Below are 57671 nucleotides of genomic sequence, written 5' to 3' on the forward strand. Positions count from 1 at the left end.
ATGGGGCAAGAGTACAGTCTACTTCACGGCCACCAAGCTCCGCCGAGAGCAAGGTGCTGGTCCAACACTCATCGTGAGCCCGCTGTTGTCGCTGATGTACAACCAAGTCCAAGACGCGGAGAATCAGCTGGGACTCTCTGCGTGGACAATCAACTCCAACAACACTGACGACTGGGACGAGGCAAAGACCGCTGTCGTCGAGGGGGAGTGTGATGTCCTCCTCATCTCACCAGAGCGACTCGCAAATTCGCAGTTCCAAGAGGAGATCCTCTTAGAGATGGACGAGGAGTTCGGGCTGCTTGTCGTCGACGAGGCCCACTGTATCTCTGATTGGGGCCATGATTTTCGGCCTGACTACCGTCGCATCCAGCGTATTCTCAACGAATTGCCGGCACATCTTCCGGTGGCGGCAACGACGGCTACTGCCAATGACCGTGTCGTCGATGATATCACGACGCAGGTGCCGGATCTTGATGCGATTCGTGGGGAACTGGTTCGCGACTCACTTCGGATCCAGACCATTGAGATGGATTCGAAGGCTGAGCGGCTCGCGTGGCTCGCTGAAAATCTTGGCTCCTTCGATGGCTCGGGCATCATCTACTGCCTGACGACTGATGAAGTCGAACTCGTGGCTGAGTGGCTCCAGAAATTCGGTCACAATGTGGAGCCATACTATGGGCGTCTCGACGGCGACCGCCGACGAGAGCTTGAATCCCAGTTGATGACAAATGACGTCGACGCCCTCGTCGCAACGAACGCACTCGGGATGGGATTCAACAAGCCCGATTTGGGGTGGGTGATCCACTTCCAACGGCCACCGAACCTCATCCGATACTATCAGGAGATTGGCCGGGCTGGGCGTGCGCTCGATGAAGCGGAGGCAATCATGCTGAGCGGCGAGAGTGACGATGAGGTGGCTGAGTACTTCATCGAGCAGGCCTTCCCCGAACCGGAGGCCTTCCAGGCGGTGCTCGACACGATCGAGGCCAGCGACGCTCAACTCCATAAATACGAACTCCTCAAACACGTCAACGTCGGCTGGGGTGCTGCAGATACCTGTCTCAACATCCTGCGGGTCGAGAATGCTATCTACAAAGGCGAGAACGGGTACGAGCGGACAACTAAAGACTGGTCGTACGACCACGAGCGCATTGAATCAGTTACGCAGCATCGATGGGATGAGCTGGAGCGAATCCAAACGTTTGCGGCGACCGATGCGTGCCTGACGCGGTTCATCGACGATGAGTTGGACGGATCTCTTGAGGCAGACTGCGGGCACTGCGCCAACTGTGTTGGTGACTTTGTTCCATCGACTGTCGAGAAGCAGGAGCTGATCGATGTGGCAGTTGACCACTACAAAGGTATCTCGACCGGTGAGATCTCCTCGCGATACTACTTGCCGAAGCAGGATGGCGGTCGTTCTGTGATCGATGATGACCGCAACATGGAGGACGGCCGTGTGTTGGCGGCTCTGGATGACCCTGGTTGGGGAGCACGTGTCCGTGAGCAACGGGGTTCTGGCCAGTACAGTGCGGAGCTTGTCTCGGCTGCCGTTGAACTATTCGACGAGTGGGGGCCGTCGCCTGCGCCGGCGTGGGTGACGTCGATTCCGCTATGGGACGATACTGGGCAAGTCGCTGCGCTTGCCGAGGAGATCGCAGCGACGCTCGAGCTCCCGTATGTTGAGGCGCTAGAACAAACTGATACGGTACAACCCCGCGAAGAGTTGGCCAACTCGTATCAGAAGCGGTGGAACGTCGAAGATACGATGGCAGTGACTGCTGGTGTTCAGACCGGCCCAGTGTTGCTTATCAACGACCTTGTTGACTCACGCTGGGCATTTACTGAAGCGTCGTTTGTGCTTCGTGACGCCGGGAGTGGGCCAGTGTATCCGTTTGCGTTGGCAGAGGTGTGAACTGCCCCCGTCGTATTCTACGGATTCACCCGACGACGGTAACTCTGAGGCTGGCGCTTGACGCATGGAGGTTGGCGACTGTATGAGCGTAAACACTTAGGTTGGTGTAGGAGTGCTCAGAGAATATGGATGGGTTTCGTGGATGGGATTTCCTGATTCAGGCGACTATTAATTCAGGCGGGATGATTCGACTTCCCGAACAAGTCCAAGAGACAGTCGCGACGAACCATCTCACGAAAGGCCCTGCGATTCATTGGAGTGTAGAGAACGACAATCGGTATATCGTCCTTTCAGAGAAGCCGTTAGAAAAGGACGCCTACACAAACGTTGGCATCTACAAGATATACGATATCGAAGACGTCGACGAGAGTGGTGGGCGGATTCGGCCCCCCGGCGAGATCTCGTCAGTCTGGGCTGCGGACCCAAATCCGGGTGAGCGAGTGTTCTATCTCACACATCGGCGCATGCGTAGCGGCACGAAATCAAGCGTATACCTGCTCTCAGAAGCGCAGGTTCTCAATCTGCTGCCTGATCGGACGACCAACCCGCAGGCGAGCAAAATTACCGAATCGCTGTTCGAAGTACCTGGATTTGATAGCCAAGAGTGAGATTCCGTCCCGGCAGATGTTGAGACGGCCGTCTAAGACAGCGGCTTAGGAATCAATCGCAGTGTCATCGAACGATTTCTGTAGATTTCGTTGCCGTTTCTTCAGCGGTGGGTGGGTCGCTCGCAATCGCGACAGCAGGCCCGTTGTTTCGCCGTGGATACAGAGAGCTTGAGGGACATCGGCGGTGGGTGATTCCTGGTCACTCCCGTCAATCGATTTGAGCGCTTCCACCATCGCAGTAGGTGAAGCTGCTTCGGCTCCTTCGGCATCCGCAATGTATTCGCGATGCCGTGAGAGCGACTTTGTAAACAGTCCGAGTGGGCTACAGACGTACCGCGCTCGTTTCTCCGCCTTCTGAAGGAGGGCGTCTTCCTCACGCGGACCGAGCACGACGCCTCGACGTTGGTACATCCACGACCGGAGTGCGTACCCGGCCCAAGTCCAGAACCGAATGAGGGTTTCCTGGATTCCGGCCGTGAGCTGCATCATGATTGAATCCCGGTTTGCGATGTGTGCGATCTCGTGGCCAATAACTGCGTTTAGCTCAGCCGTGTCTTCGAGTGTCGTAAAGAGGCCGTCATGGAGGACGACATACCCGTTTTTTCGGCGCCCAAGCGCTATCGCGTTGGCGTCGGGCTGGTCGGTAACATAGAGTTCCGGGGGGTTCATCCCCCGCTTTTCCGACTCACGATCGATGAACGCTAACGCGTCATCAAGTTCTGGATGGGATTCCGCAGTCACTCGCTCAGCGTTACCCAGTATCCGACTGAGTTGGTTCGTGTAGCCACGATACGCTATCCAGCCGATTATCCCTGAAACGAGAAGGATCGTCAGTAGCCAGCCAACCGGTCCGTACGCGCTCACGAGAAAGAAAGCGGGGATCAAAAAGAGCGCTGATCCAAAGAAATAGAGCGCTGTGAGGAACCCGAAGCCCGACAGAAGTAGTCGAGCCCGACGATACGGATACTTGAGTTCAGTGGCTCCAAGTGATATGTTGGTTTTCGAATCCATAATTTGTGATTCTGTTCGGGGGTAATAGTCCCACTGGGTTAATTTCAGGTCCCATATATTTCCACCGTGGTACGACACCGAATCGAAATTCGCACGAAGTAGTGACTTCCGTTACAATTTTGTAATTCTTCGCAGCGAGCGAATCGTATACATATAAGATAATTGGGTGGTTTTAGTACCCTCCTCGTGCCAAATCAAGGTAGATGACAGAACCAGTTGGACTCCACACGCCGATCAGTATTGAGGGAGAGCCGAATGGGAATCACAGCGATCCGAGCAGTGTGGCACACGAAGTCACACAGTGTGTGGTTCCCGCGGCAGGTGAGAGCCGATGAAACGCCGAGATGTGGTTTCAGGCGCCGGAGTATCGGTCCTCGGACTTGCCACGCTCGGTACCGCTACTAACGTTGTAGCACAGACCTCGTCGGACGTTTCGATTACTTTCGATGATCAAGCTACCGACGGTACTCGGCTCACCGTCGCAGAAGTTCGAACAGATGTCGAGGCACAGTTCCGAATATTGGATTCTGAATCAACCACCCTTGCTGGACCAATTTCGCTCGACGCCGGGACGGCTACGGAGGAGTACGAGGTGGACCTTCAGCCACCGCTAACCGAGACCGAGACAGTCACCGCGAACCTGTATAACAGCGATGGGCAGGGGATCGCACGGGAGGCGGCGCGTATCACTGTTAGCGGCGAGCCGAACCTCGCACCCGGGATCGAGCCAACTCTCGTCGAGCCTGATCCAGATGCCGGGTTCAATTACCCATACTTCCTCTACGCGCCGGCGCGACGGGAAAATGAACAACAGGCTTCGATTCTCGTCCAGCCGAATAACAGCGGGCAGACGACGGACGACTTTGATGTCCAGCAACGCTCAGCACGACATCGGATCGAGGTTGGTACCTCGAGGACAATAGCCGATCGGCTTTCGGTTCCACTCTTGATTCCTGTCTTCCCGCGACCTGAGTCTGAGCCTGTTGACTGGCGCCACTACGTTCACGCGCTGGACCGCCAAACGATGCAGATCTCGGACGGTCCGCTGGAACGCGTCGACCGCCAGTTGCTACGCATGGCGGATGACGCCCGGCAGCGCCTCAGCGATCAGTCGTATCCGGTTGACGATCAGCTCATGTTGAACGGGTTTTCTGCCGCGGGCAACTTCGTTGACCGCTTTACAGTTCTCCATCCCGAGCGTGTCCGTTCCGTGACGGCTGGCGGTCTCAATGGAACCGCGATCCTCCCCTTGGAAGAGGCCGACGACCGCACACTCGACTTTCATATCGGCATTGCCGATGTTGAAGCGCTGACCGGGGAGTCTGTTGATTTGGACGCGCTGAGCGAAACGAACCAACTTCTCTACATGGGCGAAGACGACGGGAATGACACGATTCCGTACGACGACGCGTGGAGCGACGAGATGCGCGAAATCGCACTGGACGTGTACGGAGAAGCGATGGTCGCAGACCGTTTCCCGACCTGCCAGCGGGCCTACGAGCAAGCTGGAGCCGACGCCCAATTCAAAGTGTACGAGGGCGCCGGCCACTCTCCCCGTGTGGCGCTCGAAGATATCGTCGAGTTCCACCAGCGAAGTCTCGACGGTGAGGATGTCAGCGAGTTCGGCCAGCAGTTGGGTCTTCGACCGGCCTTTGAGTACACACCTGATCAGCCAACGGTTGGCAACGAAACCACCTTTGATGCGAGTTCAACGGCACCAGGTGTGGGAGCGATCCTAGCGTACACGTGGGAGCTCACTGATGATGAGACGGCGGCTGGCGAGACGATTACGCACCAGTTCACCGAGCCCGGCGAGTACGCTGTTACCCTGCGAGCGATAGACGACAAAGGCCGTGTTGAAACAACGACGACGACGGTTCGCGTCGGTGAGACCGAGACAGAACGTAGTCAGGAGTCGAATAACACGTCGACAGACGACCAAGAGCCGAATAATACTTCCTCAGACGGTCAAGAGTCGAGCAACGCGTCGACAGATGCTGGGGAGTCCTCTGAGGAGTCGACCGCCGGAACCACACCTGGATTTGGCATCGGGGTTGCTGTAACGAGTATTGTCGGCGCTGCGTATGCCCGGACCCGAATGAATGGGGATGACCAGTGAGCCTCTGTCGAATCATGAGACGCTCACTTCACCCGCTCACCGTTGTGGGTGCGGTATCGACGTCTAGCGACCACACTGGATACGATCACAGATAATGGCCCAAATAAGAACGGAGCTGAAAGACGAGTCGGCGCTGTTGAAGAAGTTCGGAGCGGAGCCGAGGTTCAATCTGCAGGAAAACTACGGAGAACAAAATTCCTACTATGGAAACGGGGACTACCCGCCGGACTGGGGCGAGCGACGGAGGGCGGTCTGGTGGTTACAGGATGGCCACTGTGGACGTTGTGGCGGTGACACGAGCAATGGCGGCCACGTCCACCACATCAATTGGCTAGCCAACGGGGGCACCAATCGACTGGAGAACCTCGTTGGACTCTGTATTGACTGTCATGCCCTCATGCACCCGACAAATCAGGATCTGAATGGGGACTGGAAGGCCGCTCCCAAATTTCCCAGCGAAGGGTCGCACGACGAGGTCGCAGTGATCAGGCGGGAGAATTTCGATTCCGGCCGGGGAGCAGAGACAGCCGTCGGCAGGGATTTCGAGACGCTCGAAGCAGAAACCAGTTCACATGAAACTACCTACACCTCAAAATCGCCTGTCTTATACGATATTCCGTCCCACCTCACTCGTCGATTCTCTGGAGGTGGTGAGTCTACCAGTGATTCCCACCCTGTATTATCGGAACTAACCAGTCTCCTCTTACTGCGCGGTCAAGTCCCGGAAAACGAGGCCCACAATACGCGCAGACTTCACATTGAGACTTCTCAGACTGGGCTGCTCGGGTGGCTTTCCTCTTTCGAACCAGACGTTGACGTCACGGTCAGCGCCGCCGAGGACACGGGACGACCGTACGACTCAGTACGCGAAACGAGAGCCCACGATGCGGATCACGAGACGGAGATCGTGTTTTCGGAGAATGTCACAGAAGCAACCGTTGAAGTTACTGGTGGCGACGGCGAACTCGTCAGCAGACGAGTGGCCTTCGACGACGAAAATCCCACGCAGTCGGTGTCTGTTTCGGTATCTCCACCCTCTCTGTCGTCTTCAACCGTTGGTGGGTATGCTCGGAGTTTCGGCGAAAAATCTCTCTTGCTCCCGCTGCTTTACGGACTGCTGGGGCTGATCTTCGTTCCCACTGCGGGCGCCGTACTCCTGTTTTCTCTATTCGGTATGATCGCTGGAGCAATTGGTTTCGTGGGATGGACCATCATTGCGCTCTTCTTTGGTGGTTCATGGGCGACGGTCGGTCAAATGGCTCTGGCAACAGTACTCTCACTCGTGGCCAGCTCTGTCGCAATAATGATCTTGGAATTTTTCGGAATCGACCTCGGCGAGTAGGCCTCTCCTTTCCGGGATCGTACTTACTCTCTCCACCCCGCAAACCCCGAATCCTGTGGCCATATTCGGCTTCAATCACGGCTCAATGAACACGCTCAGATATTCGGGTGTGTTGTGCTGAAGCACGCACCTATGCTAAAACAGAAATCTAAATTTCTGAAATCGTGGTTTCCAAAATCGGAACTTCTATTTGGACGGAGCTGTAATCGGGTGTATGGAACAATTCGTGGATCGGGACGTCGAACGTGATCAACTCACGGACTGCTACGAGTCCGAAACCGCAGACTTTGTCGTCATCTATGGCCGTCGTCGCCTCGGCAAAAGCGAGCTCGTCCGCCAGTCCATCGCTGATCAGGAAGACGCTGTATACTACCAAGCAGTTGAGTCCACGGCACAGAATCAACTCGAACAGTTCGTCGAAACTGCCACAGCACAATTCCCCTCGTTACAGAACGTCCGCCGTGACTGGGAAGCGATTCTTGAAACACTCGGTGAGGAGAACGCGATTGTGGTAATCGATGAGTTCCCATTCCTTATTGAGGAGGATGACTCGCTCCCGTCACGAATCCAGCGAGTCTGGGACACCAAGCTCCAAGAGACGGGAATGACGCTTGTCTTGGTCGGTTCTTCGATCAGTGTAATGGAAAATAAGGTGCTCTCAGGAAGCGCGCCACTGTACGGGCGACGGACAGCAACAATCGATCTCAAACCCCTCGATGTAGCTGACGCACGCAAGTTCTTCCCAGGCTATGACCCGGAGACAGCTATCACTACGTGGGCAATCTATGGGGGTACACCCTACTATCTCCAAACGATAGACCCAGATGAGACGTTAGGAACGAACGTCCAGCAGGGGGTCCTTTCAGAACAGTCCCTCCTTTACTCTGAACCGGAATTTCTCCTTCGAACCGAACTTCGACAGCCGAATACGTACTTCAGTATTCTCCGTGCCTTAGCTCACGGACGACGGACCCCGAACGAAATCGCAGGCATGGCCGGGATAGAATCTGGGTCACTCAGCACGTACCTACAGAAGCTTCGTCGGCTTCGTCTTGTTGAACGCCACATCCCAGTCACTGCGTCACCGACAGCTTCGAAACGTGGCCGATATCGTATCGCAGCGCCGTTGTTCCGGTTCTGGTTCCGGTTCGTCTACGGCAATCAGGATCAGCTTCGGATACTTGGCGACACTGCGTATGACGAATTAATTGCTCCAGAGTTAGCTGATTATGTGAGTCCGCTGTTTGAACGACTCTGCCAACGGGCACTCCCACATCTCATTGACCGACGGTTCAGTGATGTCGGTCAGTGGTGGTTCAAAGAACACGAACTGGATGTACTCGGTCTCACTGAGTCCGGGCTTGTCGCTGGTGAGTGTAAGTTCGCGTCCCAACCTGTGAGTGAGGGTGTGCTCGCCGATCTTGATCGAACAGCGTCGGAAGTCCGATGGTCAGAAGAACCAGCAGACGGGGAGACGCTGTACGTCCTGTTCAGCCGGTCCGGGTACACTGACGACCTCAAAAATACCGCTGACGCCCGTGACGATGTTCGACTGTTTGAGTTGTCCGATATTATATATTGAAACAGCCCGATAACTTCTGTCGTAACTGAAGTCGTTGACTCTCATTGAATCTGTGTAAAACCACAGTGAAGCGATTAACACTCTGAGGGGTCACTCCGTAATGTCTCAGGCTGCGTGCCCTGGTTGACCACGTCGGGGAACATATGCCTTCCAACTTCCGAGAGAGGTGTGTTCTCTGCGCGTTTAATGTGTTCTCCCGCCGTTGAGTGGTGAACATCGAGAAACGCAGCGATGTCGCTAATGGTGGCCTGATCGTCCCCAGCGTAATAGCCTAATTCGAGCGCCGCCTCAAAAGCAGCTAACTGTTGTTTCGTCAGCTCAGACCGGAGCGCATGATAATGAATGGCCTCCTCGTTGCTGATGGGACCGACATCAATATTCCGGGCTAGTCGGACGTTGTTACGGAAGTGTAAGGAGAAAGCTCCGCCCTTCAGGGCGGGGATGAATCCGACAAACGATGATACAGGCCACCGACGATAGCACGGCCTGATATTCCAACAGATACTTAATATAGCATATCTGATTACATTTGTAATGGTCACGGTGGCTGTCACCGCGAAGTTCCACAACCCGTCCCTCTCACGGCGCAAAGAGTGGCAACACGCCACTCGACTCTACCGTGACACCAAGCAATTCTGTATTGACGGATGGGAGAACGGCGACTTCGGGAAATCCGTGACCACAGCCAGCATCGACAACGACCTCTACTCGGCCATCCAGAACCAAGCCATCCGTGAGGCGAAATCCGACCACAACAAGGACGGGGAGGTTCGCTACCGAGAGAGCCAACCGTTCGCCATCAACAACCAGAACTGGGAAATCGACACGACTGAGAACGGCACAGTCGTCGTCGGCTTCCCGTGTGTCTCCCAATGGTGGTACACCCCGATAGCGGTGTACGACGACATTGCCGACCCCGTAGACCGGCTGGTGGAGGGTGACGCTGACAAGACCCGTCTACAGGTCTACCGTCGCGGCGACGACTGGTACTGTACGTTCAATGTGGAATACGACGCCGGCACGTCGGCTGAGACGCCGATCGGTGTCGATATTGGCGAACGACACATCCTCGCTGTGACAGCCTACGGCGAGGACAAGTCGATGCTCGTGTCGGGTGGTGAGGCAAAGTACGTTCGGCGCAAATATCGTTCCCTACGCGATTCGCTCTCGGAAGCGGGTGCGCTTCGCGCACGTAACCGTGTAGGTGACAAAGAACAGCGTCGAATCAAAGACCTGAATCACAAACTCTCCCGTCGCCTCATCACGTTCGCGGAACAGTTCGAGAATCCGGTGATTCGGATGGAAGACCTCGAAGGTATCCGCGAGAACAGCTCGTGGTCGGGTGTCCACTCGTGGCACTTCCACCAACTCCAACAGTTTATCACATACAAAGCCGAGCGGGCTGGCATTCGTGTTGAGCAGGTCGATGCGTACCATACCAGCCAGCGATGTTCGGCGTGTGGTTCGATGGGAACCCGTGATGGCGACCACTTTTCGTGTTCGGAGTGTGGTCGGGGACGCCACGCCGATCTGAACGCTTCGGAAAACATCGCACAACGGGAGGGTGAACCATGTACGGCGTAACAGTTCGGCTGACGCGAACCGTGCTACCTCGCTGGTTGAATAGCCGGCCGTCTTCGACGCCCGCAGATTGCGGGGAGGAAGGCCCCGTTGACAGGGCTACACGCGCTGAAAAGTACACCGTTGGTCACAACTCGGTGGCGACCGTTGACGGCCCACGCGAAAGCGTACTTGAGGCCCGAGGAAACTCGCAACCTGAATATCCCCTTCGGGGAATCCTCGCGCTTTAGCGCGGGGAGGATGTCAATCCTCATCGCACTCCTGATTCGGGGCCTACGTTTCACCGAGGCCTTCCAAATGGTGCCCCTGTCATGAGGTACCCACAGTCGAACACCACGACCAGAATACCCCGACAGATCGGTCCACTTCCGCTCCGGGGCGAGAGACTTATATCCACCCTGGCGTACCCCACATCCCGATCTCGCTGATGTCTACACACCCCCTCCACACGACTGACGACGATGTTGCCTCGCAGATCTCGATGTACTGTGGCGAGCAAGAACGGCTTCTCAATCGTGCTGACCGCACAGCGACGCCGACAGAACTCGTGTTGGCGCCGACCGAACTCCACCAACGAAACCTCCAACGGCGGCTGCGAGAGCGTACACAGCCACAGAACGCGTTTGAATTTGTCGACCCGAAAACCGTTGCGGAAGTACTGCTTGGAGCCGCAGACCCAGCCCCGACGAGCCTCGATCGCGTCGATCGCTTAGCGCTCCTCCAGTCGCTTCCGGCGGAGACAGCGGATCAGCCTCCGGGACTCCGTCCCCTGCTTTCTGCCCGTCGAGACACCCGTCCCCAACAACTCGAGCAGATCCGTTCAGAAGTCGAATCAATGACGAACTTCCATCCGGATCGGATTGCGGCGCTGCGCGATATCACCGACGAGTTTGCGACCCCCATCGCGGACGAGGCGACCACACTGGTTGATGGTGGCATCGCCGTCGAGACGTGGTTGCGCGACCGGACAGTCAAAGCGGTCTCGAAGACGGCGCTCCTCAGACGGGCGACGCGTCGCCTCATCGGCGGCGACGAGGTGTGGACCGATTGCTATCCCGATATCGAGCGGATCTCGCTCGTCGGTGTGAGCAGCATCCCGGCACCAGAAGTTGACTTCCTACATGGCCTCTGTACAGCAACGACGGCAGATATCGAACTCCACCTCCGCCCCGGAACCAGCGAGTACCTCACAACGCGACTCCCGGACCTCCTGTCCATTGACTATCCCGGGCGGGAGGTGAATCTGTGACCCACGCCCACCGCACGGCACTCACTGGTGAGCTGCCAGCACCGTCATGTCCTGTTGTCGAATTGCCCGCACCGACACGTCGTGAGGAAGCGCGTGCCGTGATGGCGACGATCAGCGAAGTTCGCGATCGTGGCGTAGACGTCCGCGATATCGTCGTCGTGGCTCGCGATCTTGATCCGTACGAACAACCGCTGACCCGGGCAGCGATCCAGTACGGGGTGACGCCGGTGTTTTGGACACAGTTGCGCGTGACCCGCACCGAACCATACGCGCTGATAGCGGCGCTTTGTACGCTCTTTGGCGCCGGCGACGTCGCTGCTGTAACGCTGTTGGAACCATTGGCGCAGCGGTGGGCACCACTCACGGATACAGCCGGCTGGCCACTCGAACAGTCGACGATCCAGGCCGCTCTTGAGGCCCTTCCCCCCGGACATCGATCGATCGCCGAGTGGGCCGAGACGATACAGACACACACCACTGACGAGCGACTCATAACCTACTGTGACTGGCTACTGTCGCATGCCGAGCGCGAGCCAACACCCGAGACAGTTGGAACCGTTCTGGGGGCGTCGATCGACGCGTATCGCGAGACGAGCGTGCCCGCCCGCCAGCAGGCGGACTCACCGGCGCTCATGGCGACGGAGACGGCCGCGCGAGCAACAGTCAGGGTCACCCGGCTCGTCGAGCAGGTCACGCACAAATACGACGAGTGGCTTGCTGACGGGACTGTCTCCCGATCGTGGGGGGCTGTACAAGAACTGTGTGAGCTGCTGGCGACACAACGCCCGGGCCGCCGTGAACACTCGAATGCCTGGGCCATCGACATTATGGAGGCAAACGACGTGTGGGCGCTGTCTGTCCCATTCGTTATCGCGGTCGGCGCGACGGCAGCCGAGTGGCCGGCACAGATTGACAGCGTTGTTCCCACAGAGCTCCAGGAAGCCGTTCTCGCTGGGGCTGGTGAGACAGATATCGTTGCGCCGCGAACCGCGTGGGGAAACGGCCGTGATCGCGATCACTTCGCCGATGCGATGCGTGCCGCCGAGCGCGGCGTGATCGTGACGCGGTACACACAGACCGCCGACGGTGGTGCTGTGTACCCCTCGCCGTTTCTTGCATCACTCGAGATGGAGACTGTCTCCGAGCAGGCCCGCACCCAACTGGTGAGCACGACACCGCAGCTTCCTGAGCCGATTGCCGCGCTCCTCTCTGCGAGTGGGGCGTCTGACCCAGCACCCACCGAGACACCTCATGAGTAACGACGACGACCCACGGACACTCCGGAACGCACAAGCAACGATCAGAGACCGATTCGTTGACGCCGAGTCGGGACTATTTACGATGAACTGTGTCGCCGGCGCTGGCAAATCACTGACGATGCAGCGAATCGCAGCCGAAACCATCATTCGGCGGTACGTTAGTGGCGATCGGACTCCCGCCCAGAGCGTAGCCGTCATGTCGTTTACCACCGATGAGGCGGCCGCGATCGGACCCGGTGTCTGTGAGCACATTCGGGAGATTGTGGATCATGAGTTGATCCCCGAGGCAGCGTCACTCACCGAGTCAGATATCGCGTATCTCGTGGCGCGGGTCCGGAACGCACCGTTTATCGGCACTGTCGACAGCGTGTTGCGTGACGTCTTCGGGGAGCTGGCCACCGACCTGGGGTTCGAGGAGACGCCATCGATCGGGAATAAGGCGTTGCTGGAAACGGTTCATAAAGCGTGTTACGACGCCGTCGCTGCCGATCCGGCCCACGCAGACGCGATCGCCGAGTTGGAAGCAGCATATCCGGATGACGGCTGGTCAGCCACTCCTGCGGAGATGCTCACTGACGCCGTCAAGTACTGTCGCGATCAGCGACTCACCACGGCCGCCTTCGAACGCAAACTCCGTACCACACAAGAGGCAGTGTATCCCGGGGGACGAACCAGCGGTCGTGCGGATATCGTGGCGACGATCGCAGACATCGTCGACGCCGACGCCGCAGCCGACACCGACGCGGCCCTCTCAGCAGCGGAGTGGGCAGATCTTGTGGCTGCTGACCAGCGCCTCTATGACGCATGGGACACGACGCTGACAGCGTTTGGGGATGTGCTTGAAGCGTACCGCGAGCAGTACCGAGCCCTGATCCGCGAGTATAGCGTGGTCTCTCACACCGATGTCGCCTTCTTCATTACCAGTGTGTTCAAGCGTGACTGGCCAGTCGATGGCGATGGGCCAACCACCGACCAGGACACAGCCCTTCGTCAGCGGTACCACGCGCGGCTCGATAGCGTGATCATCGATGAAGCACAGGATGTCTCCACTATCCAGCACGCAGCGCTGTCACAGCTTGTTACTCCCTCGATGCGCGTCCTCGCGTGTGGCGATACACTCCAAAGCATCTACCGCTGGCGGCACGCCGATCCGTCGCTGTTCACGACCGCCTGTCGCGAGGGCCAGTATCTCGGTATCGACTGGGACACCCATGCGACGGTGACAGCCGCAACAACCTATCGTGGAACCCCGGACATCGCCGCCGGCATCAACACCATCATGCGGCCCGTCTTTGACGATCCAACTCGCGGGGGGCTCAGTGATTTTGCGGCGACTTACCCCGGCCTCGACGCATCTCGGGATCCAACCGCCGACCCGAGCATCCACATCGCCGCGTTCACCGGTGGGGCAGCGCCCGACACGGCACGGTGGGTCAACCCCGACGGCCGTACTGGCGAGGCGAACATCCTTGCAACGTACATCGCACAGGGCCTCGCTGATGGGACGTTAACTGACGAGACCGGGTCGCCACAGTCGATAACCGTCGTCTTCAGAAAGCGAACGCGGATGGCCGCGTACAAAGACGCGTTCGAGGCCGCGGGCTTGACCGTACAAAACGCGAGTTCGAGACTCTTTGCGTGTCCCGTGGTCAAGGCGGTCCTCGCCGTCTGTGACTGGCTCACTGCGCCGACCGATCGGGCCCAGACACGCGCGTTGTTGACTGACTCGCCGTTCGATTTCACAGCAGCCCACGACTGCTTCGAGCGGGCTGGGTACGACCTTGACGTCATCTGTGCGGCCGACGACCTCGACGCCGAAACCCGAGACATCCTCTGTGGCCTGCGCGATCTTCGCGATCAGCTGGGCCGGTTCCGTCGCGTTCCAGCGTCGGTGTATCTGGAAGACATCATCGAGCAACTCGCGCTTCGAGCCGACCCGGGCGACCAGTTCACCGAGCTGCCGGCAGCACAACGAGTAGCCGCGCTCGACGCGCTCACGAGCACCGTCGCCGACTGGGAAGCTGACACGCAGTACCCACCAGCCGCCCTCGGTGACCTGCTTGCGCCGTTTCGGGCGGCCCCACGCAAGGGGCCAGATATCCCGAGTGTGACCACTGATCCCGATGTCGTCTTTAGCACAGTTCATCGGCTCAAAGGCGATCAAGACGACGTGATTGTGCTCGCAACGCCGGGCTTCAAGCTCTGGGACACTGGCCCGTTCTCTCAGCGGTTCATGACGCAGGGTGGCGTTGCGGCGTTGGCCCCGCCGACGAACGTCAAGACAGCACCCGATATCGAACTGCCACCATTCGATGGGGGACTCTACACGCCAGGCGGTGACGGTCGAGATAGACAGGGTGCTGCACCACGCGATATCGGGTTGCGGTGGGCGACCGAGCACTGGCTCGACGACGCCGCCGGTGGGGCCCCGCACCTGCTTGGTCCTGACCAGTTCCAGTCAGTCGCAGCCAACGAGCGTGCGGAGGCGTGGCGGCTCCTGTATGTGGCACTCTCTCGGGCACGTGACCATCTCGTCATCCCGCTTCCGAAGACGTTGCCCGGCACGGCACAGCCGCGTGATCGCTGGCTCGATACCCTGTCTGAGACACTCGGGTTTTCGCCTGGACGGACAGCCACGTATGCGATCGACGAACCGTCCAGTGCCGGCGATCTCACGATCGGTGTAAATGACGTCGACGGCAGTGTAACACGCGAGATGTACGACACGCCGCTATCGGTGACGGGTGCCGTCCCGCCTCGACGCGACCAGTTGGAGTTGTGGGTCCCACGCTTTCTCGACCCGAGTACGGCCTATCCGTTGACTGACGACGTCGACGCCACCATGGGTGCCCACCTCCTCGACGAGGCCATTCATACCGAAACTGAGACGGTGGCCGACAGCCTCCCGATCACGTTCGAGACGCTTGGGCCAGAGGCCGTCGGGACCTGTCTCCACGACGCATTACTCACCCTCATCGAGATGGACGTGCCGGACACCGAGATCGATGCGTGGAGTACGCTGATTTATACCGCACTTCGGGACGCGATGGAACAGGTGACGCCGCAGTCGATCGAGATGTTGCCAGATACTGAGCGTGGTGGCCTCGTCAGCTTCTTCCACACGTCGGTCGTCCCAGACTTCTTAGCGTCCGACCTGTGGGCCCAGATCCAAGCGGCGGAGGCGGTCTACGTCGACCACGACCTGAGCGGACTCGTGACTGCTGGCGATATTGAGGTTGAAGTTCATGGTGAAGCTGATATCCTCATCAATCTGGGTGGAGGCGAGTGGCAGTTGGCCGATCTCAAGATTGCGCTGACTGACGACGTCGACGCAACAAAACCGCGATACGAACTCCAGATCGCCGCCTACGAGCACATCCTCCAGCAGGAACTCGGATCGGCAGCGACAATTCACGCCAGTGTCGAAACGTTCGGGTGTGTCCGAAGGTCGGTGTCTGGACAGTTCCCGCCCACGGTTCTTGCGCGTCGTGTCCGCACCCTCGTTGGGTCGGATGAGTCGATCCCTGGCTCCTGAAGAGGGTGCCGCCCCGAATCCGCCCAGATGGAGATTGCGACCGCTATGGAGACCCTCCGCATCACGTCGCTCCCGGCCGAGAAGGCGCAGGCGGCGGCTATCAAGCGCGCCGAGCGGTGGGAGGACGGAGAGGAGGTCCCGAACGTCGTCAACTTCGAAGACCGTGGTCGTCTTCGGCAGTTGCTCACCGACCGACGGATGGAACTGCTCGAACAGGCTATCGAGAACCTACCCGAAAGCATCCGAGCCTTGGCTGCCCGCCTCGATCGCGACGTTCACGATGTCCATGACGATCTCCACCTACTGGCAGAGTACGACATCACCTACTTCGAGAAGGACGGCCGCGCAAAGAAGCCGTACGTTCCGTATGATACGGTCCGTCCTGAGGTCGAATTCGGTTTGGGCCGCGACGAAGGCTCAGAGTCGCCCGCAACGGCTTAATTGTTCAGCAGGAACAGAAATTTAGCTGAATGTAGGCGGTAAGCCCCCTTCCTCAATGAGCCGCCGAAGGCGGCGAGTAGGCAGGGGTAGTTTACCTCGCTTGGTACAGATTTTGATCACGTGTGTATTCCGACGGCAGCAGCTTTATGACGTTTTCAGACAAATACTGACATAGACAGACACTAATGCCGATCAGAATCGATTCCAGCGGAGGGGACACGCCCCCAGTTAAGCCGGGGACGAACGCCCACGAACTGCTCACAGTATTGCTTAACCATCCCGAGATGGGCTTCAGCCCCACGGAACTGACGGAACTGACCGACGTTCCGTATTCCAGCGTCCACAAGACCCTCTCCCGGCTCCGAGAGAAGGACCTCGTTCAGAAGGTTGATTCCTACTGGGCGGCTGCCGAGGACGTCGCCGCCTCGGAGATTGCGAACGTAGTGAGCCTCCAGCAGATCGAGGCCGAGTACGGCGATGACGCCTACGGCGACGATGACGAGTGGGCCGACGCCGCGCCGGACTTAGGAGAGAACGCGTAGGATGGCCTACGCACAAAGTAGTGTCACCCTCGCGCCAGCAACGTTCAAAAGCGGGGTCCGACCGTATCTCGTCGTCTCGAATCGAAACCGACCGTTCTTCGGCGATCGGTATACGGTTGCGGTCATCACGTCGACCGAGCGGGAGACAGCAGTTAAACTGACGGCAGATTCGCTCACCGAAGGCGAACTGAAGACGTATCCGAGTTACGTGAGTCCGTGGTCGCTGCATGTCTTTCCCCACCAAGAGATCACCAAGCGTGTGGCGGAGGTCGACGACTCAACCATGACTATAGTTACAGACGGTATACACGAACTGACCCGGGTACTGTGATTAACAGTTTGTAGGCGCTAAGTCCCCTTCCTCAAGGAGCGACCGGAGGGTTCGAGTAGGGAGGGGACACAGGGCCGTCATCACCTTGACACCCCCCGCGTTGAATTCAGTAATTCTCCGAGAAACCACCACTCACTGAGTATTTCAATAAAATTGACAAAGAAGAATGAGCGAAATTAACGCGACCGGCTACAGGCAGGACAGCCGCCGTTTCGCAGATACACCGACATCTCGGTGTTGGTCCCGCATGTTTTACAAATACATTCCGTCGTGACCTCTATTTCAGGCTCTGTTCCGTGTACTTGGTTGTGGGATACAGATTGTGAGATAATCCTAGTAGCAATCGTCTCTGTCTTTGTCTCGATCTGTTGTAAACTCGCAACTCGCGAGTGGATATCATCGATCTCACGCTCATACTCAGTATCACGATACTCTGTCAGATACGTGTGTATTGATTGATACGACACCATGTCTCCGCCGACTTCGTCGGTGTCTACTCCCCTACTATCGAGATCAAATCCTGTCAGCGGTTTCTCCTTGTCTTTGATGATCGCGGCACACTCCTCCACAAGTGATCTATCCCAGATGATACCCGCTTCGCGGAGTGCTGCATCGAGCACACGGATGTTGAAGAATTCCGCGAGTTCACGACAAGAGCGTCGGGTACTCTCGGGCTTTGTCCACTCCGCAACCATTTGGTCGCCAATGCCGTTGAGGTCGTATTTGTCGATTACTCTAACCACCTTCAGTCGTGTACTTGTGGCGTTACTCATCGTTATTGGACACGGCGAGACACAGGCGCTTATTCCGCTGTTCGACGCTGGGTGTGAGTTCTGAACGGCCCTCTTCACAAAGGGCGACGCAGATTTGTGTCTCCTCTTTGGTGAGCGGGCGCTCGCGGATGGCGTCGGTTGTACGATCGGTTGCTGGGCGCCTCACTGTGACGTACCCCGCGGTGAGAGGGGACGTCGGTGGTCGAGAAGCGATGCGGTCGGTGCGTAGTATTGTGGTGTCATGCGTGGTTCATGGGTAGTGGTTTCAAGCAGTGCGGCCGGTCGATGGCTGTGGTGAGTTTGTGCGTCAGTGGTTGCGGTGTAGTCCTCCCAGCGCAGTCGCCACTGGTTCACCGGAAGGGCGGTGTCAAAGCAAGTGACAGTCGGGGCCTGTTGATCCCGCGTGAGGATTCGATGTGGGTGTCGCCAGCCGACTCGAAGTGGAACCCACAGGGTGGGGGCGAAACCGACTGAATGTGTTCGTGAGCGATGCGTCAACAGCGGGAGCCAGGAATGGGGGTGACCGGGGTACGGCGACGGCTGCGGTGAGGCGTGACCGGGCTCGTCGGTGGTGACCCAGCGTCGGTGGCCATCCACCTGGACGGCCTGGACGCGTGTGAGCGCTTGGACAGCACCAATCCGGCGGTCATAGCTGCTGGCCGCAATGCCAGCCCGCTCGAGTAACTCTGAGCGACCAAGCGGCTCGTCGGCTCGAAGCAGGGTCGCATACAACGCCGTCGCCGTTGGCACGAGATCTGGGCGGAATCGCTCTCCAGAGAGCGTCGCCGCCGCCCGTTCAACCGCAGCCACCGTCGGTGATTGGGACTCGTTCAGCGCGCGTAGCAGGCTCACCACGACGTCGTACGGACACGCACGTCGCGTGGTGTCCGCCGGGCCGAACGAGCGTAGACAGAGCCGCACGAGCCGCTGTCGCTCGCGGGATGTCCACTGGGCGTCGTGGGTCATCACAATCTCGTCGATCACCCGCCGGATGGCGGGGTAGGTCGTCCCGTCGACGACCGGAATCGAGAGTGTGGGTACGGTTTCGGTGCCCTCCGCGATCGCCTCTCGCACCGCGGTGAGCTCTGACGTGAGCGCCTCTTGGATCGAATCGCGGAGGTCGGTGATTGTCGGACCCGCAAGCACCCACGACATCGTCAGATCCATCGTCGCGTCGGGCCCGACGTCGTATGGGAGCCGCCGCCGCAGTTTGGGCGGGCGGTCTTCGAACAACATGCGGTAGCCCGAGTGAACGCCATACACCGATTGTTTGGGCACCGTCTTCGCGAGGAACGTGCAGAGCTGCCGGCGTTGCGTCGAGTTTCTGGTGAGCGCCTCGGTGTCCGGGAGTCTGATCGTGGTCGTGAGATCAACATCGATTGCGTGATACAGGTGGGTAGCCGAGGCGACCAGCCCGTGGAGATCTTCGAAGAGTTCGCTGCGGGCGGCGGTATTGGTACTGTTCGTGTGTTTGGCGACACGAGCGAGGAGCGTATCGCGGACGGTCGTAATGCGCTCACGCCACGCCTCGTAGGTGTGTTCGTCTTCGCTGTACCAGCCAACTTGGTGGCCACGACACAGCACTCGTGGGGCGTCTTGTTCGAGATCACCGCGGTGGATTGCTTCGAATGCGCGGCCAAATCGCGACGGCGTCAGGATCTTCGAGAGCGCCTTATCGCTGAGTAAGACAGCCGCGAGACGTCCCAGGGTTGCTAAGGGCCCACCCCACTGGAGGACGACCTGCGCCTCGCCGGAGATGTGGCTCAGATACCCAACCCGGCCGTCATCGAACGGGGTTGGGGTGTCATCGACGAGCGTGACGCTATCGTCCTGGGCGGGGATTGTGAACCGGTCGTGTAGGTGGGTTTCATCGACGGTGTCGGGCCCCCTGAGCCACTGGACGAACTCCCCGTCGGCGTCGGGGTCACCCGTCGCCGCCAGCCACTCCTCGAGTGAGGGTGGGGTGTCACCTGTGGGGTCCCCCCGGCGGGGCGACACTGTACTTGTGACATCGTGAGTGGTCGCAGTAAGATCGTCAGTCAGTCGGCGTTGTTCGGGATGGACGAGGTCGTCGGCGGCGTCGAGATACCCAGCCACGGCCGTTTGACCGCGTTCAGAGAGTGTGACGCTGTGGTGGGTGCCTCGACGGTCGACGTCGACGAGCCCACGCGTCTCGAGATCAAGGATGTACCGGCTGACCGTCCCTGCCTCAATGTCGATCGCGTCGTCGTTTTCGAGATCCTGGTAGGTTCGCCCGGTGGTGGCGTCGAGATTGGTGAGGAGGCGTCGTTTCCCCGGTGTGCGTTCGAGCCCATCGAGCGCTTGCCAGGCGGGGTGGCGCTCGTCGGTGGTCGGCTCGTGGGACTGAACGCGGTGGGGATGAGGGTGGGACCCATCCCGGCTCTGCGTAAGATCGAGGTGGATTTCACACCACTGTGGGTACCGTCTGGTGAGGTGCCGCTGGAGCGCGGGAGAGACGACAACTCGAACGTCGAACCCGGCTGCGAGCACCGCGATGGCTGCGAGCGCGCGGACGCCAGTTCGGCGGTCGGTGAGATCGGTCCACGCCGCCCCATCGAGTGCGAGGGTGATCGCTCGGGGAGTAGCGTCGAATTCGCGGTGGAGCGCGACTGGGCCCTTTGCGAGTGCGCCAAGCCCGGCGTTGACCGCGCCGCGGCCGGTGCCGACTGTATGAACTGTGTCACGCAACTCGTCACGGCGTTGCGTGTGATATGACGACACGGTGTCGCCGTCGACGAGCGCCAACTCGGTAATCGCCTGCGTGTACGCGACGGCCTCGGCGGTCGCATCGTCCCACGTGTTCTCGAGAGAATTCCACTCCGGAAGGGTGGTATCGAGGAGTGACGTACTCGCCCGCCACGGGTTGGTGTGGGGTGTCTGGGTTCGGACTCTTTCTGTGGTCGCCTCACGAAGCTGGTCGAGGAGTTCGGGTATCCACTCGGTCAGCCGGGGCGAGACGCTTCCACAGTGGATCCCGGCGGCGTCATTCTGTGTGGTTGGGCCCACAAGATGGACGCCACGCTCGTGGCCCTGGCCGGCGGGCTGGAAGCGCCCGCTCTGGGCCTGATTGGGAGCCGGCATTACTTTGTTGGCTCCCAGCAGTTGACCACCGCGACAAGCCGCCGGAGGAGTTGCCGGATGTACTGGCGGACCGTTCGCGAGACTGGATCGACACCGCGGGCAGTCCGGATTGCGGCCGCGATATCTGGATGGCGTGTCTCGTCGATAGTCCGCGTGGCTCGTAGGAGGGCGGCCCTCACGCCGGCCGCGTCACTAGTGGTGCTCGCGGTGAGCGCCCGACGAAGGTGTACGATCGTCGCGTGGATGGCGTCCGGATCTACCGTTGGCTGTTTGGACTGACGCGTTTGGTGGCAGCCAGTCCTCCCGTGTTGAGGGAGCTCAGTGCGGGGTGGTGACCGCATTAGTCATCACCCTCCGTTGCCGCTGGGTTACTGACCGTCACCTGCGCCCGCGCCTCGCGCCGTCGCTGCCGTTGAGTCGCTGTCGGCGTGACCCGTTCGGCGAGGGGTGTCTCGGGCGGGAGCCAGCGGATCGTCGTCGTCGCTGGTACGCTCATGCCTAGCGGGACTGGCTCGACGAGAATCGGCCACGTGGATTGGGTCGCGGCGTCTGAGGCCATCCCGATACGCCCGGCGACGAGGAGTTCGTGGACGCCGAGCGTGAACACCTCCTGCTGGCGGTGTTCGGTATGTGCGCACACGCAGTGGCCGACCTCGTGGGTGCGCTTTTCGGCCGGCTTGTGGACGTATGCGACGACGTCGTCGCCCTCGGTGAACGTGCGCCCGCAGTGTTGACACGCCCCCGACGTGGACGCAAGCGACAGCTGATCGAGGCTTACGATGGTCTCGTCCGTGAGGGGACCTACGGGTGCGTCGGCGGGCTGCTGACTGTCCCGCCTCATGGCCCCCGATTCACGCTGGCGATCGATTGGCCACAGTACCACCCACACTGCGGGCAGACCCACCCGTTCACAAATCGGTTGACGAGCCGGTCGCACTGGCGGCACCGCCAGAGCTTCTTCATCATGCGTGAACCTCGACCGCTTGTTGAACGGTGATCTCGTCGAGGTCGCCGGTGAGGGTCTCGCGGGCGTCAAAGCGGAGATACGGTGGCTGGGTGCGATTCACGCTGTCTCACCCCTCACCCATGCGTCGCGTTCTTCGAGCGCGGTAGTTGCCGCCGCAGTAAGGCTGTAGCTGTTGGTGCGTCCGTCGCGTCGGCGTTTATTGATGAGTCCGTGTGCGACGAGTTCGTCGAGGTTCTGGTACAGGCGGCTGTGGTTGATCTCCTCGCCGTAGTAGGTTCTGAGATCCGTTTTCAGTGAGAGCCCACTCTGCTCGTCAGTCTTCGCGAGCGCACGCAGGAGGTCTCGTTGGAAGGCGGTGAGCCCGGCGACGACATCGACGTCGGTCGTCGCGCTCATGCGGCTCCTCCAGGATTCCCTTTGAAGTCTCTTACACTAATACGACCTGAATTACCGTGTTCAAGTGTGGGGACCTGGATTATACAACCGCTTGTCGATTTCTGGAGTGCTACATCTCCGGTCGTCGCGTAGGGCTTAAGCCCCATAGTTGCTATTGTCAGCATGGTTCTGTGTCGCAGCACAGAACCCGACCCGGCCGGGTGTTGTAGCACCGCGACCGGGATTCCTACATTTCATCGCGAGCCGAGGGTTCGTCACTCGGGCCCCGTAGTCCACGGTAAGAAACAGCGTGTCTTAAAGTTAACGACGTTTCTATTTGGCACCTAAGTTTCCGATCGTTGCTTTTGCGTGGAACGAAGTTTCCTCAAGGAAACCTTGTGTCTATGAGGAAGAGCGCTGACTGGATGACCATCTGGGATGACCGAATTCTTGAGATTATCCGTGATGAAGGGCCTACGTCCCCTACACCCCTTTCCGATCACCAGTATATTCATATCGGTAAGTCAGGAGTTTCCAAGCGCCTGAACCGGATGAAGGACCACGGGCTTGTGACGGAGCTTGGTAACGGAGTCTACTCGATCACCACCGAGGGTGAACGCTACCTAGATGGAGAACTCAACGCTGAACAGCTCAACGACCAATCCTCGAACGGAGACAAGAGCGCACAGGTGTGAAATGAAAAATCTGCGAACTGGATGGTCAGCGAGGACAATCGCGCACCCTTGAGTACCTCGACCGTGAGGGGCCGTCGTCGTGGTGAGAACTCGCTCACAACCTCCACTTCCGACAGCAGTTCGTTCGCACCCGGCTCCGTGTTCTCTCGAACTCTGCTTGGATCTCTTCTCACGATCGCCGAGGCCTCAACCACGTAGTCGACATCGGGCAGTTCGGTTGCCTTCAGCTGGTCAATCAGAGAGTTAGTCTTCGTCGCTGATACGCTCCATGTGTTAGTGACCATTGGGGCGCGGATCCTCGGGATCGACGTCGTCGCCCATTGTGTGCCCTCGTTGGGTCAGGCGTTCGCCTTCGGGCCCTGTCCGGACTTAGTCGTGAGCGGGAGGTCCGCGTCGATCTCGTCGTACCACACAACTGGGCGCTTTGCTCGGCCATTTTCCTCGAGTTCGACGAGGCCGTAGTCAGCCAGCTCGTTTACATTGTCGAGGACCTCTGGTGGGTTCCGATCAACGAGGCGAGCGAGCTCGCGGATGCTCTCTGGCTCGTGTTCGACGATCGCCTCCAAGAGCTCAAGATTGGTTGAGCGGAAGACGCGCCCGAATGTTTCGAGATTCTCGATTGACAGCGTCGGCTCGCTGGGGTCGACATCTTTGCCGGCGTCGATCGCTTCGAGGCGCTCTTCGAGGTCGCTACGGTCGGCGGACTTGATCTGAACGTGGAGTGTCTGGGTCATGGGTGAGTGTGGGGTTGTGGGTCGGAATTAGTCGCGGGTCTGTACGTCGGTCACGTACTTGAACGGGCTACCAGTCGTTGCGCTTCTCTTCTGGGAGCGCCGCCCGCCAGGCGCGGAAGATCTCCGCAAGGCCGGGGTAGTCGATCTCGAAGGTCTCACCGCCGAGGTGGAGTTCGTGGACGCCGTGGTGGTTGTCGAACCGGATGATCGGATCATCTGCGCCGGCTTCGCCGTAGTGGTAGGCGTACTTGATCCCGTCCTCGAACCGGTCTGAGGTCGGGACTGAAAGCACGCGTACCCGCGCAACGGTGCCGTCGGCGTAGGCTTCAATCTCGTCTTCAAGTACGGTGACATCATCGCTCATCCACACACGTGTAGACGCACCCTGTTCCGATAAGTGTTAGGGAAAACCCTAACAATAGCAAAGCAACAGATAGTATCCATGACGGCAACATCGAGCGATCGCTCTGTCAGCGGTGAGGCTATACTCAGATGTGGCTAGTGCCGTACTACTCGTCGTCGGAGTCGTCATCGACGAGACCTAGAAAACTGTCCGTTGCCTGTCTGAGCTACTGCCCGGCTGATGCCCTTCTCGAACAGATTCCAAGTATAGCTCGGCAATTGGAACGATATGAGTTAATCTTAACCTTAACTTTGACATCCTCCCCGCCCTGAAGGGCGAGGATTCCCGAGCGTTGGGATATTAAGATTCGCAACCCACCTGTTCGCTCGGTGCGAAACGCCCCGAGGTTTGGTTGAACAGGTAGGCTACTGGCCGTGCCAAACGACCGTTACTCATATCCTCAGTGGGAGGACTCTGAGTTATCTTTCTGTGAATGTTCACTGCGCCATTCACGTCTGCGTTCATCGTCGCTCCGCACGACTCACAGACGTACAACCCACGCTCCACGCGATTCGCATCACGCTTCCGACCACAACACGAACACGTCTTGCTCGTGTCTCGCTCGCTCGTGCGGTCAACGAGAATACCGTGTTCCTCAGCCTTGTATTCGAGCAACGTGGTGAAGCGGTCGAACTCCCATCCGTGGAGTTTCTTGTTCCCGCGCTTCCCCCAGTTCCGCGAGTCACCGTTTTTGTCCTCACGAATCCTGCTCAAGTCACCGATGGCGATGCGACCGACTTCGTGGTCGATACACTGCTCAACGATGTGTTTGGCGAGGGCGTGTAAGAAGTGGTCTTTCCGACGCGAGAGTCTCTGTCGGGCACGGAGCGCACGCTTCGATGGCCCGTTATCGCCCTCCGTGTCGTACTCGTCGCGGGTGAAGTAGTGCTTGTCCTGCTTCAAGACGTTCCCCGGATACAACTCGGCGTCACCGTCGTCGTAGGCGATGGCGAGGTAGTTGCTGATACCGAGGTCGATTCCAGCCGTGTTGTCGCCGGGTGCGTCCCCGACGGGAATTTCGACTTTACAGACGAGGTGAAGTTCCCAGCGGTCGCCGTTCCACACGGCTCGAACCTGCTGGATGTTCTCCACAGTCACGTCCGGTCGAGTCTTGTACGCTGCGAGGATGAAGTCAGAACGGTGGTTCTTCAGGTTGAACCCTTTGCTCAGACGGAGTTGGTTGTGCTTGGAATCGTGTTTGATGCCGTTCTGCTTCCACGTCACGGTGGAGCGTGGATGGTTGTCGCCTCGCTTCCGATAACCGGGAGGATTCGCGTCTGTATCACCGTTCTTGCGTTTTTTGAACCAACCGTTGAACGACTCAGCGAGTTCTTCAAGAACGCGCTGACTTGACTGAGAATGGAGGTCACTGTATCGTTCGTGGTCTTTTAATTCGCGCTTGAGGTCAGCTTCGGACGGAATCTCTCCCGTGTCATCCCATTCTTGTTGGATGTGGTAGCGGGCGACGTTCCACAGTTTGGATGCTGAGTGCCCGCAGTCATCGAGGTCGTCACTCACCTGTTGGTGGTTGACGATTTTTGCTAGATAGGTGCGGGTTGTCTCCAGCATCGGACTGTGTTCTTAAGGACTTATGAAAAATTTAATATTAAAAGTAACGACTGAGACGTGGAATATCCGGAAGTGCCATCGAACGTAGTTACTGGAGGGATTGTCGGCTGTATCCCCGCCCTGAAGGGCGGGGTTTTAGCCTTGTAACTTCCATAATATTAATCTAAAACACTCTTTCTACGATGCCTAGTGATGCTAAGTGGATCTCTCGCGAGAAGAGCGCGAAATACTAGAGTCAAACAGTCCTCGAACACAGCGGTTCGCTCACCTGTCGTGGTCAATATACCCGGCTTCCCATTCAGTCCGAGCTTCGATCTCTCTAGTACCCCGGCGAGTAGTGCTGTACTCGTTGGTCCGTCGGTCCCGCTGACTTTTTTCGATGAGTCCCTTCTCAACGAGCGTGTCGAGGTTGGGATAGAGCCGACCATGATGGATTTCTTTTTCATAGTAGTCCTCGAGCTCGTCTTTGATCGCGAGTCCGTGGGGGTCATCAAGTCCGGCAACTACGTACAGCAGATCGCGCTGAAAGCCAGTGAGATCGTACATGTCGCAATTTGCTCATTCGAGTTTTGAAACACTATTGGTTGTAATCTGATATTATAGAGGGCTCCGAACACGATTCCCAGACATACGCAACACTATATTTAGCCATTCTGTGCCACTAGATCGGCAAAATCGCGGTACACAGGTCAGTTATCGGCGCGGGCAGTGTTCAGCCGAGCACGCCGACTAATCAGAGCAACGCTCACAGCCGATCATCGAGTTCTAGGTTGGACCCGTCAGCTAGAATTGGATAAATCTCATCTGCTATTGTTCTCGCGTCATCCGGCATCAACCACCCAATAGAGCTAAAATCACCACTCCCTATCGATTGACTCGTGTAACCGCTTACTACGTCATCTATCTTCGAGATCGCTTCAGCCGTAAGCACATAAGAAGTATATCCACTACCTCCCTCGTCTCTGTACGGCATCTGGATGTCGATAGCACACTGTTGAGCCACGCTTTGATCCTGCCGAATCCGAATCTGTACACCTGACTCTAAGCGCTTCTCAGGAACAGATCCCAATTTATCCTGCTTGGCGAATGGAATATCGTGTTTCGGTGAGTTGGAGGCGTCGACGTCGACTTGTCTTGATTCAGGCGGCCACGGGACCGTGGTCGGGTCCATCCCACGTTTATAGCTTTGGAGGTAGATCATATCGTATTCGAACCGTTCGTAGAGTGAAACAAGCGCCGTATCGCAGTCGATGACGCACCTGTTCGACTCAACGAAGTCCATATATCCATGAATCAACTCCGTTGCTATCCCCTGTGAGCGATACTCTTCCCTCACGAACAGCCCAATCGGATGTGGCAGATCCGAATGCGGGTGATCCATACAATTCCGCCCGTCGACGTCTCCAACAAGAATCCCAGCTGGGTTTCCGTTTACTGCTCTCGTGGAGATGAAGTCGTGAGGGTGAGCAAAATACTGTCCATACTCATCTTCGTAGACATCGTGAGTAGTACTCTCGCGATGGTGGTCTACGACACTCTGGTCTACTGGGAACCCATCAAAGCCAGTATCGGAGCGGTCGATTAGTATCTGAACCAACGACTTCTCCGGACTATCAGTTACCATGGTTTATATCTCGTATTTTGGATCGGACTCCGCCCGGTCGACTATCCCGGCTGAGAGATGTAGACTCCACTGTGCGTCTCTTCTCTGAGGATATCTGCGGTTAGTTCTTCAGCTCGGTACGCGTCTGACTCGTGTTTGAACCACTGAATTGAGAGTAGCCTGGTCGGAGGAAACATCTGCGTGAAATTCGCGCCAGCTCCCCTACCAAGAGAGTGTTTCAAGAGACGGCTCGGAACATCCGTTGAGACGCCGACATAGACCAACCGCTGGTTTTTCTGAGCCTCGCCGACCCACGACACGTCATTCTGTAGACGGAGTTCTTCGCGGGCTACTCTCTGAGAAACAGTTTTCCATTGGCACTCGAGAACATACACTGCCTCAGTCTTATCGACCAAACCATTTGAGAACTCCTTCACCAGTTCAGCAGTCCTTCTCTGATCGACGTCGTGACACAGGCATTGAGTGGGACAGTCCCGATCAGATTGCTCTTCGAGGGCACTATTAATTCGGTCAGGAACTACGTTACGGACACGCTGAGCAAGCTCTTGGTCGGTCTGAAACCGAGGCTTAGGCTTGCCGGGTCCGAACATAATTCAAATCACATTTACCGCCACATAGTACCTAACTATCAGCAGTATACGCGATCGCCAAGACTGTCCCGGGATCCTCAGGATTACTGTAAACCTCAAACGGTGTCTCTATCTCTGTGGCATCTACCTCACGAACATCGATAATTCCCACCTGACTCAAATGCCTGATTTTCAGATAGAAATCGTTCGTTGTACCCGATTCCGAGATGACTGTTGGATGGTCTTCATCAATTGGGTACCTATCATAGAAATCCTCTGAATCCATCTTCTCCTTATCCTCAAAACGTTCTAATGCGCTGTCCCAGTCCGCCATATCGGTTTTATTAGCGAGTTCCCGTAGCGTGAATGCCTTATGGGGGTTGTTTCGCAGGAAATCCGTCACAATTTCTTCCGCAGTTGGCGGTTCAGTCGCGCTCTGCCAAGCATCTGAGCTTGTTTCAATCGGCATATGACTATCTAATGACTATTGATAAAAAGAGTAGCCAGACCGCGGTGTAAGTGTTCACAGGAGCAGACGTTTATAACTGGTTAGCAGCCAAACCTCCACATCGGTGCGTGGACTATCTTCGCTGGCGTCGTGTGGGGTACAACCGGCGCGTTCCATTTCGACCCGGTAGTAGGTGAGGTACACGCCACGCCGAGAGTTCTCATCGGCCTCGCTATCGGGCTTGACTACATCGGCCATGAGATCCCGGACCTCTGACGCGCTCGACGTCGGTAACCGGCGCGTGGGTTTATATGGAACTCGCAGGCGTCTCTGCGATTGGAGCATGAACATGCTCATCGACGCGTTCATCGGTATGTTTGGACCGCACACAGTCTTCGCCGCGCTCGTGGTATTCATCATGTGGGTGATACAGTACACGCGCGGCTGAGCCGCCGGCGGCAAGCGAACCGTTCTGTCGCCCTGCCACAACATTTCCGTAAACCACCCTTATCGGCCGATAATCGGCCGGTTCGGTGTCTTGGGGGAAGAATCCAGGACACCCCTTCTGGTCCTGAATAATAATCTGTTGGGAAACGTGTCTGACACGGGTCGTTGAGCAGAATATATTAGGTAGCCGAAAGATCTCTATCAGTAGAATAGCTCGGGTCAAAGGAGTACCATGCCCCCGGTCGAAAGTTGACCGCTCCGACCCTGACGGTGCTCCCGATTTTAAATGGGACCGACAAGATCGACTACATAATGTATGAGTCAGATCTTCAAGACGGGGTATCGAGCAGCATTATTGACGGCGATGTATCGTCGTTGAACCTCAGCATCACCGACAACGAGTTTGCTGTCATCGTTGACATTGGTGAGACTGACGCAGCTTACACGGCTGATGAAGCCCGTGAGCTAGCGACGAGTCTCAAATCGATATCTGACCAGCGATGGGATGTAGACAACGATGATATCGTGGAGTACCTCCGCGACTTAGCCGACGTGGTTGACAACGAGAAGTCAGTAAATGAAGTAGAAGAGAAGTGGGAAAGTAGAGAAGTAGATATCTCGGTATGATAGAAAAATAAACCGTTGAGCCTGCCGTCAGGCAGGTCTACGATCGCTTGTGTGTCGGAGATTGAGGGGGTAGAAGCGCTAGCGGTTGTTGATGTCCGTAGCCTCCTCTAATCGCTCGACGCGTTTGCGCAGCTCTTCGAGGTTGGGATCCTCGGCACGCGCATCCTGTAGCGGACGGACGTCGGTGAGTGCCTCGTCGACGCGGTCGTCTTCAGCTTCGCCGCCGAGGTAGAGGTCGCGCCGATCTTGGTGGAGACTCCGGAGCGTCGACTCGGCGATGCCGGTGTCGCCGGCAACAGTCGCGAACGACTCACCGCAATCGACACGGGCCAGGGCCTCGCGGACGTGTAGGAACTCGGCCGGATCAACGCGGAGATAGCCATCCTCGACAACGAACCCCGCAGGCGGTCTTCCAGTCCACTTTCCGGCAGACTGTGCAGCGCGGACACCAGACCGTATCCGCTGGAGCTTTTGTTGGTGTTCTATCTGGGCGAGGTCGCCCATCAATCGAGCGACCATGCTGTATATCGTCTGCTGGAGCTCACCGTCGTCGACGTGGATCTTCAGGCCGACGTCGAGGGCTTCGACGCCGGTGTCGTGTTCCAAGCAGTGCTGGATGAATTCGTGAATCTCAGTCGGGCCGAGGCGAGAGAGCCGACTGATTTCGTGAACGACCACGAGATCGAACCGTCCCGTCTCGACGTCGTCGAGGAGCTGGTTGTACACCTCGCGGGTGTCGGTGTCGGCAGCACCCGAGACGATTTCGGGATACTCTTCGATGTCTTTGACACCGAGACGCTCCAGATGTTCGTGGGCTTCATCGAGTTGCCGAGAGACATCCTGATCCGATGTCGAAACTCGGGCGTAGATTGCTGCGTCTGAGGGTCCGTTTTCGCTCACGTTTTCGAGGACGTGCTGTTATTTTAAACAAGTGGGGGTTACTGCGGTTCCGTGTATAGCACTACGTTTGCGTATCGAGAATTCATGCGAATGCGTCGATGGTGTCGGTATTGAGTGCGCTAAAATGTTCGATGGCAGTGAACGCGATGGTAGGGTCGAGCGGGCCGGGTCGAGCTCGCCGGAGCCTGTATCGCCGAGCACATCGGTCTTAGCTCTCTCGCTCTCTAGAAGCACCAAGACCAGGATTAATATCTGGGAAGATAGGTTTATGGAGGAGACTATCAATCCCTGAGTCAAGGTGACTCAATGATACTCTCGTCCGGTGATTCCCTATGACGAAAACAATCAGTGATTTCGTCGAGCCGAGTGATGAGATCCAGGCAGAGGATGGGTCAATTAGTGCTGATGGGCTTCTAGACGAAGTTAGTTTGTATAACCTCTATGATGAGCGGGATTCGCCTGAGCAGGACGCTGAGCGGATTCTCGACATCACGTATCCAACTGAAACGCTGAAGGCTATCATCCAGAATGCGGTAAACAAACTCGATTCATCATCTGACCTCACCGAAGGAACGCACGTGATTGGTGGGGAGTTCGGGAGCGGGAAAAGTCACATTGAGCTTGTTGTCTACCATCTCTTGAATTCTCCCAAACTGGGGCAGAAATGGCTCAATAGTTGCGGTATTGATGTTACGCTCCCAGACGAAACGAGGACGGCTGCGCTTCAGATGTTCAATCTTGAACAAGAGTATGACAGATTATCTGAAGCAGTAGGGGACTACCTCGGAGTGGATGAGTGGGCAGACGATTCGGATCTGCCGACAGTTCACGATATTCGAGATACGCTTGACGGGAAGCCGACTGTAGTGTTGATTGATGAGTTTGAGCGATGGTTTGGGATGGCGAATCGGTCGGAGTACAAGGACGACAACCTCGCATTTCTACAAAATCTCCTTGAAGCGGCTGGTCGGGACGACACACAGCTGTGTGTGTTCGTGTCGTTGTTGTACGAGAGTGATGACGTGCAGGCGATTACGCAACGCACGAATCCGTTCACGTACGACTTGAGTTCACGGCGAGATGAGAAAATCGAGTTTATTCTGCACCGTCTTGTTGGGGAGCGCCTCGATGCGGAGGGAATCAGTGATCTGGCGCGAGAATACACGGATGTCTACCGGCAGAACGACCAGATTCAGCTGGACGACTATCACGATATGCAGCAGCGCATCGATGATTTCTACCCGTTCCATCCGGCGATGTTGACGTTGCTGATGGACAAATACTCCGAGCAGCGTATTTCCTCTGACGCTCGCGGACTACTGAAGTTCCTCACGGAGATACTGAAGGATAACTTTGAGTCGGTGAATTTGGTTCTGACTGGAGACGTTAACGTTCACAGCTATGTGAACCGATTTCAATATATTGACAGTGAGCTTGTTGGGAAATACACGAACGACTACTATCGGGTTCAGAATGCTGACGACTCGTTCGATGACCATGTTGAGGAACTGTTGAACATCACCCTGTTGTACAGTCTGGCTCGTGGTGGTGAATCTGGAGCAAACAAGCGCCAGATGTTGATGGGGTCGATGCGGAAAGAGATGAATGCCCACGAGATCATTCAAACGTTCCAAGAGAAAGTCTATGGAACGGCGTGGCATATTCATCGACTTAACGGGGAGTATGCCTTTGATACGGATGAGAATCCGACTGCTCGGATCAATAAGAAGGCCGAGGATATCCACAAACACGACGCGATTCATCGGATTGAGTCGCTGGTGAAAGACGACCTGTTCGACGGTCACAACAGCGTCTTTATTCTTGACCCAGTGAACACCGAGCGTGACATTCCAGATAATAAGAACCTGAAAATCGTTGTTTCGCTTGCTGCAAAGCGGAATTACGATGATGATTTCAAGATGCTCACGACGGAGGCTGAGCGAGAATGGAATAACACGTTGGTGTTGGTGACGCCGGAGAAGCGGTCAAGTATCGACTCGAACACGGGAATTATCGAGCTTGCTCGGAAGGTCGTGTCGGGTGAGCAATTGAAACGAGAGGAATCAACACTTCCTGCTGATTTTGACGATATTCACGAGCAGAACTTCCAGAATTTGCGTGACCGTGTGCGCGACAAGTTCGGAACGGTGCACACCTCGACAGACCGTGGGTTGTTCCCGCAGGATCTGTCGGTGAGTGGTAATGCGGACTTCTATTCTGCAACGCTTGAGGTGGTTCGTCCTGATAGTAGTCAGCTGCGTAATGAGGTGTCTGAGGCGGTTGAAAATGCAGGCGAGAGTGGGATTCAGTATCAGTACCTTCGGAATGATTTCTACCGCACGATGTCGTACACGACGCTTACTGAGGAGGGAGATCTTCAGGATGCCATCAAGTCGTTGTGTCGTGATGGGGAGATTCAGGTTGGGTCTTACTTCGAGGAGACTCCGCGGACGATCGGGAGTGATACCGAATTGGTGCACGAGTCGTTCATCGAAGAAGAAGAGGGTGAGGAGCCGAGGACGATTACGGCGGTCGGCACGAAAACGAAGAGTGTCAGTTCGGGTGTTACTAGCCAGTCGGCGTCTGAGTCGGGTTCGACCTCAGCAGTAGAGGAAGATGAATCGGGCAGCTCGGGTAGTGTTTCGCGGGAGGTGTCGGTATTTGAGTGCCCGCAGTGTGGTGAGGAGTTGTCGGGCTCTGAATGTGATAATTGTGGGTTCGAGGTTTCGGCTAGTGAGGTTGAAGATGGGAGCGTAACGGTTGAGGGAGCGTCTACGGAAGACTTGTTGACCCAGCTGGGCGATGAAACGGAAGGTGGTGAGGATAGTGGCCCGAACGTTCGTCCGCATCCGCCGATGGGAACGATGGCGGAGCGTACAATTCCGGACTTGATTGACCGGGTTGACCGTGAGATCAAGTTGGACTGGTCGATTCATTCGGTTGACCTTGTGGTGACTGGGTCGTTAGGTGGAGATGACGTGGGTCAGTTCGGGCTGAGTGAGGAGTATGCTGATTCGGTCGAGATTGATGAGACATTTAGTGTAGAGCCGGATGAGCCGATGCGGAAAACGGATTTAACGAATTTCTTGATGGATTTGGTTGTGCCGGAGAATGCATCAGTTGAGTTGTCGCTCAAGGTGGTGAAAGATGGCGAGTCGTGATGTGTTCACGGCGGATGAAGTGAGTGAGGTGATGTCTCGGGAGAACGTATTCGATGGTGCGTTCAAGTGTTTGCGTCGGATTTGGAGTGATCCGAAAGCGTTGGAGGCTCGTCAGTTGTCGAGTTCAGAGTACCGGGCTCGGCAGTTGGAGCGAGAGCTCGAGAAGCTCTATTCACCGCTTTATGACGATCTTATTGGTCAGATGGGCGGGCATCCGGTGGCGTCGGCTGAGTCGGGGTCGGTCGTGATTATGGATGCGTTGAGTTTGCGGGAAGGGTTCCAGTTGGAGCGTGAGTTCCAAGAGGAGACGGACTGGGAGGTTGAACTGGATTGGGCGCCGGTTGAGCGGTTGCCCAGTGAGACAAATTTCATCACGCAAGCGTGGTTCGATAGTCATGCTCCGTCAGCGGTGAACAGAGATGATTTCCGGTTTGTTGGGGATATGAATGTCCCGCAGCTACCGGGGACATCCCCGGAGTATGTGTGGACTCGATACCCTGATAAGCGGTTGGAGTCGGCAATGAAGGGTAATTACTCGACGGAGAATGTTTCGGATATTTACGCGGATGTGAAGGCGTTACTGGAGGAGATTATTACGGAGAGCGTTCACTCAGAGTTCTTGGTGTCGAGTGATCACGGATACATTAATCATCTCGGGAATAATCCGTATTCGCTGCGCGATGACCTTGAGGAAGGGTTGTCGGGGAAGTTCAGTGGGCGGTCGAGAGAGGTTGCGAATGGGTACGTGTATCAGCAGTTAGAAGAGGCAGGTGTGATCAAGCGAGCGAATGACCATTATATGGTGGCAGGGCATTACAGTTGGACGCAGCGAGGCGGTACAAAGCGTATTATGCACGGTGGGTTGAGTTTGCCTGAGTGCATGACTCCGGTTTTGCGGATTAACACGGAGACTGCTTAACGATGAGTGAGACACAACACGACGAGGAAGATTTGGAACTAGAAACGTGGGATAAATTACCGCTTGGGTTGATGGATAATCTCGCGGAGAGTGAAAAGTATCGCGTTGACGTGTATCGACCGATCTATTCGATGCATAAGTGGTGGGCTCGACGGCCTGGTTCGACATTCCGTATTCTGGGTCTTGCAGCGTTGACGGATAGCAATACGACGAAAGATGATATCCTTCGTATGAATACAATGGAGACGAAGTATGAGGGGAAGTATCTTGAGTCGTTGAAGGAGGATGTTAGTGGGAAGACAATTTTAGATCCGTTTGCTGGTGGCGGAACGACGTTGTTCGAGTTGAATCGGTTGGGTGCACAGACAGTTGGGTACGAGCTGAATCCTGTCGCGTGGTGGATTAACAAGAAGAACATCGACCAGGTTGATGTTGATTCACTCAAGCAGGCGAGAGATGCGTTGTTGAGTAGTGTTCGTGAGGATATTGGTGAATTATACACCACTACCGACCCGAAAACGGGGCAGAAGTGCGAGATACTGTACGCGTTCCAAACGCAGGTGTTGCCGTGTCTGACGTGTGACGAGGAAGTTCAGTTGATGAAGAGTCGAACGCTGGTTCGGAAGGGGAAGACGCATTCGGCGTTTGTTTGCTGTCCGAACCGGGAGTGTGACGACCGAATTATCGAGTTAGACCAGGAGATCCCGGATGAGCTCGACTGCCCGTGTTGCGGGACAGTATTTGATCCGTCGGATGGGAATACGACTCGCGCGAAATATACGTGCAGTAACGGTCACAAGCACGATATCAAGGAGACGCTTGACCGTTTAGATGCGAAACCGGAGTTTGAGTACTATGCGCTTCAGTATTCGGCTCCGGGGGGAGACCGACGCATCAAGAGTTTCGACGAGGAGGACGAACGGAAGGCGGAGAGAGCGAGAGAGTTGCTTGAAGAACGGTTCGATGAACTCCCGATTCCCACGCAGAAAATACCGAGTGGAGATAAGACGTCGCGTCTAACGGCACGAAATTATGAACAGTATCATGAGGTATTTTCTGACCGTCACTTACTGACGTACGGAACGCTGTTTCGGGAGGCGCAGAAGTTCGACGATGAGAACCTCGGTGAGTTCCTGATTACCGGGATTTCGAATGCGTTGAAGCGTGGGAGTTTGCTGATTCGATGGGACTACACCAACAACAAGGGAAGTAGTGTGTTCCCGAGGCAGTCGTACATCCCGCGAGCACAGCCTGTGGAGGGCAATCCGTTGAATACGGATGGGAATATTGTCGCGGTCGAGAACTTCCTCGACAACGTTGTGGAAGCTAAGGACTATTGTAACCGTCCATTTGAGAAGCTGAAAGAGGATGGGGATGTCAATAAGTACTTCATTCAAGATGAGTCGGTGAAGGAGTCGCGGCGGAAAGCCTTGAAGTGCAAAACATCTGAGCGTCTCGACCTTGATGACGAGAGTGTCGATTTCGTCATTACTGATCCGCCGTACTACGATAACGTTCAGTACAGCGAACTCTCTGGGTACTTTTACTCATGGCTTCACCATGTTCTCGGGGATGAGTACGAGGAATTTGAGCCTGAGCATGTTCCAAGTGCTCGGGAGATTGTTGCGAACTCCCGAACCGGGAAGGATGAGGACTTCTTTATCGAGAGTCTCACGAATGTGTTTAAGGAGTCCCACCGGGTGTTGAAGGACGATGGTGAGCTGATGTTCACCTATCACCACAATGAGAATGAAGCGTGGGGTGTGATCTTACAGGCACTCGTTGAGAGTGGGTTCACAATCACGGGTGCCTATCCTGTGCAGTCGGAAATGCCGAGTAGTATGACGATTTCCTCGCTTGAAAATGCGGAGTACGATATTGTGATTTTCGCGAACAAAGAGAGTGTGTCAGAGGAGACAACGTTGGATCAGCTTCGTCAGGATCTATTCTTCGAGTTACAGGATATGATTGAGGAGGAGCGTGAACGTCATCAGGAGCTCTCGACAGCGGATCTTGGTGTGATTCTTCGTGGGAAGTGTATGTTTTATTACTCGAAGCACTATCCAGAGGTGTACTCTGACGGTGAGCGGGTTGGTGTAAATGACGCTCTGGAGACGGTTGACGATGTTATTGAGCAGATATTGGAGGGGTCGGCGAATCTGCCAGCGAGTATCGATACTATTTCAGAATCCTACGCTGCGTTTGTAAAGCGTGGGGCCGAGGAGCACGACGACCTGAATAAGCACTTGATGGCGAAAAACCTGAACGTCTCCGACCTGGAGGATGAAGAGTTGATTGCGGGCGGGCGTGATGAGAAGCGCCCGGTGAGTGCAGAGGAGAGAGTGAATTTCATTGAGCAGAAATTGAATGGGATGAGTCCTGGTGAAGCAGATAACTTATTAGATATTGATAAGATACATTACCTACATCATTTGTTCGTCACTGATCAGAGTACGTCAGAGTACCTGAAGGAGTGGAAAACCGAGGACTTGGAAGATCTCGCTGATTTCATGGCCGACGTAACTGGTGATGACCGGTTCGAGAAGGTGATGGAATTGAACCTGGGACAGTTCTAAGAGGTGAAATGAATGTCAATACAACCTGGATTTAATGTGGTGACAGAGCCGGTTGCTGAGACAGGGTCGGAGTTGACGGTATTCGAGTTTTTCCGGGCACTAAAGCAGGATAAAGAGGTTGATGCGCCAGTTACGGTCACTCATCTTGATCGGTTGTTGGTCGATACGATAGCGGATGAACGTGATGAGGTGTTGGCGGAGTTGCGGGGTGTGTTGCGGCAGTCGCGGTCATTAGATTCGATGGATGCTGTTCAGTTTGTTATTGATGGACGGTTAGTTGAGGATGCATACTTTCGGATTCGTGTGGAGTATCGGGGAGACGCTGTGTATCTCGACGTTGGGGAATTATTTGTTGAGGAGCCGAAACGGTTGTCACCGACTCATGCTGTAGCACGAAAGTAGTGTCTTCAGATGATTGTCCATATATCGGCAGAGGACTTCGGAGCGAAGTCTCTCGACACATAGTATCAAATCTGTATTCGGAGATACCAATCTGAAGAGATCGATTTCTCCTCTGAATTGTGCGACGACATTCTTATTGACCGCATCAACATCTACATCAGCAGTCACGACCTCATACGACTCTCTGACAAAGGCCCGATACTCAGTGACGATCTCCTCGGCTTTCCCACGAATCTCTCTAACTCCCAGGTCAGTGAACTCCCAGAGTAACGCGAGCGTCTGCGTCGCCATGGACGTGAGATACGTCACGAACTCCTCTGGAGCTCGAAGCCCAGTTGACACAATCCCGTGAATTACGTAGTGAATCTCAGTTGTCACGACCCGGTGAAGCCCCTTCATCGCCGTATCAATTGAACCTAAGAACTCTTTAGCCGAGGAGTATACAGAATTATCCACTCGAACCTCCTAATCGGGAATACTGGAAAAACACCAATGGTGGGCAGATTCTCACCACTTTTGCGTGTGTATGAGACGATAGAGGCGTGTATAGAGGAGTTAGATCTTGAGTCAAACTGAAGGTCTGTCTCCGGTTGGGATAGAATTATGTCATGGGAATTAGTTTACTTGTTGTATGGCAAATGGCTGTGATTTTCTCACCAGTCCCTCCTTCGACACGCTCCAATCTGAGGTGTTTGAACGGGTTGCTGAACAAGCTAGCGACGACCCCGGCAGCATCCTCTATATCGAGAACAACGACCATCGAACGGATGAGGTCGCCGACGCGTGGGCCGAGAATTACGAACCGCTCCGACTTCGAGTAACCGATTTCAATACTGTCATCGGTGAATGCTACGAGCAAATTGCTGACCCGAGTTCTCTTCTGGATGCGTTGACCCGGCGCCGGTTAATCGACCGAGCGCTTCGAACTGTCGCTGACCGTGGTCTCTTGGACGATGCGCACCTCTACCGAGACCACTTCACCGATCTCATCACAGAACTGGAGGGAGAGGGCTACCACTCCCCTGAATCAGTTCGAACCCTCGTCGAGGACTCCCAGTTATCTTCTGGAACCGCTGATTTGGTCGCCAGCGTGTATGAGGAGTTCTACGAGCTCCGACGTGAAGGCGTCGGGGATGACGTGTATACCCTTAGTGAGGCGTACCGGACGGTCCTCGATAGCGGAGCTTCCCTTACGGAGATCTTCCCTCACGTCGACGTCGTCGTAATTTCTGGATTCTACGACCTGTCCCACCACGAGAAGGGTTTTCTTCAGCGACTAGCCACCGCGTTCCACGTCTGTATCTCGCTCCCTCTGGCCGATACGGAAACGCCGGCCGACGGCGCAAACCAGATTACTGCTGACGCGATGGAGACGTACCAGGCAATTGCTGGCCCACCGACCGCTGTCACTCCCGATTCTCCGAGTTCACTCATCGACGCTGCTGGTAAGCTCTATACGCCAACTCCAGGAGTTGACGAGGGCACGGCTCCTCCCGATCAGCTTCAATGGTACAGCGCCCCCACACCAGATCGAGAGGTTAGACAAGTTGCTCGAAGGGTGCGGAAACAGCTCGCGGACGGCGCCGACCCTAACGACATCCTAGTTGTCATTCCGGGTCTAATCTCGTATCAGGAGCAAGTCGCCGACGTATTCGAGGCCGCTGGTATCCAGTCGGTCGGGTTTGCAAACAAACTGCTGTATCAGACGTATGCTGGCCGGGCAATGCTCGATCTGGCTGATCTCTGTGTCGACGACCCACGCACAGATACAGTAGCCCGTCTCGCGACGAACCCGCTCGTGACTCTTGGAGGTGCCACCGACGACGTTGATCGGTCCGCTGTTGCTGACCTCGCCCGCCGCCTTCCGACAGTCGATACTGACCGACTTCTCGAGGAACTCGACGATGCCTCCGCTGAGGTGTTGGAGAACCTTTTCCAGGTCGCCGACGATGCTGAGGTCGCGGAGGCCGACGACGTCGTTGAGGCCGTGCGAACTGTGTTCGAAACCGTCGACCTCTCTGAAAACGTCGACTCTATCGAAGAAGATGCGGCGTCATTCGATGCCCGAATGGAAGTTGCGTCCTACAATCGAGTCGAGAGGGTGCTTGACGCCGTCGAATTCGTGGCTGAGCGCTTTGGGATGGACGAGCCAATCGAAGAGGTGGCCGATGCACTTGAGAAGGTGCGGGTCCCCCCACCGAGTCAATCTACACAGGAGGTCGTCGAGATAGTTGGTCCACGCGATGCCTACATGCAGTCCTATTCACACCTGTATTTCGTCGGGTTGACCGAGCAGGACTTCCCCGTCGAGAATGATCGACCGCTCTTTTTCGAGCGATTGTTCGACGACGTTCCTAACCTCTCGTTCACCGATGATCGAGCCGAGGCCCGTTACCAGTTTGCTACCTTGCTCTCAGGTGCGGAGAGCGTCTACATTACGACCCCCGAGACATCATTTGATGACGATGACCTGCTTGAGTCGTCGATTCTCGATGAACTCGCTCGAGTAACTGGCCTTGAGCCAACGCCTGATGATCTTGGGAATGCCGTTCCCGAAGACGTCCAGCGTGCCCTTCGTCATCACCGAGATAGGGAGGCACGGGAGGAAGCCGTTATGTACGCTGCTGACTCCGGAGTATTCTCGCGACAGCAGGCCGAGCGCGTCATGGCGGGTGCGAGGTGCGCTGAAAGTCGGGCTGACGCCGGACTAACCGCCCACGATGCACAGCTGGATCCCGAATTGGTCTCGGAGCTCCACGGTGAACGTGGGCCGTACAGCCCGACGCAGCTGAAAGATTACGCTCAGTGTGGGCACGCCTACTATATGAAACGGATACTGGGCATCGAAGCGCCCGACGAGTTCCATCTCGAGCCTCAGAAAGTCGACCTCGGGAGCCTCGTCCACGATATCTTCGAGGAGTTCTATTGCGGGCTCCAGGATGACCACGGTGATCCAGTTGACCTCAGTGAATATGACCGGGAATTGCTCGAAGAACAGCTGTTAGAGCAGACACGAGATAGCCTTGCGGACTCCGATATCGACTTCGACGACGTGTTCTATAAACGGTGGCTGGAGCAGCTCCTTGCTGGGCTCGCGACGCCCGACGTTAACGAGTACTTCGGTGACGGGCAACCTCATCAGGGAATCGATCGGGGGCTCTTCGTCCGGTTCCTTGATGCGGAGCACGACGAAAACGATGATGTTCCGGCATGGTTTGAGGTGCCGATGGACTTCTCCGATTCAGAAGAGGGCGAAATCACAGTGACGACACCGGATGGAAGAGAGATATCCGTCGGTGGATTCATCGACCGCGTGAGTCTTCGCGAACAGGACGATGGTACTATCGAAGGATTAGTTCACGACTACAAGACGAGCGATCCAGAAACCATTCAGACAATCGACGGTATCGAATTTCAGCTTCCGCTCTATACACTTGCCACACGAGCTGAACTAGCAGCCCGATACGAGGATACACTTGCCGATGTGGACGGGGAATTCTATGTAACGGAGCCCCCGACAGAGATTACTCGGAAGTGGAGTCTTCGATACTACCTTGAACGGAACGATGGAACCGACGAGGACTACGAGCGGTTCCTCACAGAAACCGTCCCATCGCGGGTTGGCGAGATAGCTGAAGGTATCGAGAATGGTGCCTTCCAAACGACCACGCTTTCGCCGAAAGAAGCCGGCTGTCGCTACTGTGACTATCGAGACATCTGCGATGTTCGACACCACCAACGTCAAGAGATAATCCAAGAGATGGACCGCTCCGGTTCGTCCGGTTATATCCCACAGAGGGCGCGAGATGGGTCCTTCCTGGATACGCTCGGGGGTGCGGACGAATGACGGGGATCGACGATACGTCGGCGTCGACGGACGACGAAGATGAGGAGGAGCTCTCCCCAACAACTGAACAGGAGGAGGCTCTGGAACTCGATCAGAATATCGCGATTACCGCTGGGGCAGGGACTGGAAAGACTACGACCTTGACTCTCCGTTACCTCGAGATGCTCGAGTCCGATCCCGACATCGGGCCCGAGAACATCGCGACGATCACTTTTACGAACGATGCCGCGAATGAGATGCAGGAGCGTATCCGGGAAGAAGTAGCTGAGCGTCTCAGTGCGGCCCCGGAATCTGACGAGTACGACTACAGTCGATGGCGCAGCATCAAGGACGAATTAGAAAACGGATATATTCACACCATCCACGGGTTCTGTTCTCGACTGCTCCGTGAGTACGTCGTTGAAGCCCCGGTGCAACCCGAGTTTGACACGCTGGACGAGGCTGATGCCAAGGTGTTGATGCAGGAGGTGGTCCGGAAGACTATCGACGCCCGTTGGGAGGCGAATGAGGACATTCGTCGTCTTGCTCGTCTCTGGAGTCGGGATTCGCTCGAACAGGTCCTCGTCGGTCTGCTTGAGAGCCGGCCGAGGAGTACCGAATGGGCGACTCGTTGGGAGGGGTCGACGATAGATGAATACCTCGATCACATCTGGTCGACCTTCTATCCAATAGACAGGGGTACTGCGGAAGAACTACTCAAAGAAGAATCCGTACAGGAGGCTATCCATACGATCTGCGGACTTCACGATGAAGAGTTCGAGATTGATCCTGACGACAAGGGAATGCAGTTTATGAAGGATGTGACTCGTGTGGTGCGAGACACGAGTGTTCATACCAATGATGCTGACGGATACCATTGGCAACGGGCACTCGACTCTCTCTGCGATCACCTGACTTCTAACAGTGGTGAACGATACACTGGACGACAACGGTTCCGCTACAGAGGATCCAAGAGCAATTGGAGCGCTCACGAGGAAGAGCAAGAGCAGCTTGATGCTGCTGTCTCCGCTCTACTTGATGGCCTCAACCCCGAGGAGAGGGACTTCATCGGCGGTCTCGATACCGAGTGGAACAGTAGTCATTACGTCCTGAGCCTTGCTCGGCTCTACTCCACCGTTCTGGACGAATATACACAGACGAAATCGGAACAGAATGCTCTCGACTATCACGACCTCATCCAGACCTGCATCGACTTCTTGAACGCGGACGACCGTCTCTGCGAGCAAGTTCAGTCACAGTTCGAGTACGTTATGGTCGACGAGATGCAGGATACTGACCAGCTCCAGTGGGAGTTAATCAAACTATTGACTGCCGGTGACACCGATGATTTTGATGCTCAGAACGTCTTCCTGGTCGGCGACGAGAAGCAGAGCATCTACCGATTCCGCGGCGCCGATGTGACCACCTTCGGTTCAGCTCGTGAGGACCTCGCTGCGGCTAACCCGGACGATGTCGAGACCACCAAGCAGCTCAGAGGCAATTTCCGCACAATTCAGGAGACGCGAGAGTTCCTGAACGCGCTCTTCGACGAGGTATTCGAGCCGATGGACGACGAGTACCGCGACTACGAAGCCAAGCCTCAGGCACTTACGGATGAACGCCGGCAGGGACGTGATGTCACCGGATCGGTCGAGTACCTGCTCGTGCCTGACGATGACGTCCCGGAACTCCACGGTACCGATTACTTGAATCAAACTCCTCGATTCGCTGGGCACGGCGAACGAGAATCTCACGCGCTTGCCAGCCGTCTCACCTCGTTACTGGACGATCCTCCGGAAGTCTACGATGACGACGAGGAATGCCTTCGACCTGCGAAACCCGAAGACATCACCATCCTGTTGCGCGCTCGCACCCGGCTCAAGGAGCACGAACGAGCGCTGGATGCATACGGAATTCCGTATACTGTCGTGTCGGGTACTGGGTTCTGGGACGCCCCCGAGATCACAGCCTTGGTCAATCTGTTCACGTTCTTCGAGAACCCGGACGACGACATCGCTCTCTACGGTGTCCTCCGGTCGCCACTGTTTGGTTTCCCCGATGAGGATCTCGCCCGACTCCACTCCGAGGATCAGCCACTCTGGACTGCTCTCCAGACAGCTGAGGATGATCTCGGCGACGCTGCCCGTCTCCTAGACGAGTGGCGGCAGATCGCTGCTGTCAACGACGATGTAACGGCTGACACGACTGTTCCGTGGGGAACGTTGCTTTCCCGGATTATCGACGATACCGGATATATCGCCAGTGTCGGGGCAGATGAACGCCCGCGACAGGCGGCAGTGAATATCAACAAGTTCCGCGAACAGGTTCGCGCCTGGGAGGAGGGTGGCGTCAAGACGGTCTCGGAACTCCTCACCCGAATCGACCGTCGGAAGGAAATCGAATCCCACGCTGACGAAGCGACTATTCCGGAAGATGCCGACGGCGTCCAGATTCGAACAATCCACTCGGCGAAGGGGCTTGAGTTCCCTATCGTCGCAATTCCAGAAGTGGGCACCGAGTTCAACTTTCAGGGGGATGTCGACGAATACGGGAAAGTCTACCTCGACGAGCTTGACGTCGGGGATGGCGAGTCAGAACCCGTGCTCGGTCTGAAAGCTCCGTCAGCCGACGATCCCTATGAACACCAGAACACGCTCGCTCGGACGCGGCTTCAGGAGGAGGTCCGAATGCAGGAACGAGCCGAACTGAAGCGTCTCCTCTACGTCGCAGCGACGCGGGCCCGGGACCACCTGCTCTTCAGCGGCGTTCATTCTACCGACGCTGATGAGGAGGATGGCTTGGGGTTAGGTGACCCGAATGACGCCGCGGATGCGCGATACTGGCGTGATTGGCTCCGACCGATTCTCTTGGAAGACGAGGACGGTGATGCAGGACATATCTTGAGACAGCTCTCCGTCGGAGCAGAGCATACGACCACTATCCGTGGGAGCGAATACACAGTTCGAATTCCAACCGCTCCTGTTCACGATTGGGACGCGTCAGCGGCAACTGAGCGCGACTACCCCCAGATCGACATTCCTGCTCCAGAACTGTCCACTCCCCCGACGTCGATCACGGCCACGAATTTTGCGAAAGCACTCTCTCCGGATGATACAGCCATCTACACTGACGAACTCGAGGAGGACGCCGCGAGCCTCGAAACGGATGGCCTTCAGGCCAACCATCTGGGAACGATCGTCCACAAACTCTGTGAGCTACGACCTGCTCGAGACCGGTGGCGCTCCATCGCGGCTCGGCTGGGTTCTACTTTGGATGATACGGTGACTGAAGGGGATTTGGATCGGATCGAAGAGTATACTGAGCGCTGCCTACAGTTCCGTGACGGCGTCGCCGACGACGAGTTGCCGACAACCATCCACGAGGAACTCTCGGTTGTGACGCGATTGGAAGCCGGCCGAATCGTCGGCGATATCGACCTGCTTCTGGTCACTCCAGACAGCTACCACGTTATCGACTACAAGACGAACGATACCTCTCAACGGTCGGTCGACGACCTCGCAGAGAAGTACTGGCCACAACTCGAAGTGTATGCAGCTGCCCTCTACCAGAACGACGATTCCCGAATCGTTCACACCACGCTGTACTTTGCCGACGCTGATGAGCATCGGACCACGACCCACGATATGCTTTCGTTGGATATTCTTGGTGATGACCTGAACACACAACTTGAGGAGTTAACGCAGTCCGACGGCGCCGCAGTCCGAGGAGAATCGAGCAATTTCTGAGCTATTCTAGGCTCACCAACGCAATTCCTGCTCTGGAACTCCTCTACCCCCAATTCCTATTCTCAACCCTCGGAATTTAAAGCGAAAACTTATATCACTCGACAAGGCGTAAACACGTAATAGCGTATGACTCGATGGCGAGCGAAGCGCCGGTACGAGGCAAACCGGCGGTTCGGCGAGCGTGCAGATGAGGCGCTCGTAGCCATCTCTATCCTCAAAGCTAAGCGTGACGGCATCGATCTCGAGCAGAGTGAGGACGACTTGCGAGCGAAACTTGAATCAGGCCACCACCTACTTGAGCAAATTCGCGACGCGCTCGATGAAGATCCGAACGCTGACCCGTATGAATTGGCCATCGCTGAGCAGATGCAGGAGAACGCGATTACTGCACGCTCCCGGTTGGTCGGCGATTTCGATGACCTGATTGAGGTCATGGAAGCCGTTGAAGAGACCCTCACCTATCAACAGGGTCTTGATGACGTCCGTGAAAAGTTGAAGGAGATCTCGGAGACTGCGAACCGCACATCTCGAGATAGTATCAATCGTATGCGGGGTACTCTTGCCGACGGAACTCGCTGAGTCCCAAGTTGCGTTTCTTCGGGGCAAATTCCAGGCCGCCCGCGAGGTCTTGGATTCTCTCGATACTCGGATTCCTGTGACAGATTCGATTTACAGCTCCGTGGAGGATGGATTCGATAATATCGAGGAAACGCGTTTTCTCTACGAGCGAGCGTACGACCAGGAACCGGATGCAGAAGCGACTCACGAACTGTATGAGGAGTATCTAGGAGCCATCGATACTGTTGCCCTAGAGCTCCAAGTTCTGGAGACGGAACTTGTTTACTTAGATCTACATCAGTATCAACGCAATTCGGCTACATCTGGCCGGCTTGACCATGCATCGTCGATCTCATCTGAGCTCGAGGATGTATTTGGAATCGATATTACAGTCCTCCCGGTGATCTGGAATGGATTTGCGATCGATCCTCTCGATGAGAATATTCCTGCGACTGGTGATCTGAGCCAAATTTACGCGCTCATTCTCCCTAGAACCCAGAGTGACCCAGAGGTCTATGCCCCGATATTCGCCCATGAAATCGCGCATGCGGTCTTGGACCGACACGACGAACTAAGGACGGACTTCAATAATGCCGTAAGAGAAATCCAGGGACGAACCCGGCAAGAGATTGATGATGAGGCTCAGTTTGCACGGTCGTGGCGGGCTTGGTTTGAGGAACTGTTTTGTGATGTCTGTGGAGTATTAACTTTCGGGCCGTCTTATCTCGCTTCGCTTGTTAGTCACCTTCATCATTCCAATCCGTATTATATTGAGGAGGATCCAGATGGAGACCTCCATCCACCACCTGCACTTCGATTCGATCTTGTGATGGATCTCTCTGACGAGTACTTCCCGAATCTTCTGAACGGGATTCGAGATGACCGTATCGCGTTCGAGCGCCACCTCGATGCACTAGAACACAGTCGACCGCGAATCTACGACACCTACGACTACGGTGAGCTCAGGACGTTCATCACCCAAGAAGTCCCGCTATCGGTCGATCATGATCTCGAGGCACTCGTCGACGACATCACAGCGGGTGTGACTCCCGATGACCAGCCGGAGCGGTCTCACCGGTTAGCCGCAAACCAATATTGGTTGGACACCTATCCACCTTAGAATGGCGGATAGGTGAGGCGTGAGACACGGTCGTGACTGAGACGACTATTCATTCTCCGAGTGAGGTACACCGTCAGAGGATCCTTGATCCCCTTAGAAGGTGCGCCCCAGTTCAGTTCCGAAAGGAAGAACACATCCCGTCCGACTGAGTAAATGTCGAAGTCTCCCTCCTCAACGGAAATATCACAGAGAATCGGCTGCGGGGTCCCCTCGCCCAGTCGGGGGGCATCGGTCGTGACAATCAAAACGGTCTCGTCATCCAGCTGAGCATACGAACCCATATCCGGCATTCCGTCATCGTCGTAGATTCGATATGTGGGGGAGTGTTGGACATCGACGCCCACCCATTCGAATGACTCAGTCACGTAGTCATGTGATTTCAGGTGCTCTACTCCCTCTTTGAGGCCTGAAATCTCATCATCGCCGAGATATCCGTTTCGGTGAATTGTGAGGGAACCCAGTTGATCGAACCCAGAGCGAGGATTGCTGACCGCACCCTGAACGGCCCGAATCAGAATCTGCTTCGCCAAACCCTGATCCGTCACTGTACTTCGGCCGGTCGGATTCGGCTCCTCTGTTTGATAGAGAATCTGGTTGTCAGTGCCTGAGACTACTACTCCACTAGCAACGGTTCGGTCACGACCTGTCACACTGAGTCCGAGGTAGGCATCTGTATCGAGCTGATTCTCGATGCTGAACGGAATCACGCCTAGCTTTACGCCTAACCCGACTGCCGTGTTCGAAATGACATCGTCCTCGTTCCCTGACCGCTGGGCGCCACGCAGCTTCGTTGCGGTTAACGATTGGAGTGGCTTCCCGTCCAGTATCTCGATCAGTTTGTGGTAGACGTCTTCGTCGTATTGGGGTAGATAGCCAAAGCCGGCGTCGACGTCTTCAAGAGAACGCTGCCATTCTTCGACCTCTCGCGGGTCCTCGTAGTTGACTCTTCCAGGCCGCTCTGAGAGGATGAGTCCAAGGTGTTCCTCAACATATTCTCGCACCTGCTGATAGGCGCTGAGCGCTTCGTCTTCCGTCCCCTCTGAGAAGAGGACAGCCACACTGAAATCCTGGTCAAACGTGCGTCGAGGGCCGACTTCCTCGAGATACCCCTGCTTTGCTGGGTTCCAGTATTCTTGGGTGAGCTCACTGCCGTCAAAGCTGATGTTCGGTCGCCCAATCGCCATTTCGGTTGAAGGGTCGTCGCCAAACGTCAGCACCGGATAACCGTAAGCGCTGATCCCGTCGCGTACCGATGATGGGCTAATGTCGGTCTGGATAGAGCCGATACTGATGTCCCCGATCAGTTCACGGAAGTCTTCGACTCTTTGCCATCGCTCCTGAGGCCCGAAGGTTGCCCGTTGGCTGATTTCGTCCGGGCGATCCTCAGACGGTGCAAACAGGAGTAACGACGGAGCAGCTGGATACCAATCACTATTCCCGTACTGGATTTTGACGGTTGGTTCAGATGGATCTATGCTGTCAGTATATCGCTTCCCATGCCGGCTCTCGATCTCATCTAGTGTCTCGTTGTCGAACTGGCCGGGTGGAATCTCGGAGACTGTCGTGTTCTCAAAGACTCCCGTGACAGTGCAAGAAGACCGATCCGAGGTTTGGTAAATGAATGTACGCCCGACGAGTTCGTCGTTGACTCGATCTATTCCCCAGTCGGGGTCATCTAGATAGTCTGCTAGCGTCCGTGATCCGAATACACCTAACGTCGGATCTAATGTGATGAGAGGCCGGTCGTGATGACTAATTCGTACTTCGAGGCCGGGGTGGACGTCGTATCCTTCGATACGCGCTTCTCGGTCCTCATGATAGAACGTGTTCCTCGTAGAGTCGTACCAGTAATCGTCCGCTTCGAGATCATCTTTCAGTTCCTCGATTATCGCTTCCTGTAGAACCTTGAAATCGCTCCACACAGAGAAATCGAGTTCGGATTCATGTGCGAATTCTAGCTCCGCTCCGTCCGCAGATTGAATCGTTCCGTAATCTCGCTCGGCGCCGATTACTGCGATATAATGGCGACCGCCTTGGTTGTACCAACGTGCCCTCCCACCTACATTCCTTTCGAGGATTGTGGCGTGGGCATTGAGGAGAGGGTAGTTATCGTTGGGCTGGGGATCGATATCATAGAGGTCCGCAGTTACTGACGGCACGTCGATCTCAAACGAATTGATGAACCGACCCATTGTCTTCTATTCCCTGTTGACAGGATATAATACCCCGCGGTTCTCTCCCTAAGTTGCCAGAGATTTATGTTAGAATTCAAGCGGACCATAGCACGAAGTGGTTCTGTTAAAACCCCATCCTTCAGAAATATTCTCGCCTGAAACAGGCGGTCGCTGAAGAGTGCGTACCTATAACACTCCCCCCTATCAGTAGCCAGGCTTTTTAAACAAAGCCAAGAGGCCTCGCAGTACGATAAGTTCAAACCGATTTTGACGCCTTCTGAGGGGTCTCCGTATTGTTGAGTGATCGGCGAATATAGTGATCCCAAAGTGGTTGAAGCTCGAAATCCACGAACAAGTCCTCGCGTAGTTCTGGGTCAAGCTGTGATAGAAGGCGTTTGAACTCGTTTTCCTCGTAATGGGTCGGCTTCCGAATGTTCGGTGAATTATTCTCTGTTAATCGACTGAACCGCAGAGACTCCCTATCATGCAGGCGAAGCTCTGGATAGTTCCCATTCCTGTCCTCAATCTCGGCAACTACACGACGGTGACTGCCCTTGAACTCACTCTGTTTTTCTGAAGGACCGTATCCTCCGTTCTCAGCCCACTCGATAAGAGGATCAAGTGATGGCTCAAGATCTCCGTCGCTGTTCTCCACCCCTACGAAGGCCTGGCGGCGGGTGTCCTCCTCTATCTGTCTGAATAGGCGTTGAAAATCCTCTGCTGAGAACCAGGCCGAGTAGTTTAGTTCGAAGTCTTCGTCCGCCGTCTCTCTATACCAAGAGAGGAACCGGAGGGCGTAGGGATTCCCATCCTGGCCTGCCTCGTAACGAATCAGAATTTGATTCACCTGTGTTGAGTTTCCGCTGTCATCGTAGTGGGTAGACTCAGCTACGACACCATCCATTTCCTCGTTCTTCAGAAACTCAGTATATTGCTTGATGAGAAAATCGTCCACGGTATCTCCTGCCTCAAAATCTTTGAACATGCCGTGAATTGCAGCCCATTCAGCAGTGGTAAAATCAGAGGCATCGAAGTGTTTCTTGTACCGGCTTAGTTGCTCAGCACTAAGCGTATCCGTACCAGTCTTAGCCTCAATGATAACAGAGAAAACTTTCTCACCGTCTTGGTTTACTACAGTGATTTGGCCGTCTGCCCGGCTATCTTTGTCATCGTCTTCTACTTCGTCAAGTTCGGTACGGTAATTCGATAACCCGACTACGTAGGCGTCATCGTACTCGGGATTTTCATTGGGTTTGACCTCGACATCATACTCGTATCGCGTGATCTGTTCCCCTTGTTCTATCCAAGACACAGGTAGAAGATCTTTGAGGAAAGATTCAGTAATCGTGTTGTCCACTCGATTGAGTACGGTGATAAGATTCTTAACCACGTTTTGCTCGTACTGGGCATCGCTCTCGTAGCGGGGTTGGAAGTAGATATTTTTAGTTCGAGAGTTCATATTGGCAAGAATCTTACCAGTGGTATAATTAACTTTTGAAGGAGGAGCTTTGTTGAAATACTCACAAAGAGACATACTGACTTCCTCGGATTAGTATAGTAACTGTATTGACCGAATCAAACGACTCTGGTTCTCGGTTTGTAGCGTGGTGTATGCGCGCTCTGTATCTCGCACGCCGATCCTATCAGTTCTTAAGGATTTCAACAGAGCCATATAATCCCCAACGAGGGTCTTGGGCTCGATCAGTTGTTGGAGTATCTCAACAGCCCGCAAGTTCGCGTCTGGCCCGAGGCGAACCGTCAGAAGCTTTGAACGGGTATCTCCGGTTACAGAGTCGCGTTTTGCCCGACCTGCCGGTGCCAGCGGATTTGGCCGAGACGTATCAGGCGACGCTGTAGCGAGCGTATCACAGTTCCCGCACCGACCTCGCATCCTTACAGAGACGAGGGACAAAGCTAACAAACACTGCTATTTACTCGCCACATATGGACTCCCCCTCGGCATCGATCCTCCAACAGTTACGGAGCCTTCACCCAGACGACTTCGAAGCGTTCGTCGCTGAGATCTGGGAGCACGACGGGTACAACACAACCGTCAAGGGTGGCTCTGGAGATCGCGGGATTGACGTCGTCGCTGAACGCGATAATCTGGTCAGTGAGCGCTTGTTGATCCAAGCGAAACGCTACGCCGAATCCAACACAGTCGGGAGCCCCGAAGTACAACAGTATGCATCCTTAGTTCACCAACAGGACGCTGCCAACGCCGCCGTGATTGTGACGACAAGTAGCTTCACAACCCAAGCAGCAGAGCTCGCCGAGCAACACGGACTGAACCTCATAGACGGCGACCGACTCGTAGAGATCATCGACTCCAACGAGCTGGAATCGCTTGTCGACGAATACGCCTCGGGAGACCACGCCGACGCGGCACCCGGTGCGACCGAGCGTCCCAACCCCGAGCCCGCCACCCAGGCAGCAGGGAGTCAGTTCTCAATCGAGCTCGTTGCACTCCGAAGTGAGGCAGAGATAGACCGCTACACGGATGGCGTCTACACGGAGACGCACGACAACCCGAATGCCAACCGGATTGCTGCCTTCTTCAACATCCAAAATCTTGGTGGCCATATCAAGCTGAAGGGCCACCGGAGTTTCACGTTCAAAAGCACCGACGGCTACGACTACAAGGTATCACCGGAATCCACGGGCGGCCTCCGGTTTTCGATGCCAGGGTCATGGCGCTCCAGTATCGATCTCTCGCATGGCCAAACGCAGAACGTCGTCATGATCAGTACGGAGATTCCCGCGGGAGTGACGATCGACCGCATCGAGTTCGATGGCGGTGGTGATCACTTCATGTTTGAGCTGACGCCGGAGACCAAGGCGACCCTCCGCGAGAAAACGCTCGATCTCGACGTCTGAGTTTCATCGTCTCCGATGATCCTGGACGTACGCCATCGCAATCGTCGTCAGAATCTCCGCAACTACAGCATAGTACTCAGCTTGCTCCTGGAGGTAGCGCTCGAAGCTGTCGTCGAGCGTCGTCGATAGGGCCCTGTCAGGCATCCACCGGCCCTCCACCGTCCTGCGAGCCCGGTCTCGGTGCCTCTACCCCTGAAAAGCCCCGTCGTGAGGCGGTTACAGCATTCGTGCTTCACCGACAGCGGCGGGGTACTAAAATTTGGTCGTGATTATTGCGCTAATTCCTCCCACTTGGTAGCACGATAAACCCGCAACGGGCGTTTTTCGGTTTCGTTCACACGATGTCCGATATCAATTCATTATGTAACATATATATAACACCGGGAAGCAAGAGTTACATAAGGAATTACGACGGTGTTGAGCAGCTACTATAGCCACCGATTTCGGCGGGTGATCAGCTGTCTTGCTCTTTATCAATACCTCTAGAACACTCGTCACAGTCGACATCGACCGTGGCGGCTCTGTTGAAATACTTAGATTCTGATAGTTTGGAGGGCTATGCTGAATACAACGCGCGAGTCTCGTACTAAGCTCCTCTCGGATTCGGTCAGGCCGGATCGCTCAATACAGGTGAAGTAGCGAGTGCTCTCGTCTTCAACTGTCCCGTGCTAGTACTGGTCTTTTAGTCGAACCCCGCTAATGTTCGTTCAGGATTTATGAGTTCTCGGCACCGAAGCGTCACAGACTCAGGAGAGTGGTACTTGTGAGTTACGTCCTGTGGGCCCTACTAGCGATGGTCTGCTATTCGTTCGCGTTTCTGTTCATGAAAATCGCAATGCAGGAGTTGCCAGCGTTTACCGTCATGCCGATCGCGGTTATCACACTAGCCGTCGGCGCGACGACCGTGGCAGCGCTATTTGGTGACTGGTCAGCTCAATCACTGACGAGTCGGTCTGTCCCGTTCGCACTGTTGGCTGGGCTCTGTCTCACCGGCGCGATGGTCGGATACTTCCGCGCACTCTCGACCGGCCCAGTGAGCATCGTCGTTCCGGTTTTCGGGATGTTCCTCGTCGGCGGAGCACTCCTCGGCATCCTCGTCCTAGGAGAAGCAGTGACAGTGAGGAAGGTACTCGGCATCGCCTTCGGTGGCGTCGCGGTCATCCTGATTGCCACGTAGTTCCCCTTCGACAAACGCGAATGCTGAATCGTCGGACGAGAACCGAACAATGGGCAAGCGAATTCTACCGCTGATTCAGGAGATAGACGGAGAAAATAACATCGTTCAGATGCTGACTACATCCTCTGTATCTCGCACACCGATCCTATCAGTTCCAAATGATCTCAACAGAGCCGTTAACGACGGATTTCTGGGAGTCCGCATCAAACCCCCACTCTCGGACCGTGCCCCATTTGTGCCGAGGGAGTTGGGTGAGGCGGTTTACACGAGGGCTGGAGCGACGCCGAGGGCGGCGGTCGCGAAAAGGACCGCGACGTATCCGGTAGCGACGAGGAATACCACGCGTCGCGGGTGGTCGATGAGGCCCCGACGGTGTCCAACTGCCGCGAGGTAGCCAGTCAGCGGCAACAGCTGGAAGGCGTGGAGGCCGACGAAGTGCGCTAGGCGGAAGTCTCCGACAAGCTGCCAGCCGACGACCGGGACCGTCGGCTCCGCCGTCTCGACGACCCGAGATTGGATCGCGATCATCGCCGCTCCTTCGAACGCGCCAACGACGAACCAGCCGATGCCGAGGAGAATGCCCGCGGCGAACGCTGGGTGGACGTCGAACTCGTTGTTGCGCGCTCGAACCGCCAGGGCAGCGATCGCGACGGTGACGATGACGATTGTGACACCCATGACCCCCCCGATCGCCCCGTCGAGGACCGTCGCCCGATTGAAGTGAGACCCGACGCCGCGCGCGGCCTGTCCGCCGATAAGGACGATTTCAAGGAGGAGACCGACGCCGACGACCTGGGAGACGCGGCGGCGAAAGTCCGGGTCGACCGGGAGGTGGACACCGAGCCAGCCGAGCGTCGCGCACACGAGCGCGATCGAGCCAGCGAACTTCGCCGGCTTGAGCCACGCCGGTTCCCCGTTGACGACCATTGGATCCAAGACGATGCCGACGGCGAAGGCACCGAAGAGGACGGTGTTGATCGCGGCCACGGCGGACAAAACCGGGTCACGGCGCCGCAGCTCTCCGATCGACGTGGCGATCGTTTGCGCGATTGCCCGCAGCGTCGTCCGTCCGCTTGTGGCCACAGCGGCCGACTCGGAGTTCATACCATAGTGTTGCCGGGCGATTCATGTGGGCGTGACCCTAACATGTTGGTATCTGCCCAAAGCGGCAGTGACCAGCATGATCGACGCCCGGTTCCGCATTCGACTCCCGCCGGACCTGTACATCGCCGATCTGTCGGAGGCGTTCCCCGACGCGACCTTTCGCCTGCTGTCCGGCGTCCGCAGCGGCGCCACCGCCAAGGAACTCGGTGAGGTTCTGACTCGGGCCCCCGGGTCGATCGCGGCGGCGTTTCGCGAACACGAGGCGGTCGACGCATACGAGTTGTTGGAACGCACCGACGACCGGCTCCTCGCGACGTACGAGACGACCGACGTCGACCTCTACGACTTCGTCGAAGCCGAGGGGTTCCCACCCGAATTTCCGATCGAAGTGCGGAACGGGTTCTACGAGTTTGACCTGACCGGCACGCGCGGGGAGTTCGACCAGCTCCGAAAGACGCTGGAAGCGAGCGGAACCGAGTACGAACTCCTCTCGAAGGTGAACAAGAGGCGATCGGACCGACTCCTCACACGCCGACAGGAAGAGCTCCTCGCCGCCGGCCTCAGAGAGGGGTACTTCGAGGTCCCGAGAGGGTGTACGCTGGCGGATCTCGCCGACGTGGTCGGCGTGGACAAATCGACCGCGAGCGGGATCGTACGCCGGGCGCAGGCTCGGCTTATTGCGTGGTACTTGACCGACGTGAAGGCCGAGTGATGAGCGGGTGGGTTCGCCACAATTCTTTGCGCTGATCTGCTCTGTTGAATCCTCAGAAAGCGTCCGGATCGGATTACTCTCCAAGCGCGGCGACGACATCGTCGATTGTATAGAGACGGACATCGTCGCGCTCGCGGGCGGCGTCGCGGATGCTGTCGGTAAATCCACTCCGGGAGAACAGCGCGTATTCGACGGTTCGCGAGCCACCGCCCGACGGCTGCCACCGGAGTTCCTCGACGTGCGTCTCCAGCGATGCCAGCGCGCCGTAGTCGAGCGGCGATTCCTGATACTTACACTCGCCGACGACGAGCGTGTCCTCGTCGGTAAGTCCGACAACGTCGATCTCGTGGTCCTGATACCACCACTGCCCAACATCGACAATCGGCGTCTCGTCGTACAGTGTCCATAGCGCCTCACAGCACAGTTGCTCGAAAGCGGGAGCGACAAAATCGGCCAGCACGGGGTCGACGAGTCGGTCGTAGGCCTCCTCACCGAACTGATCGTAGCGATCCGCACTCCCGTACAAGAATCGGAACCAGAATCGGAACAGGGGATCCCGAAGTCGGTACTGACTCCGCTTGGATCGTTCAGGTTTCTCAGTCACCGGCACATGTCGTTCGATGAGCCGGAGCCGAGAGAGCCGATCCAGATACATCGACAGCTGGTTGTAGTCGATACCTGTCACGCCAGCAATCTCGTTGCGGCCTGTCGCCCCGCCAGCGATCGCTTCGAGGATCGAGAAGTAGCGCGTCGGCTCCGTTAGTTCCATCCGGAGAACGTACTCCGGCTCGTTACGGAGCGATCCGTGGCGAGTTAACACCGTCTGCTGAATGTTCTCGCCGAGGGACCGAACCGCGTCGAGTTCCTCGAGGTAGTAGGGAACACCACCGAACACGCTCCACGTACGCACGGCCTCGTCCGCCGTCGCATCATCCGCGAAAAACTCCGTCGCGGCGTCGAACGGGAGTTCACGGATGTCGAGTGTCAAGGATGTCCGTCCGTACAGCGGGCTGTCTCCGAGCAGCGTCGCTTCCTCCATCATGCTGATCGACGACCCGACAAGCACGAACGTCGTCTCCGACTCGTCGAACTCGTGGTCGAACAGGGCCTGTAACACCGACGGGAGGCTCTCGTCCTGTTCAATCAGATACGGAAACTCGTCAAGGACGACGATCGCATTCTGGTCGCCCAGATATCGGAACAGCCGCTCCCAATCGGGACGAATGTCTTCGATACCAGGAACCGTGTCAGCCGCAGCCTCGACGAACTGTTCCAGTTGGAGCTCCTGCGTCTTCTGTCGTGCCTGATAGAAGACCGCGTTCTCTCGTCCCTCAAGCGCCTTCTTAACGAGTCTCGTCTTTCCAAGCCGTCGCCGCCCGTATACGACGGCGAGATCCGCGTTTTCCGAGTCAAACAGGCCGTGAAGCCGATCTAACTCCTCCGAGCGGTTCACGAAGTCTGTCATGGCGCTGAATTAGTGCGGATGAAATAAAAATATTCTGAATAATCATATTCTGGAATATCATATCTACAGATATCATCGGCGAGTGCGGTACAACGATGTTAACCAGATTAACCAACAAATTGCCGGGACATACCGAAATGTTGGTTAATTCGGCGATCAAAGGCGACGGCCACCTCGGAAAGAGTCCTGGAAACAGTTTACCACTCCTCAAGATCCGGTGACAGAGTTCGAATTGACGTTTTGTAAAGTCCTTTCTGGAAGTCCGGAAGCGCCGCGCCGTCGCTTATTGAGAGCGTGACGAGTTATCGAGTATGGGAGATCACCCACCATCGAACCGAATGGCGGCCGACAAACCGACACGGGGGGCTGACCGCAATCGGACCTTGGCCGATCAAGCCGACCCAGCCACAGAAGAGATGCTCCTACCGTCACTCGACGACGGCATCACGCTGCTCGACGTTGACCGCGGCCGTGGCGTCCCAATCCTCCAGTCGCTCGTGCTTGACCATCTCCTGGTACACGATGGGCCCGCCTTCTGGGTTGATGCGAACGGTCACGCGACGACGACGACGCTGGCTCAGGTCACACCGAGCCAGCGGTTGCTCGACCGGATCCACGTCGCACGCGGGTTCACCGCGTATCAGCACTACGGCGCTGTCGACAATCTCCCGACGGCAGTAAACCACGCCATCCAGAAATCGACCACCGTCACCAGCACATCCGGTCGACAGTCATCGACTCATAGCGAAGACTCGTCTACACACACCCCATCGCTCATCGTCGCGCCGGCCGTCGACGCCCAGTACCGCAGCGACGAGACGCTCAGCGAGCAGCACGCAGAAACACTCCAAGCGAGAACCCTCGCTCGGCTAGCGACGTACGCCGACAGCTACGACGTCCCGATACTCGTGACTCGGAGTACGATCGATGAGTTCACAGCATCGGTCGCGACGGCCGCCAAGCACCATCTTGAGTGTGAGCAAACCCGGATGGGGCCGCGACTCGTCGGTGACGAGTTCGAGACACTCGTCTATTCCGTCGACGACGGTTCGTACTACCAGACCACGTTCGCCTACTGGCGACAGCTACTCGCTGCGCGGGCGACG

General features: G+C 56.3%; 46 protein-coding genes (2 of these 46 running past the window's edge). 26 read left to right on the plus strand and 20 right to left on the minus strand.

The features are described from left to right. Positions 1 to 1915, plus strand: the 3' portion of a protein-coding gene (locus ACZ5KW_RS00780) for a RecQ family ATP-dependent DNA helicase (RefSeq protein WP_343778060.1). It extends 905 nt beyond the left edge of the window; the window shows 1915 of its 2820 coding nt (coding positions 906–2820); its start codon lies off the left edge, out of view; its stop codon occupies positions 1913 to 1915. 125 nt (positions 1916 to 2040) lie between these two features. After that, positions 2041 to 2523: a hypothetical protein gene (locus ACZ5KW_RS00785; RefSeq protein ID WP_343778059.1), complete on the plus strand. Its 483-nt coding sequence runs from the start codon at positions 2041 to 2043 to the stop codon at positions 2521 to 2523. Between the two features lie 45 nt (positions 2524 to 2568). On the opposite strand, the gene ACZ5KW_RS00790 is transcribed toward ACZ5KW_RS00785, so the two are convergent. Then, entirely contained in the window at positions 2569 to 3534 is a 966-nt protein-coding gene (locus ACZ5KW_RS00790) for a M48 family metallopeptidase (RefSeq protein WP_343778057.1), read from the minus strand. A gap of 331 nt (positions 3535 to 3865) precedes the next feature. On the opposite strand from ACZ5KW_RS00790, the gene ACZ5KW_RS00795 reads away from it, so the two are divergent. The 3 genes from ACZ5KW_RS00795 to ACZ5KW_RS00805 all read left to right on the plus strand — a co-directional run bounded on the left by ACZ5KW_RS00795 (position 3866) and on the right by ACZ5KW_RS00805 (position 8577). Next, complete coding sequence (locus ACZ5KW_RS00795; RefSeq protein ID WP_343778056.1) at positions 3866 to 5653, plus strand: PKD domain-containing protein; 1788 nt, start codon at positions 3866 to 3868, stop codon at positions 5651 to 5653. 94 nt (positions 5654 to 5747) lie between these two features. Then, positions 5748 to 6995 (plus strand): HNH endonuclease, encoded by a 1248-nt coding sequence (locus ACZ5KW_RS00800; RefSeq protein WP_343778054.1) that lies wholly within the window; start codon positions 5748 to 5750, stop codon positions 6993 to 6995. Between the two features lie 214 nt (positions 6996 to 7209). Beyond that, on the plus strand, positions 7210 to 8577 hold the full coding sequence (locus ACZ5KW_RS00805; protein ID WP_343778053.1) for an ATP-binding protein: 1368 nt from the start codon (positions 7210 to 7212) through the stop codon (positions 8575 to 8577). Positions 8578 to 8651: 74 nt separating this feature from the next. Here the strand turns inward: ACZ5KW_RS00805 and ACZ5KW_RS00810 are convergent, their stop codons facing one another. Beyond that, on the minus strand, positions 8652 to 9185 hold the full coding sequence (locus ACZ5KW_RS00810; RefSeq protein WP_371153043.1) for a helix-turn-helix domain-containing protein: 534 nt from the start codon (positions 9183 to 9185) through the stop codon (positions 8652 to 8654). Here ACZ5KW_RS00810 and ACZ5KW_RS00815 point away from each other — a divergent pair. From ACZ5KW_RS00815 to ACZ5KW_RS00845, 7 genes are all read left to right on the plus strand, one after another. Then, on the plus strand, positions 9112 to 10161 hold the full coding sequence (locus ACZ5KW_RS00815) for a transposase (protein WP_343778051.1): 1050 nt from the start codon (positions 9112 to 9114) through the stop codon (positions 10159 to 10161). The two genes, ACZ5KW_RS00810 and ACZ5KW_RS00815, sit on opposite strands and share 74 nt — an antisense overlap. Before the next feature lie 424 nt (positions 10162 to 10585). Continuing rightward, positions 10586 to 11407, plus strand: coding sequence for a hypothetical protein (locus tag ACZ5KW_RS00820; protein ID WP_343778050.1), 822 nt, complete (start codon positions 10586 to 10588; stop codon positions 11405 to 11407). 101 nt (positions 11408 to 11508) lie between these two features. Beyond that, positions 11509 to 12666, plus strand: coding sequence for a PD-(D/E)XK nuclease family protein (locus ACZ5KW_RS00825; protein ID WP_343778048.1), 1158 nt, complete (start codon positions 11509 to 11511; stop codon positions 12664 to 12666). Beyond that, positions 12659 to 16201: a UvrD-helicase domain-containing protein gene (locus tag ACZ5KW_RS00830; RefSeq protein ID WP_343778046.1), complete on the plus strand. Its 3543-nt coding sequence runs from the start codon at positions 12659 to 12661 to the stop codon at positions 16199 to 16201. The genes ACZ5KW_RS00825 and ACZ5KW_RS00830 overlap by 8 nt, the downstream gene beginning before the upstream one ends. Positions 16202 to 16228: 27 nt before the next feature. After that, a complete protein-coding gene (locus tag ACZ5KW_RS00835; RefSeq protein WP_464388555.1) occupies positions 16229 to 16642 on the plus strand; it encodes an HVO_A0114 family putative DNA-binding protein in 414 nt (137 codons plus the stop codon). A 185-nt stretch (positions 16643 to 16827) separates the two neighbouring features. Beyond that, positions 16828 to 17184, plus strand: a complete 357-nt coding sequence (locus ACZ5KW_RS00840) for a MarR family transcriptional regulator (protein WP_343778043.1) — start codon at positions 16828 to 16830, stop codon at positions 17182 to 17184. A 1-nt stretch (position 17185) separates the two neighbouring features. Next, positions 17186 to 17515, plus strand: a complete 330-nt coding sequence (locus ACZ5KW_RS00845) for a type II toxin-antitoxin system PemK/MazF family toxin (protein ID WP_343778042.1) — start codon at positions 17186 to 17188, stop codon at positions 17513 to 17515. 176 nt (positions 17516 to 17691) lie between these two features. On the opposite strand, the gene rdfA is transcribed toward ACZ5KW_RS00845, so the two are convergent. From rdfA to ACZ5KW_RS00865, 4 genes are all read right to left on the minus strand, one after another. Then, positions 17692 to 18288, minus strand: coding sequence for a rod-determining factor RdfA (gene rdfA / locus ACZ5KW_RS00850; RefSeq protein WP_343778040.1), 597 nt, complete (start codon positions 18286 to 18288; stop codon positions 17692 to 17694). A 162-nt stretch (positions 18289 to 18450) separates the two neighbouring features. Beyond that, the gene (locus tag ACZ5KW_RS00855) at positions 18451 to 21390 is read right to left on the minus strand and encodes a plasmid replication protein RepH (protein WP_343778038.1); all 2940 of its coding nucleotides are present in this window, start codon (positions 21388 to 21390) and stop codon (positions 18451 to 18453) included. 340 nt (positions 21391 to 21730) lie between these two features. Next, complete coding sequence (locus ACZ5KW_RS00860; protein WP_343778037.1) at positions 21731 to 22231, minus strand: hypothetical protein; 501 nt, start codon at positions 22229 to 22231, stop codon at positions 21731 to 21733. Between the two features lie 222 nt (positions 22232 to 22453). Further along, positions 22454 to 22753: a helix-turn-helix transcriptional regulator gene (locus ACZ5KW_RS00865; protein WP_343778036.1), complete on the minus strand. Its 300-nt coding sequence runs from the start codon at positions 22751 to 22753 to the stop codon at positions 22454 to 22456. A 404-nt stretch (positions 22754 to 23157) separates the two neighbouring features. Here ACZ5KW_RS00865 and ACZ5KW_RS00870 point away from each other — a divergent pair, with 404 nt between their 5' ends. Next, positions 23158 to 23427, plus strand: coding sequence for a helix-turn-helix domain-containing protein (locus ACZ5KW_RS00870; protein WP_343778035.1), 270 nt, complete (start codon positions 23158 to 23160; stop codon positions 23425 to 23427). Between the two features lie 338 nt (positions 23428 to 23765). Here the strand turns inward: ACZ5KW_RS00870 and ACZ5KW_RS00875 are convergent, their stop codons facing one another. The 7 genes from ACZ5KW_RS00875 to ACZ5KW_RS00905 form a co-directional block, all read right to left on the minus strand. Then, positions 23766 to 24161 (minus strand): HVO_A0114 family putative DNA-binding protein, encoded by a 396-nt coding sequence (locus ACZ5KW_RS00875; RefSeq protein WP_343778034.1) that lies wholly within the window; start codon positions 24159 to 24161, stop codon positions 23766 to 23768. 67 nt (positions 24162 to 24228) lie between these two features. After that, the gene (locus tag ACZ5KW_RS00880; RefSeq protein WP_343778032.1) at positions 24229 to 24525 is read right to left on the minus strand and encodes a toxin-antitoxin system TumE family protein; all 297 of its coding nucleotides are present in this window, start codon (positions 24523 to 24525) and stop codon (positions 24229 to 24231) included. A 339-nt stretch (positions 24526 to 24864) separates the two neighbouring features. After that, positions 24865 to 26133, minus strand: a complete 1269-nt coding sequence (locus tag ACZ5KW_RS00885) for an RNA-guided endonuclease InsQ/TnpB family protein (protein ID WP_343778029.1) — start codon at positions 26131 to 26133, stop codon at positions 24865 to 24867. A 264-nt stretch (positions 26134 to 26397) separates the two neighbouring features. Then, entirely contained in the window at positions 26398 to 26679 is a 282-nt protein-coding gene (locus ACZ5KW_RS00890) for a helix-turn-helix transcriptional regulator (protein WP_271955471.1), read from the minus strand. Positions 26680 to 26878: 199 nt separating this feature from the next. Then, positions 26879 to 27757, minus strand: a complete 879-nt coding sequence (locus tag ACZ5KW_RS00895) for a GNAT family N-acetyltransferase (RefSeq protein ID WP_343778027.1) — start codon at positions 27755 to 27757, stop codon at positions 26879 to 26881. Positions 27758 to 27798: 41 nt separating this feature from the next. Then, positions 27799 to 28173, minus strand: coding sequence for a GIY-YIG nuclease family protein (locus tag ACZ5KW_RS00900; RefSeq protein ID WP_343778025.1), 375 nt, complete (start codon positions 28171 to 28173; stop codon positions 27799 to 27801). A gap of 205 nt (positions 28174 to 28378) precedes the next feature. Continuing rightward, positions 28379 to 28795: a hypothetical protein gene (locus ACZ5KW_RS00905; RefSeq protein ID WP_343778024.1), complete on the minus strand. Its 417-nt coding sequence runs from the start codon at positions 28793 to 28795 to the stop codon at positions 28379 to 28381. A gap of 738 nt (positions 28796 to 29533) precedes the next feature. Here ACZ5KW_RS00905 and ACZ5KW_RS00910 point away from each other — a divergent pair. Continuing rightward, positions 29534 to 29848: a hypothetical protein gene (locus tag ACZ5KW_RS00910; RefSeq protein WP_343778023.1), complete on the plus strand. Its 315-nt coding sequence runs from the start codon at positions 29534 to 29536 to the stop codon at positions 29846 to 29848. A gap of 78 nt (positions 29849 to 29926) precedes the next feature. Here ACZ5KW_RS00910 and ACZ5KW_RS00915 read toward each other — a convergent pair whose 3' ends face one another. Then, positions 29927 to 30748 carry a recombinase family protein gene (locus ACZ5KW_RS00915; protein WP_343778021.1) on the minus strand — a complete coding sequence of 274 codons (822 nt, stop codon included), beginning with the start codon at positions 30746 to 30748 and terminating at the stop codon, positions 29927 to 29929. A gap of 332 nt (positions 30749 to 31080) precedes the next feature. Here ACZ5KW_RS00915 and ACZ5KW_RS00920 point away from each other — a divergent pair, with 332 nt between their 5' ends. The 4 genes from ACZ5KW_RS00920 to ACZ5KW_RS00935 are packed head-to-tail and all read left to right on the plus strand — an operon-like array spanning position 31081 to position 37806. After that, positions 31081 to 33909, plus strand: coding sequence for a DUF499 domain-containing protein (locus tag ACZ5KW_RS00920; protein WP_343778020.1), 2829 nt, complete (start codon positions 31081 to 31083; stop codon positions 33907 to 33909). Continuing rightward, on the plus strand, positions 33896 to 34828 hold the full coding sequence (locus ACZ5KW_RS00925) for a hypothetical protein (RefSeq protein ID WP_343778019.1): 933 nt from the start codon (positions 33896 to 33898) through the stop codon (positions 34826 to 34828). The genes ACZ5KW_RS00920 and ACZ5KW_RS00925 overlap by 14 nt, the downstream gene beginning before the upstream one ends. A 2-nt stretch (positions 34829 to 34830) precedes the next feature. Beyond that, positions 34831 to 37404 carry a DUF1156 domain-containing protein gene (locus ACZ5KW_RS00930; RefSeq protein ID WP_343778018.1) on the plus strand — a complete coding sequence of 858 codons (2574 nt, stop codon included), beginning with the start codon at positions 34831 to 34833 and terminating at the stop codon, positions 37402 to 37404. Between the two features lie 12 nt (positions 37405 to 37416). Further along, positions 37417 to 37806, plus strand: a complete 390-nt coding sequence (locus ACZ5KW_RS00935; protein ID WP_338756452.1) for a hypothetical protein — start codon at positions 37417 to 37419, stop codon at positions 37804 to 37806. Here ACZ5KW_RS00935 and ACZ5KW_RS00940 read toward each other — a convergent pair. Beyond that, positions 37777 to 38262 (minus strand): hypothetical protein, encoded by a 486-nt coding sequence (locus ACZ5KW_RS00940; protein WP_343778017.1) that lies wholly within the window; start codon positions 38260 to 38262, stop codon positions 37777 to 37779. The genes ACZ5KW_RS00935 and ACZ5KW_RS00940 overlap by 30 nt on opposite strands. 175 nt (positions 38263 to 38437) lie before the next feature. Here ACZ5KW_RS00940 and ACZ5KW_RS00945 point away from each other — a divergent pair, with 175 nt between their 5' ends. The 4 genes from ACZ5KW_RS00945 to ACZ5KW_RS00960 all read left to right on the plus strand — a co-directional run bounded on the left by ACZ5KW_RS00945 (position 38438) and on the right by ACZ5KW_RS00960 (position 47056). After that, positions 38438 to 41653 (plus strand): PD-(D/E)XK nuclease family protein, encoded by a 3216-nt coding sequence (locus ACZ5KW_RS00945; RefSeq protein ID WP_343778015.1) that lies wholly within the window; start codon positions 38438 to 38440, stop codon positions 41651 to 41653. After that, a complete protein-coding gene (locus ACZ5KW_RS00950) occupies positions 41650 to 45378 on the plus strand; it encodes a UvrD-helicase domain-containing protein (RefSeq protein ID WP_343778013.1) in 3729 nt (1242 codons plus the stop codon). The genes ACZ5KW_RS00945 and ACZ5KW_RS00950 overlap by 4 nt, the downstream gene beginning before the upstream one ends. A gap of 126 nt (positions 45379 to 45504) precedes the next feature. Continuing rightward, entirely contained in the window at positions 45505 to 45957 is a 453-nt protein-coding gene (locus ACZ5KW_RS00955; protein WP_343778011.1) for a hypothetical protein, read from the plus strand. A 76-nt stretch (positions 45958 to 46033) separates the two neighbouring features. Beyond that, on the plus strand, positions 46034 to 47056 hold the full coding sequence (locus tag ACZ5KW_RS00960) for a hypothetical protein (protein WP_343778010.1): 1023 nt from the start codon (positions 46034 to 46036) through the stop codon (positions 47054 to 47056). On the opposite strand, the gene ACZ5KW_RS00965 is transcribed toward ACZ5KW_RS00960, so the two are convergent. Both ACZ5KW_RS00965 and ACZ5KW_RS00970 read right to left on the minus strand, forming a co-directional pair. Beyond that, positions 47053 to 49248: an argonaute/piwi family protein gene (locus ACZ5KW_RS00965; RefSeq protein WP_343778008.1), complete on the minus strand. Its 2196-nt coding sequence runs from the start codon at positions 49246 to 49248 to the stop codon at positions 47053 to 47055. The two genes, ACZ5KW_RS00960 and ACZ5KW_RS00965, sit on opposite strands and share 4 nt — an antisense overlap. Positions 49249 to 49486: 238 nt before the next feature. Further along, positions 49487 to 50764: a hypothetical protein gene (locus ACZ5KW_RS00970; RefSeq protein WP_343778006.1), complete on the minus strand. Its 1278-nt coding sequence runs from the start codon at positions 50762 to 50764 to the stop codon at positions 49487 to 49489. A 410-nt stretch (positions 50765 to 51174) separates the two neighbouring features. On the opposite strand from ACZ5KW_RS00970, the gene ACZ5KW_RS00975 reads away from it, so the two are divergent. Then, a complete protein-coding gene (locus tag ACZ5KW_RS00975; protein WP_343778004.1) occupies positions 51175 to 52107 on the plus strand; it encodes a restriction endonuclease in 933 nt (310 codons plus the stop codon). A 3-nt stretch (positions 52108 to 52110) separates the two neighbouring features. On the opposite strand, the gene ACZ5KW_RS00980 is transcribed toward ACZ5KW_RS00975, so the two are convergent. Continuing rightward, entirely contained in the window at positions 52111 to 52251 is a 141-nt protein-coding gene (locus ACZ5KW_RS00980) for a hypothetical protein (protein WP_338756463.1), read from the minus strand. A gap of 619 nt (positions 52252 to 52870) precedes the next feature. On the opposite strand from ACZ5KW_RS00980, the gene ACZ5KW_RS00985 reads away from it, so the two are divergent. Further along, positions 52871 to 53284 (plus strand): EamA family transporter, encoded by a 414-nt coding sequence (locus tag ACZ5KW_RS00985; protein WP_343778002.1) that lies wholly within the window; start codon positions 52871 to 52873, stop codon positions 53282 to 53284. 261 nt (positions 53285 to 53545) lie between these two features. Here ACZ5KW_RS00985 and ACZ5KW_RS00990 read toward each other — a convergent pair whose 3' ends face one another. Then, positions 53546 to 54388, minus strand: coding sequence for a hypothetical protein (locus ACZ5KW_RS00990; protein ID WP_343778001.1), 843 nt, complete (start codon positions 54386 to 54388; stop codon positions 53546 to 53548). A 76-nt stretch (positions 54389 to 54464) separates the two neighbouring features. Here ACZ5KW_RS00990 and ACZ5KW_RS00995 point away from each other — a divergent pair, with 76 nt between their 5' ends. After that, on the plus strand, positions 54465 to 55100 hold the full coding sequence (locus ACZ5KW_RS00995; RefSeq protein ID WP_343777999.1) for a helix-turn-helix domain-containing protein: 636 nt from the start codon (positions 54465 to 54467) through the stop codon (positions 55098 to 55100). Positions 55101 to 55173: 73 nt separating this feature from the next. Here the strand turns inward: ACZ5KW_RS00995 and ACZ5KW_RS01000 are convergent, their stop codons facing one another. Then, positions 55174 to 56565 carry an ATP-binding protein gene (locus tag ACZ5KW_RS01000; RefSeq protein WP_343777998.1) on the minus strand — a complete coding sequence of 464 codons (1392 nt, stop codon included), beginning with the start codon at positions 56563 to 56565 and terminating at the stop codon, positions 55174 to 55176. 311 nt (positions 56566 to 56876) lie between these two features. On the opposite strand from ACZ5KW_RS01000, the gene ACZ5KW_RS01005 reads away from it, so the two are divergent. Further along, positions 56877 to 57671, plus strand: the 5' portion of a protein-coding gene (locus tag ACZ5KW_RS01005; protein WP_343777996.1) for a hypothetical protein. 144 nt of this gene lie beyond the right edge of the window; 795 of the gene's 939 nt are visible here — the first part of the coding sequence; the start codon lies at positions 56877 to 56879; its stop codon lies beyond the right edge, outside the window.

It is taken from the genome of Halorubrum ejinorense (genome assembly GCF_055389685.1).

What these genes read in the sequence shown, in the direction of transcription:
- ACZ5KW_RS00785 (WP_343778059.1), top strand. Translation starts at nt 2,041, where the DNA reads ATGGATGGGTTTCGTGGATGGGATTTCCTGATTCAGGCGACTATTAAT.
- ACZ5KW_RS00790 (WP_343778057.1), bottom strand. Translation starts at nt 3,534, where the DNA reads ATGGATTCGAAAACCAACATATCACTTGGAGCCACTGAACTCAAGTAT.
- ACZ5KW_RS00795 (WP_343778056.1), top strand. Translation starts at nt 3,866, where the DNA reads ATGAAACGCCGAGATGTGGTTTCAGGCGCCGGAGTATCGGTCCTCGGA.
- ACZ5KW_RS00800 (WP_343778054.1), top strand. Translation starts at nt 5,748, where the DNA reads ATGGCCCAAATAAGAACGGAGCTGAAAGACGAGTCGGCGCTGTTGAAG.
- ACZ5KW_RS00805 (WP_343778053.1), top strand. Translation starts at nt 7,210, where the DNA reads ATGGAACAATTCGTGGATCGGGACGTCGAACGTGATCAACTCACGGAC.
- ACZ5KW_RS00815 (WP_343778051.1), top strand. Translation starts at nt 9,112, where the DNA reads ATGGTCACGGTGGCTGTCACCGCGAAGTTCCACAACCCGTCCCTCTCA.
- ACZ5KW_RS00820 (WP_343778050.1), top strand. Translation starts at nt 10,586, where the DNA reads ATGTCTACACACCCCCTCCACACGACTGACGACGATGTTGCCTCGCAG.
- ACZ5KW_RS00825 (WP_343778048.1), top strand. Translation starts at nt 11,509, where the DNA reads ATGGCGACGATCAGCGAAGTTCGCGATCGTGGCGTAGACGTCCGCGAT.
- ACZ5KW_RS00830 (WP_343778046.1), top strand. Translation starts at nt 12,659, where the DNA reads ATGAGTAACGACGACGACCCACGGACACTCCGGAACGCACAAGCAACG.
- ACZ5KW_RS00835 (WP_464388555.1), top strand. Translation starts at nt 16,229, where the DNA reads ATGGAGATTGCGACCGCTATGGAGACCCTCCGCATCACGTCGCTCCCG.
- ACZ5KW_RS00840 (WP_343778043.1), top strand. Translation starts at nt 16,828, where the DNA reads ATGCCGATCAGAATCGATTCCAGCGGAGGGGACACGCCCCCAGTTAAG.
- ACZ5KW_RS00845 (WP_343778042.1), top strand. Translation starts at nt 17,186, where the DNA reads ATGGCCTACGCACAAAGTAGTGTCACCCTCGCGCCAGCAACGTTCAAA.
- rdfA (WP_343778040.1), bottom strand. Translation starts at nt 18,288, where the DNA reads ATGAGTAACGCCACAAGTACACGACTGAAGGTGGTTAGAGTAATCGAC.
- ACZ5KW_RS00855 (WP_343778038.1), bottom strand. Translation starts at nt 21,390, where the DNA reads ATGCCGGCTCCCAATCAGGCCCAGAGCGGGCGCTTCCAGCCCGCCGGC.
- ACZ5KW_RS00860 (WP_343778037.1), bottom strand. Translation starts at nt 22,231, where the DNA reads ATGAGGCGGGACAGTCAGCAGCCCGCCGACGCACCCGTAGGTCCCCTC.
- ACZ5KW_RS00865 (WP_343778036.1), bottom strand. Translation starts at nt 22,753, where the DNA reads ATGAGCGCGACGACCGACGTCGATGTCGTCGCCGGGCTCACCGCCTTC.
- ACZ5KW_RS00870 (WP_343778035.1), top strand. Translation starts at nt 23,158, where the DNA reads ATGACCATCTGGGATGACCGAATTCTTGAGATTATCCGTGATGAAGGG.
- ACZ5KW_RS00875 (WP_343778034.1), bottom strand. Translation starts at nt 24,161, where the DNA reads ATGACCCAGACACTCCACGTTCAGATCAAGTCCGCCGACCGTAGCGAC.
- ACZ5KW_RS00880 (WP_343778032.1), bottom strand. Translation starts at nt 24,525, where the DNA reads ATGAGCGATGATGTCACCGTACTTGAAGACGAGATTGAAGCCTACGCC.
- ACZ5KW_RS00885 (WP_343778029.1), bottom strand. Translation starts at nt 26,133, where the DNA reads ATGCTGGAGACAACCCGCACCTATCTAGCAAAAATCGTCAACCACCAA.
- ACZ5KW_RS00890 (WP_271955471.1), bottom strand. Translation starts at nt 26,679, where the DNA reads ATGTACGATCTCACTGGCTTTCAGCGCGATCTGCTGTACGTAGTTGCC.
- ACZ5KW_RS00895 (WP_343778027.1), bottom strand. Translation starts at nt 27,757, where the DNA reads ATGGTAACTGATAGTCCGGAGAAGTCGTTGGTTCAGATACTAATCGAC.
- ACZ5KW_RS00905 (WP_343778024.1), bottom strand. Translation starts at nt 28,795, where the DNA reads ATGCCGATTGAAACAAGCTCAGATGCTTGGCAGAGCGCGACTGAACCG.
- ACZ5KW_RS00910 (WP_343778023.1), top strand. Translation starts at nt 29,534, where the DNA reads ATGTATGAGTCAGATCTTCAAGACGGGGTATCGAGCAGCATTATTGAC.
- ACZ5KW_RS00920 (WP_343778020.1), top strand. Translation starts at nt 31,081, where the DNA reads ATGACGAAAACAATCAGTGATTTCGTCGAGCCGAGTGATGAGATCCAG.
- ACZ5KW_RS00925 (WP_343778019.1), top strand. Translation starts at nt 33,896, where the DNA reads ATGGCGAGTCGTGATGTGTTCACGGCGGATGAAGTGAGTGAGGTGATG.
- ACZ5KW_RS00930 (WP_343778018.1), top strand. Translation starts at nt 34,831, where the DNA reads ATGAGTGAGACACAACACGACGAGGAAGATTTGGAACTAGAAACGTGG.
- ACZ5KW_RS00935 (WP_338756452.1), top strand. Translation starts at nt 37,417, where the DNA reads ATGTCAATACAACCTGGATTTAATGTGGTGACAGAGCCGGTTGCTGAG.
- ACZ5KW_RS00945 (WP_343778015.1), top strand. Translation starts at nt 38,438, where the DNA reads ATGGCAAATGGCTGTGATTTTCTCACCAGTCCCTCCTTCGACACGCTC.
- ACZ5KW_RS00950 (WP_343778013.1), top strand. Translation starts at nt 41,650, where the DNA reads ATGACGGGGATCGACGATACGTCGGCGTCGACGGACGACGAAGATGAG.
- ACZ5KW_RS00955 (WP_343778011.1), top strand. Translation starts at nt 45,505, where the DNA reads ATGACTCGATGGCGAGCGAAGCGCCGGTACGAGGCAAACCGGCGGTTC.
- ACZ5KW_RS00965 (WP_343778008.1), bottom strand. Translation starts at nt 49,248, where the DNA reads ATGGGTCGGTTCATCAATTCGTTTGAGATCGACGTGCCGTCAGTAACT.
- ACZ5KW_RS00970 (WP_343778006.1), bottom strand. Translation starts at nt 50,764, where the DNA reads ATGTCTCTTTGTGAGTATTTCAACAAAGCTCCTCCTTCAAAAGTTAAT.
- ACZ5KW_RS00975 (WP_343778004.1), top strand. Translation starts at nt 51,175, where the DNA reads ATGGACTCCCCCTCGGCATCGATCCTCCAACAGTTACGGAGCCTTCAC.
- ACZ5KW_RS00980 (WP_338756463.1), bottom strand. Translation starts at nt 52,251, where the DNA reads ATGCCTGACAGGGCCCTATCGACGACGCTCGACGACAGCTTCGAGCGC.
- ACZ5KW_RS00990 (WP_343778001.1), bottom strand. Translation starts at nt 54,388, where the DNA reads ATGAACTCCGAGTCGGCCGCTGTGGCCACAAGCGGACGGACGACGCTG.
- ACZ5KW_RS00995 (WP_343777999.1), top strand. Translation starts at nt 54,465, where the DNA reads ATGATCGACGCCCGGTTCCGCATTCGACTCCCGCCGGACCTGTACATC.
- ACZ5KW_RS01000 (WP_343777998.1), bottom strand. Translation starts at nt 56,565, where the DNA reads ATGACAGACTTCGTGAACCGCTCGGAGGAGTTAGATCGGCTTCACGGC.